This window comes from Streptomyces sp. NPDC101776 (genome assembly GCF_044766845.1).
Classification (GTDB): Bacteria; Actinomycetota; Actinomycetes; order Streptomycetales; family Streptomycetaceae; genus Streptomyces.
The window spans coordinates 1-57671 of the sequence record NZ_JBIWMV010000004.1; the positions used below are offsets into that span (position 1 = coordinate 1).

The window sequence follows — 57671 nt, forward strand, 5'->3', positions numbered from 1 at the left end:
GTGCTTTCCAGGTTTCCGCTTCCGCGTTTCCCTTTCCGGCGGTTCCGACTCTACCAGATCCTTTCGGGCCTGATTCCCAGTCAGAGTGGGCTGCCCTCCCGGCCGTTGGGCCGTTCCGACGTCTCAAACCTTAGCCGATTCCCCCGGCGGAGTTCCAATCGAGGTCCAGTGACCTGATCGAACACAGCCGAGCCCAAATCGAATTGAATTCGGGCACGCCGAAATCAATCCCGTTGGGAGATCGTGCGGTTGGTTTGGGTTGCCGCTGTCGCGGCGGAGGTGCTGCCGGAGAACCGTTACGGCTCGGCGGCAACCCGAAGAAATTTACGGATCGAGCAAGGGCCTGTCAAGCACCCTCTGTCAAGATCTTTTATTGCGAGACGGATCGGGCCCGGCCGCGGTCAGTCCAGGTCACTCAGACGCCCGCCGGCGTCCGGCTGGGCGTGCTCCACCCTGCGCAGCAGGCGGGTCAGGACCTCGCCGAGGACAGTGCGCTCCTCCGAGGAGAGGTCCTGGAGGAGGTCCTCCTCGAAGACCGTCGCCATGCGCATCGCCTCCAGCCACTTGCCGCGGCCCTCGGGTGTCAGCTCCACGATCACGCGGACGCGGTTGGACTCGTCCCGCTCTCTGGTGACCAGTCCCTCGGCGACCATGCGATCGATGCGGTGGGTCATCGCGGCCGGCGTCAGGCCGAGGCGCTTGGCGAGGTCGCTCGGGCCCATCCGGTAGGGGGCGCCGGCGAGGACGAGGGCCTTGAGGACCTCCCACTCGGAGCTGCTCATGCCGAGGTTCGCGGTCTGGCGGCCGTACGCGACGTTCATGCGGCGGGTCAGGCGGCCCAGGGCCGAGACGATCTGCTCGACCTGGGGGTCGAGGTCCTTGAACTCGCGCTGGTAGGCGGCGATCTGCTCGTCGAGTGTCGGTTCGCCCATGGGCGTCAGTATCGCACGGGGTCGCTTGGCGTTGAAGTCCTTCTAGATGTACTGTTTAGCTTCGAAGTCTTCGGCACTAAGAAGTACCGGAGAGGACCAACTATCTGATTGAGGTGACCGTGACCAGGGCGATGGGCGCAGCGATGCGCCGGATCCACGTGGGCAACGCACTCAGCGCGTTCGGGCTCGGCTTCACCGTCCCTTACCTGTACGTCTATGTGGCGCAGGTGCGGGGCCTTGGATCCATGACGGCGGGTCTCGTACTCGCCGTCTTCGCCGTGGCCGCGCTGATCGTGCTGCCGTTCGCCGGACGGGCCATCGTCCGGCGTGGCCCGCGGCCGGTTCTGATCGTCGCCCTGGTCCTGGCCGCCGTAGGGTCGATGAGTTTGGGGCTGGCGGGGAGCGCTACGGCGGTGCTGCTGTCGGCTGCCGCGCTGGGGGCCGGGCAGGCCGTGATGCAGCCGGCGCTCGCCACGATGATCGTGGACTGTTCTACGTCCGAGACTCGGTCTCGTGCCTTCGCCATGCAGTTCTTTCTGCAGAACCTCGGGCTGGGCGTCGGCGGGCTCATCGGCGGTCATCTGGTCGACACGACCAGCGCGTCCTCGTTCACGCTGCTCTTCGGGATCGAGTCGGCGATGTTCCTGGTGCTCGCCGGTGTGGTGTCGACCGTGCGGATGCCGCACTCGCCCGCGATCGGTGACGCTCCCGCGCAGTCGGCCAAGGGTGCCTGGAAGCAGTTGCTCGGCAACCGCGCCATGGTGCAGCTGAGCGTGCTCGGCTTCGTGCTGTTCTTCGCCTGCTACGGGCAGTTCGAGTCGGGGCTGAGTGCGTACGGGGTCGAGGCGGCCGGGATCTCGACGTCCGCGCTCGGGACGGCGCTGGCCGCGAACACGGCGATGATCGTGGTCGCGCAGTTCGCGGTGCTGAAGTTCGTCGAGCGGCGCCGGCGGTCGCGGGTGATCGCGGCCGTAGGGCTGATCTGGGCGCTGGCGTGGGTCACGGCCGGGTTCGCGGGGCTCGGGCACGGGAGTCAGGAGATGGCTACGGCCGCGTTCGTGTCGACGTACGCGCTGTTCGGGCTCGGTGAGGCGATGCTGTCGCCGACCGTCGCCCCGCTGGTCGCCGATCTGGCGCCGGAGGGGATGGCCGGGCAGTACAACTCGGCCTTCGCGCTGGTGAAGCAGCTCGCGCTGGCCTTGGGGCCCGCGGTGGGCGGGCCGCTCGGGGCCTCGCTGCCGGCGCCGTACGTCGTGACGTTCTTCCTGTTCTCGCTGGGGATCAGTCTGCTCGCGGTGCGGCTGGGGCGGCAGTTGACCGCCGTACAGGATCAGCCGTGGCGGGCGAAGGGGAGTCGGGTCGTCGCTCGGGGGGCTGTGGAGCCTGTCGGAGTCGAGGCGTAGGGCTCATACCTGGGCGGTCTTGGGGAGGACGAACTCGCACCAGACCGCCTTGCCTCCGCCGGGGGTGCGGCGGGAGCCCCAGTTGGAGGCGATCGTGGCGACGATCGCGATGCCTCGGCCGGACTCGTCGGCCGGTTCCGCGCGGCGGCGGCGGGGGAGGTGGTCGTCGCCGTCCGTGACCTCGACGATGAGGCGGCGGTCGGTGCGGCGCAGGCGCAGGCGCATGGGTGGGGTGCCGTGCTGGAGGCTGTTGGCGACCAGTTCGCTCGCGGCCAGGACACCGAGGTCGTGCAGTTCGGTGGGGAAGCGCCAGCTCGTGAGGACTCCGGAGGCGAACGCACGCGCGCGTGGGGCCGCCTCCACTCCGCCGAGCAGCTCCAGGGCGGCGTTGCGGAAGAGTTCGCCGGCCGGGCCGGTGCGGGCCGGGTGGCGGACGACCAGGACGGCCACGTCGTCGTCGTGGTCCGCGGTGACCCCGAGGGAGCGGACCAGGCGGTCGCAGACGACCTGGGGGGTGCCGGTGGCGCCGGCCAACGCGCGCTCCAGGGAGGCGATTCCCTCGTCGAGGTCCTCGTCCCTGCGCTCCACCAGGCCGTCCGTGTAGAGGACCGCCGTGGAACCGGGGCTGAGGGCGATCGTGCCCGAGGAGTGGATCCAGCCGCCGGTGCCGAGCGGGGGGCCGGTGGGTTCGTCGGCGCGTTGGACCGTGCCCGACTCGTCGCGGACGAGGATCGGGAGGTGGCCCGCCGAGGCGTAGACCAGGCGGCCCTCGTTCGGGTCGAAGATGGCGTACACGCACGTGGCGATCTGGTTGGCGTCGATCTCCGTGGCGAGGCCGTCCAGGAGCTGGAGGATCTCGTGCGGGGGCAGGTCGAGGCGGGCGTACGCGCGGACGGCGGTGCGGAGTTGGCCCATGACGGCCGCCGCGCGGACGCCTCGGCCCATGACGTCGCCGATGACCAGGGCGGTGCGGCCGCCGCCGAGGGTGATCACGTCGTACCAGTCGCCGCCGACCGCGGCCTCGGTGCCGCCGGGCTGGTAGGTGGCGGCGATGCGCAGGTCGTCGGGCTCTTCGAGTTCCTGCGGGAGCAGGGAGCGCTGGAGGGTCACCGCCGTCTCGCGCTGGCGGCGTTCGCTGGCGCGCAGGCGCTCGGCGGCCTCGGCGTGGTCGGTGACGTCGGTGGCGAAGACCAGGACGCCGCCCTCGGCGCTGTCGGGGCTCTTGGCGACCGGGGTGCAGGTGAACGTGTACGAGCGGCCGCCGGGGGCCTTGCGGGACTTCAGGGTGCGGGGCTTGCCGCTGCGCAGGACCTGGTCGAGGAGCGGGAGCAGGCCCAGTTCGTCGAACTCGGGGAGTGCCTCGCGGGCCGGTGCGCCCAGGGGGCGGTCCCCGAAGGCCGCTGTGTAGGCGTCGTTGACGTACGCGATGCGCTGGTCGGGGCCGTGCACGAGGGCGACGAGGGCCGGGACGCGGTCGAGGACCTCGCGGACGGGCAGGTCGTCGACGGCGGGGACCGGCGGCGGCTCGTCGGTGAGCTGCTCGGCGCGGGCCGCGGGCACGGAACCTTCTCCCCGCCGGTCCGGGGTGACCGGGTGGTCGGTCCGCGCCGCGGCGCGGCGCTGCGTTCCGGGGAGCCGGGCGCTCCAACGCGTGAAGTTCACGAATCCTTGCCTCGTGTAGATGTCGTCGGCCGGTTCCGGACCCTGCCGGGGGTCCGGGGGCCACGCGGCGGGAGCCGCACATCGGTCGCGGCCAGTCTGGCAGTGTGGCGGACCCGGTCGATATTCGTCAGACGCCGGGGCGGCCCGTGGAGTTCCTCGGTCCGCTCAGTTCGACCCCTTCGGGTCGTGCGGAGGCTTTCCACCGGCCGCGAGTTCGAACTCCGCTCGGGGGTGTTCGAGTGAACCGAGGGAGACGATCTCCCGTTTGAAGAGCCCCGCCAGGGTCCATTCGGCGAGCACGCGGGCCTTGCGGTTGAAGGTGGGCACCCTGCTCAGGTGGTAGACGCGGTGCATGAACCAGGCAGGGTAGCCCTTCAGCTTCCGTCCGTAGACCTGCGCTACGCCTTTGTGCAGTCCCAGGGAGGCGACCGAGCCGACGTACTTGTGGGCGTACGTCTGGAGGGGCTCGTCGCGCAGGGAGTGGGCGATGTTGTCGCCGAGGATCTTGGCCTGGCGTACGGCGTGTTGGGCGTTGGGGGCGGTCTCGGTGCCGGGCCGGTCGGCGGTCACGTCGGGGACGGCCGCCGCGTCTCCCGCGGCCCACGCGTGCGTGGCGCCCTCGATCGTCAGCTCCGCGGTGCATTTGAGGCGGCCGTGCGCGGTGAGCGGGAGGTCGGTCGCGGCGATGACGGGGTGGGGCTTCACGCCGGCCGTCCACACGAGCGTGCGGGTCGGGAAGCGCTGGCCGTCGCTGAGGACGGCGACGCGGTCGACGCAGGATTCGAGGCGGGTCTCCAGGAGGACCTGGATGTTGCGTCTGCGGAGCTGGGTGACGGTGTAGGTGCCCATCTCCTCGCCGACCTCGGGGAGGATGCGGTTCGAGGCCTCCACGAGGATCCACTTCATGTCGTCGGCGTCGACGTTGTGGTAGTAGCGCACGGCGTAGCGGGCCATGTCCTCCAGCTCGCCGAGCGCCTCGACGCCGGCGTAACCGCCTCCTACGAAGACGAAGGTCAGCGCCGCGTCCCGGATCGCGGGGTCGCGGGTGGAGGAGGCGATGTCCATCTGCTCGATGACGTGGTTGCGCAGGCCGATGGCTTCCTCGACGGTCTTGAAACCGACGCCGTGGTCGGCGAGTCCGGGGATCGGCAGGGTGCGCGAGATCGAGCCGGGGGCCAGGACGAGTTCGTCGTACGACAGCTCTTCGGTGCCCGTGCCCTCCTCCTCGGTGGCGAGGGTGCTGAGGGTCGCGGTGCGCTTGCCGTGGTCGATGGCGGTGGCCTCGCCGATGATGACCCGGCATTGGCCGAGCACTCGGCGGAGCGGGACGACGACATGGCGGGGGGAGATCGAACCGGCGGCGGCCTCGGGGAGAAACGGCTGATACGTCATGTAAGGGTCGGGACTGACGACGGTGATCTCGACCTGCCCGCGCTTGATTTCACGTTTCAACTTCTTCTGAAGGCGCAGGGCCGTGTACATCCCGACGTAGCCGCCACCGACAACGAGAATGCGCGCGCGTTCCTTCACCATCCCATGACGCACCCGGCGCTGGAGTTTGTCCACAGCCTCGACAAATTGTGTGACCGGCGGCGGAGGGTGCGTGGGGGTGCCGAAAGTGCCGTCGTTGAGGGCAGGTTCGCAGGTCAGTGAGGGTGATCGGGGTGGTGCCCCAGGGTGCAATAGGGGCGTATGCGACCCGTACTCCGATCGGGGGGCGCTCCGTGCGGAACCTGCCCCTTCTGAATTGACCCCCTCTCAACTATGTTCGTGTGTCGACGGGGTGAAGGGGGATGTGCTCAGCGAGTCCGCGAAGAGCGGGGCTCGCGAACCGGGCTTGTCTCACGATGCTCCGGCTGCCGATGGCGGGGAGTCTCCGGGGGGAGACGTCATTAACCGGGGGAACGTGTATGCATATTCAGGATTCTCATTGGACATCCGCGTCAGCCGTCGCATCCGGCGGCGCGGTCGGAGCGGCGGGAAACGGACGTGGGGACTCCTCGCGGACGACGCCGTTGCGGGTGGACGCACAGCGCAATCTGGAGCACGTGCTGCGGGCGGCGCGTGAGGTCTTCGGCGAACTCGGTTACGGGGCGCCGATGGAGGATGTGGCGCGACGCGCGCGGGTCGGTGTCGGCACGGTGTACCGGCGCTTCCCGAGCAAGGACGTCCTGGTGCGCCGGATAGCCGAGGAGGAGACCTCCCGGCTGACCGACCAGGCGCGTTCGGCGCTCGGCCAGGAGGACGAGCCGTGGTCGGCGCTGTCGCGCTTCCTGCGGACGTCGGTGGCCTCGGGCGCGGGGCGACTGCTGCCGCCGCAGGTGCTGCGGGTGGGCGTCGCCGACGAGGGCGCCGAAGGCGCTCTGCTGGACGAGGCGCGGGTGCCGCAGCAGCGGACGCAGCCGGGCACGGGCGAGTTGCGGTTGGTGCCGGAGGAGTCGGCGGGGTCCTTGGGCCCCGGTTACGACGCCGGGGCGACGGCGCTGCTGGAGGTCGTGGGGCAACTCGTGGACCGTGCGCGGGCGGCGGGTCAGTTGCGGGCGGACGTGTCGGTGTCGGATGTGTTGCTGGTGATCGCCACGGCGGCGCCTTCGTTGCCGGATGCTGCGCAGCAGGCTGCGGCGTCGGCGCGGTTGCTGGACATCTTGCTGGAGGGGTTGCGGTCTCGGCCGTTGTGAGAGGACGCCGTCGGGTGGGGGTGCCGTCCGGTGGGGGTGCCGGTCCTGGGGGCTGCGCCCCCAGACCCCCGCTTCGGCCCTGAAGGGGCCTCGTCCTCAAACGCCGGACGGGCTGAATTTGTGGGCCCGTGTCGAAAGGCGCCGGACGGGCTGATTGTGCGGGCCTGTGCCAAAGAGATGCCGGACGGGCTGAATTTGTGGGCCCGTCTCGAAAGGTGCCGGACGGGCTGAATTTGTGAGCCTGCGCCGAAAGGGTGCCGGACGCGCTGAGTGATGTCGACCTGCGCCGAAAAGGTGCCGGACGGCCTGGCGCCCGCGTGACTCGAATAGGTGACTGTGGAGCGCGGCCCCCGTGCCGTCCACGCGCCACATGACCCTTGGGCGCATTTCCGGCATTACGGGCATCGACGTCAACTCCCAGCGCACGTACGACAGTTGATCCTTCCCCGGAGGGGTGAACGCTAGTACTGCGTTGCGGGAAGTCCCCACGGATGAGTGGAAGGTCTGCATGACGGGGTCCTGAACAAAAGCCAATATGGCTACGCTGACACGGTGTTCGGGACTGGTTGGGCTGGTTGGGCAGGCGGCGGGGGCTTTCCGCGATGAGCGTTGACGGGCGTGACGAGTCACTGGGTGACGGTGACCCGGAGGCCGGTGGGCTGACCTCACCACAGGTGCCGAGTCAGGGTGGGCCGAGTGGTGTTCCCCAGGGCGGTGTCCCCCAGAGTGCTGCCCCCCGGGGTGGCGATCCCGGGGAGGGCAGCGTCCCGCCGCAGCGCGAGGGCAGTGTGCTGCCACCACGTGACGGCGGTGTCCTGCCGCCCCCGCTGGAGATGCCCCCCGCCGACGCCTCGTTGATCGAGCGGATGCGTGCCGGTGACGACACGGCGTACGAGGAGTTGTACCGGCGCCACGCGGACGCCGTGCGCCGTTACGCCCGCACCTGTTGCCGGGACGGGCACACCGCCGACGATCTCACCGCCGAGGTGTTCGCCCGCATGCTCCAGGCGGTGCGCGGCGGGTCCGGGCCCGAGCACGCCGTACGCGCCTATCTGCTGACCTCCGTCCGGCGCGTCGCCGCGAACTGGACGAAGTCTGCGAAGCGCGAGCAACTCGTCGACGACTTCGCGGTGTTCGCAGCGCAGTCCGCGCGCGTGTCGGAAGTGTCGGACGACACCGCATCCATCGGCTCCTTCGGAGCGGGCATCGATCTGGGCGCCGATGTGCGGGCCATGCACGTGGCCGAGCAGTCGATGGCCATGCAGGCCTTCCGGTCGCTGCCCGAGCGGTGGCAGGCCGTGCTGTGGCACACCGAGGTCGAGGACGAGTCGCCGAGCGACGTCGCCACGCTCTTCGGGCTCGACGCCAACGGCACGCGTGTGCTGGCCAGTCGGGCCCGCGAGGGGCTCAAGCAGGCCTATCTCCAGGCCCACGTCAGCGCCACCCTCACCGACGACGAGGAGTGCGCGCGCTACGCCGACCAGCTCGGCACCTACGCCCGCCGCCGGCTGCGCACGCGCGCCGAACGGGGGCTGCGCAAGCACCTGGAGGAGTGCGCCAAGTGCCGGCTGGCCGCGCTGCAGATCGAGGAGGTCGCCAGCGGTATCCCGGCGGTCGTCCCGGTCGCGGTCATCGGCTGGTTCGGCGCCGCCGGGTACGCCAAGGCGGTCGCCCTCATCGCGGGCGGCGCGGGAGCGGGCGCGGCCGGTGCCGCGGGTGCCGCTGCCGCGGCGAGCGGGAGTTCGTCCGGCGGGGCGGGTGCCGCAGGTGCGTCCGCCGCGGCCGGCGGCAGCTCGTCGGGCGGGGCCGGTGCCGGGGGCGCGGCGGCGTCCGAGGGGCTCGGCGCGCCGGTGAAGGCGGGCATCGCGGCCGGTGTGGTCGCCGCGGCCACCGCGGCGGCGATCGCCCTCGCGCTGACCGGCGGCACCGACCACCCCCCGAAGTCGCCCGAGGCGAAAACGGCGCCCTCGTCCTCCCCCGTCGCCAAGCCCGAGTCACCGACCCCGGTGCCGCCGAAGAGGCAACCCGCCCAGGAACCTGTGGTGTTGGCACCGAAGCCGACGCCCACTCCGACCCCGTCGCCCACCCCCGCACCCAGATCCAGTCCCGCCCCGAAGGCGACCCCGACCCCGGAGCCGACCCCCACACCCACCCCCACGCCGACCCCCAGTCCCACCCCTACTCCGACCCCGACGCCCCCACCCGCGCCGACGATCTTCCAGGTCAGCGAACTCTCCTACAACGTCAACGGCGACGGCACCGCCCCGGAGATCCGGCTCGGCGCGAGCAGTTGGGTGTGGCAGCGCTACGGCGTCTCGATCGGCGGCACGCGGTACGCGCACGGGGTGACCGTGCACGGCCGCTCCTCCGTCACGATCGACCTCAACCGCCCGTGCGTCTCCTACGACGCGACGGTCGGCGTCGACGACATGACGCTCGGGATCGGCAGGGTCACCTTCTCGGTGTACGCCGACGGGGTCCGGCTGTGGCGGTCCGGGGAGATCGCCGGCGGGGACCCGGCGGTGCCCGTCCACGTCGACATCTCCGGGCGCACGACCGTACGGCTGGTGGTCGAACCGCACAGCTCCTTCGACAGCCTGGCGCTGGCGGACTGGGCGGAGTCGAAGTTCACGTGCAGGTAGAGGTGCTGCCGGAGCTGCCGCTAGGGGTACTGGGAGAGTTGGGCAGTTCGGCAAGTACCTCGTCCATCGTGAGAGTCTCGCCGCGGGCGCGTTCGGCGGCGTAGCGCTCGGCGCCGAGGCCGGCGCGGGCCGTGGTCTCGGTGCGCTCGACCCGGGCGCGCTCCGGCATGGGGCGCGGATGGCCGCCGCGCCAGCGGTCGCCCACGGCCAACAGCCGTACCGCGCGCGGTAGTTCGCCGAGCTCGGCACAGAGCAGGGCCGCCTGGTCGACCAGCATCCCGATCAGCGCGTCGGCGCAGTTCTGCTCCACGGCCTCGCGCAGGGTGACGGTCATCATCGCCAGGCCGGGCCCCGGACCGGACTCGGCGGCCGTGACCAGGGCGGCGATCCCGTTCAGGCCCGCCTTGAACTGCGGTGGGGGCGTGCCCTTCTCGCTCTCCGCGCGGGCCCGGTCGCTCAACTCCCGCGCGTGGGCGATCTCCCCGTCCTCCAGGGCGATGTGCGCGCGCAGCATCAGGACGAACGCGCGGGCGTCCGGTACGCCGTGCCGCTCGGACTCCTCGGTCGCCTCGTCCAGGCCGGCCAGCGCGCTGTCGCGGTCGCCCGCGCGGAAGGCGAGTTCGGCGAGGCGGGCGACGAGGAACGGGGTCTCGGTGTAGGCGCCGACCTCGTAGGCCAGCTCCAGTGCCTCCTCGTACGCCGTCCTCGCCTCCTCGAAGCGGCCGCGGACCATGGCGGCCTCGCCGACCGCGCTGGAGACCTGGGCGCGCACCCAGCGGTCGCCGACGCGTCGGCAGAGCACCTTGAGCGCCTTCAGGTCCTCGTCGATGCCCGCCATGCCGCCCGGGGAGTCGACGAGGAGGTGCGTGCGGAACATCAGCAGGACCGCGTTCTCCCAATCGCCGCCGTGGGCACGGACGTTGACGACCGCCGCCTCCATGGCGGGCCGGATGTCCATCGTCTCGGTGAGGAAGTAGGCGGTGAGCGGCCAGATGAGCCCGGGCATCCGGGCCGCATGTGGGCCGCCGGCGGCGAAGAAGCCCTGGATCAGCTTCATGTACTCCCACATGCGCTCGTCCAGCAGGCCGTCCGCCGTACGGCCCAGCAGCTCGGACTCGGCCCTGAGGAAGAGGTTCAGCAGCCGCAGGTCCATCCGCCGGCCGTGCAGGGGGTGGCGGGCGTCCGCCTCCGGGTCGGCGACGTAGGCCTCGTACGGGTCCTGGTCGGACCCCTCCGGTGTGGTCAGGGCGAGGACGCGGATCACCCATTCCGCACCCTCTGGGCGGTAGTTGCGCAGCCACCAGAACCAGCCGACGGCGAGGACCAGGGCGCCCGCCTCCGCCTCGTCGCGCGCGGCGACGGAGCGGGCGAGGGCGGCCCGGATGTTGTCGAGTTCGGTCTCCAGGCGGGCGATCCACGGGAGTTGGTCGCCGGAGCGGAGCAGGGGCTCGGCCTCCTCGACGAGGGCGCGCATCCAGGCGCGGTGCCGGCGCTCGGCCGCGGCTCGCGGCCCGGGGGTCTCGGCGGCGCGCTCGACGGCGTACTCGTGGATGGTCTCCAGCATGCGGTAGCGCATGCCGCCGTCGGCCTCTCCCGGGGTGGCCACGATCAGGGACTTGTCGACCAGGGACCCGATGAGATGGGCCGCGGGGCCGGTGCACACGGCCTCCGCCGCCGCGAGGTCCCAGCCGCCGGCGAACACCGAGACCTCGCGCAGCACCGTCCGCTCGGGCTCGTCGAGCAGCTCCCAGGACCAGTCGACGACGGCCCGCAGGGTCTGCTGGCGGGGCAGTACCGTGCGGCTTCCGGTGGTGAGGAGGCGGAAGCGGTCGTCGAGGCGGTCGGCGATCTGGCGCGGGGTGAGCAACCGGAGCCGGGCGGCGGCCAGTTCGATGGCCAGGGGCAGGCCGTCGAGGCGCCGGCAGATCTCCGCGACCGCCTCCGTGTCCTGGAGCACGGTCGCCGCGTCGGGGCGGACTGCGGCGGCGCGCTCCCCGAAGAGGCAGTGCGCCTGGTCCGGGACGAGGGGCTCGACCGGGCGCACGGACTCGCCGGGGACGCCCAGGGGTTCACGGCTGGTGGCGAGGATCGTGAGCCCCGGGCAGCGGGTCAGGAGGGTCTCGGCGAGGTCGGCCACGGCGCCGATGACATGTTCGCAGTTGTCAAGGATCAGGAGTCGGCCGCGCGAGGCGCAGTACTCCACCAGCAGGGCGACCGGGTCGTCCTGTGTGGTGATCAACTCGGTGGTCAGCAGGGCGGTCTCGCGCAGACCGAGGGCACTGACCACCGCGCCCGGCACCGCCTCCGGCCGGTCGAGCCGGGCCAGCTCGACCAGCCACGCCTGCGGGAGCCCGGCGGCGGCTTCCTCGGCGAGACGGGTCTTTCCGGAGCCGCCCGGTCCGGTGAGCGTGACGAGACGGGCCCTGTGCAATTCGGAACGGATGGCGGCGATCTCGGGTTCCCGGCCCACGAAAGAGGTAAGCCGCGGACGCAGGTTGCCGTCGCGTTCGGGCCGCACGGGGGCAACGGGCGCCGCGTTCGCCGTCGCCGACGGTGTGAGCAACTCACCGTGCAGCGCCCGGAGTTCCGGACCCGGGTCGGTGCCCAGCCCCTCGGCGAGCGCGCGCCGGGCCGCCTCGTACGCGGCGAGCGCGTCGGCCCCGCGGCCCGAGTCGCGCAGGGCACGGATGAGGAGGGCGTGCAGCGGTTCGTCGTAGGGATGCGCCGCGGTCAGTTCCTTCAACTCCGGTACGGCGTCGGCGGCGCGGCCGAGCAGGAGGCCGGCCTCGACCCGCGCGCGGGTGGCCTCCTGGCGCAGCGCCTCGGGGCGGGCCGCGGCGGACCTGTCCGGGAGGTCGGCGAGCGCGGGCCCGCGCCACAGGGCGAGCGCCTCGCCGAGTTCGCGGGCGGCGGCGGTCGCGTCGTCCCGGTCCAGGGCGGCCGTGCCCTGGCGCACCAACCCTTCGAAGACGTACAGGTCCACGTCGTCCCGGGTCGCCGCGAGCCGGTAGCCGCCTGGGTCGGAGGCGATCGCATCCTTACCGAGGGTGCGTCGGAGGCGGCCGATCAGTGCCTGGAGGGCGGCGGGGGCGTCCTGGGGAGGCTCCTCCGCCCACACCTCGTCGATCAGGGTCCCGAAGGGGACGACCCGCCCCGGGTGCAGCGCGAGCACGGCGAGCAGCGCGCGCAGGCGTGCGCCGCCGAGGGGCACGTCGGTGCCGTGTTCGTTCTCCGCCCGGGTGCTGCCCAGGATTCTGTACCGCACCGGGTCATTGTCCCCGGGCGGGCGGCACAAGGTCACGGCGTTTCGCGGTGGGGCGGGGGCGGAGGGCGGTTTGTGGCGGTGTGCGGCCCCGTATGTCGATCGTCACCGGCATCCGACCGGGTGTCGCGCAGCTTTCCTGACCGGCAGAACACAGCACCCTTCAGGTGCCCCCGCTCACCCGCCGGAGGCCAGCGCCCCCCGCTGCGGCCTGATCCCCTCCGGCACCGCACGCGCGCGTGCGGGTGTTCCGGTCCAGCAGGTGCCCCGGCGGGCGAGCAGTCGGCCCAGCCACAGTTCCAGGGAGACCAGGTCCGCGAGGCCGTCCAGGGGCAGTGGTTCTCCCTGGGCCGCCGCGCGCAGCGCCTTGCGGACGACGCGGGCCTCCACCAGACCCGCCTGCGCGAGCAGAGGTGTGGCGAAGAGGTCCATCAGGGAGTCCGCGGACACCCGCAGGCCCTTGCGGGCCGCGGCCGCCGCCGACGCGTGGGAGGGGGCGCCCCAGCCGGGCGGGAGGTCCCCGACGCCGGCGCCCTCCAGGACCGTACGGAGGATGGCCGCGCGGGCGCCCGGCTGCACCCGTAGCGCCTCGGGAAGGGACCGGCAGGCGCGGACCACCTGGTTGTCGAGGAAGGGGGTGTGCAGGCGCTGGGAGCGGATCTCGGCGGCCTGTTCCAGGATGCGGAGGTCGGAGGCGTGACGGGCGAGGGCCGCACGCGCGCGGAAGTCACCGGGGCGCTGGCCCGGGCCGCTGCCCTGACGGCTCGGCGCACCTTGCAGGCGAACCGATACTTCAGCCAGGGCCTCACCGGTCAGCCAACGGGCGGCGGGCCCCGGTCTGGCCCAGGTGAGCGCCGCGAGGGAGGCCCCGACCGCGCCTCCGGGCTCGTCGAAGCGCTTCTGCAGAAGTCGGTCGGCGAGGACTTCGAGTCCCGCGCCGTAGGGCGTACGGGCGAGGCGGCGGGCCGCACCGTACACGCGCCCGGGGACCATCACCGAACCGTCCGCCTTCGCCAACGCGGCCACCGGGCGCACCAGATGACGTCGTTTGCGGTCCATCAGGAGGTCGGCGAGGCGGGCCGGGTGCGCGTCCAGGACCTGTCGGGCGCCGTACCCGGTGAAGTGGTCGGCGCTGCCCGCGGCGAGCCGCGCGCGGTGGCGGGCCGCGGTGATCAGGGAGGGGCCGGGTTCGTCGGTGAGCGGGCCGTCGAGTTCGGCGTACGGCAGGACGTCCTCGCCGCCGGTCACCACCACGTGGTGCAGACGCGGGTTGGCCGCGAGGGTGCCCGCGCGCTCCACCTCGGACTCGCGCCCCGGCACGGCGAGATCGTTGAACGTGACGGCGAGGAGCCGCTCGCCCGCGCCGGTGCCGTGCCCCAGGACCGTGCCCGGAGCTCCCGGAAGCCCGGCGGCGAGCAGAGCCAGCGTCCCGGAGGCGGGCCCCCCGGAGAGGTCCGCCCCGATCCCGGGAACGGGCATCCCACGCGCGGCACGCCGTTCGGCGGGCCCCATCCCGGGGACGGGCCCGGGGTCGATGTCGGGAACGTGCCGGGGCGCGGACAGGCGCGTACGCACCGCGTCGACGAGTGCGTCCCGTACGGCGTCCACCGCGCTGTCCGGGTCGACGGCCGCCGCGGCGACGGCGAGGGAGGCGACCGGCTCGTACCCGGCGATCTCGCGCGCCCCGGCGCGCAGCACCAGCGCATGCCCCGGCGGAATGCGCCGTACCCCGGCGTACGGCGTCGAGTCGTGCAGCGCGGCCGGTACGTCCGGGGCGGCGAGCAGCGCGGCGAGGTGACCGAAGTCGAGGTTGGCCTCGATGAGGTCGGCGAGCGGGAGCGCGGCCGTGGAGTACGCCGTACCGCCGGCCCAGGGGGTGTAGAACACCGGCTTGGCGCCCGCGAGATCGCCGCAGACCATGGTGCGGCGGTTGACCTTGACGACCGCCGTGTAGCTGCCGGACCAGGCCGTCAGATGCCGAAGTGCCCCTCCGCGCGCGGAGAACAGGCTCAGCCGCAGTTCCTCGTCGGAGGCGCCGCAGGTGCCGAGGACCGCGATCCGCGTCTCGGCGTCGACCTTCACGACCCGTACCTCGTCGGGCCGCCAGTCGCCGACCGCCCACAGCGGATCCGGGTCTCCCCACAGGAGTTGGGACCCCACCGGGTGCACCGTCTCACCGTCGAGCCCGGTCGCCCCCGCGGAACCGATCGCGGCGGCTCCAGCGGCGGTACTGCTCCATCCCACCAACCACCGCATCGACGCCTCCACAGGCTGTGGACAACCAGTGCACCGCACGAACTGGGCACCATGCTGCCATGAAGGACGCCTTCCGGAGGGCCGGAGAAGCCGCTTGAGATCGCGTGAAGACGCCCTGGACGAGGGACAACCGGACAAGGAAGACCCTACGTCCGCGACGCGAATGCGCCCCCGATACGCTCCCCCAAAACACCTAACGCGCCCTCAACTCCCGTGGTAGGAGCGGTATTCGGCGCCGAGAGGCAGGGGCGATTTTCGGCCAAATCGGCGCGAGGGGCACGGCTTCGCGCACGCTCCGTACATGCCGTGCGCACCGCTTCGTACCGCGCACAGTCCGGGAGGCGGAGTACGCCTCCCGGACCGGTCCGCCGCCCGCGGGGATGTAGGCGGCGGTGTCCCCCAGCCCACTGGATCCAGTACAGCGGGCCGACCCACGCACGATCCATGGAACCGCTCCCCCGATGGCCGGAGAAGAGCGCACGCACAGGCGCACGGCCACACGGCGGGGGCTCGTCGCAACCCTGCGTGCAAACCCCGCACTCGCGTACGGACCACAATCCCGCCATCCGGAACAATGCCCCTTAACGCTTGGGATGCGGCGAACTACGCTGGGTTTACGAATGCCGGGTGGTTATGCCAGCACGGCAGCCGTCTGTGTCGAGGGGTGGCGCATGTCCAGGGAGCAACGCGGGCCGAACGAAAAACTCGGCACCGTTCTCGCCCTCGCGGGAATCAGCAACGCAGGACTCGCGCGTCGCGTCAACGATCTTGGCGCTCAACGCGGGTTGACACTTCGCTACGACAAGACGTCGGTGGCGCGCTGGGTGTCGAAGGGGATGGTGCCCCAGGGCGCCGCCCCGCACCTCATCGCGGCCGCCATCGGCCAGAAGCTCGGCCGCCCTGTGCCGCTCCACGAGATCGGCCTGGCGGACGCGGATCCCGCACCGGAAGTGGGCCTCGCCTTTCCGCGGGACGTCGGCCAAGCCGTGCGTTCCGCAACGGAGTTGTACCGACTCGACCTCGCCGGCCGCCGGGCCGGCTCCGGGGGCATCTGGCAGTCGCTCGCCGGGTCGTTCGCAGTCAGCGCATACGCAACGCCCGCCTCACGGTGGCTCATAACCCCGGCCGACAGTTCGGTGGCGCGCGAGGCCAACTCCGCGGAGAGCTCCGGGACGCCGCTCAAAGTCGGCCACAGCGATGTGCAGAAACTGCGGGAGGCCGCGGAGGACGCCAGGCGCTGGGACTCCAAGTACGGCGGCGGTGACTGGCGTTCGTCGATGGTGCCGGAGTGTCTGCGGGTGGAGGCGGCACCGCTGCTGCTCGGCTCGTACTCCGACGAGGTCGGCAGGGCGCTGTTCGGCGCGAGTGCCGAACTCACACGCCTGGCCGGGTGGATGGCCTTCGACACCGGGCAACAGGAGGCGGCGCAGCGGTACTACATCCAGGCGCTGCGCCTTGCCCGCGCGGCGGCGGACGTGCCCCTGGGCGGCTATGTCCTGGCGTCGATGTCGTTGCAGGCGACCTACCGGGGCTTCGGCGACGAGGGCGTCGACCTCGCGCAGGCCGCCCTGGAGCGCAACAGAGGCCTCGCCACGGCCCGCACGATGAGTTTCTTCCGGCTCGTCGAGGCGCGGTCCCACGCGAAGGCGGGGGACGCGCAGGCGGCGGGCGCGGCGCTCAAGGCTGCGGAGGGGTGGCTGGAGCGGTCCCGCGAGGGCGACAACGATCCGTCGTGGCTCGGCTTCTACGGCTACGACCGGTTCGCCGCCGACGCCGCCGAGTGCTACCGGGATCTGAAGGCGCCCCGTCAGGTGCGGCGGTTCACCGAGCAGGCGTTGTCGAAGCCGACGGAGGAGTTCGTGCGCTCGCATGGTCTCCGGCTCGTTGTTTCGGCTGTCGCCGAGTTGGAGTCGGGGAATCTTGATGCGGCGTGTGAGCAGGGGGTGCGGGCGGTGGAGGTTGCCGGGCGGATCTCTTCTGCCCGGACCACCGAGTACGTGAAGGATCTTCTGCACCGGCTGGAGCCGTACGGGGATGAGCCGCGGGTGGTTGAGCTGCGGGAGAGGGCTCGGCCGTTGTTGATGGCGCCCGCCTAGGGATTTGCCTGGCTTGTGTCGACTTGCGAGTACCGGTTCGTCGTGACTGGTCGCGCCCACGCGGCGGAGCCGCATGTCGACACAGCCCCGCCCCCCTTAGGGGGCTGCCCTTCCCGGGGTTTGAAGGCACTGTCAGTGGTGCAGTGCACTATCGGAGGCGGGAGGTGGTGCACGTGGTGGGGTACGACTGTGACGTGCTTGTGGTCGGGGGCGGGATTGTCGGGCTGTCGACCGCCTATGCGATCAGCCGGGCCGCGCCCGGCACCAGGGTCACCGTGCTGGAGAAGGAGGCGGGCCCGGCCCGTCACCAGACAGGGCGCAACAGCGGGGTGATCCACAGCGGGATCTACTACAAACCCGGGTCGCTCAAGGCGCGGTACGCGGTGCGCGGGGCGGCCGAGATGGTCAAGTTCTGTGCGGAGTACGGGGTTCCGCATGCCGTCACGGGCAAGCTGATCGTCGCCACGGAGCGGGCCGAACTGCCGCGCCTGCACGCGCTCGTGCAGCGCGGCCGGGAGAACAACATCCCCGTGCGGGAGCTGAGCGGCGGGCAGATCGCCGAGTACGAGCCGGAGGTGCGCGGCCTCGCGGCCATACAGGTCGCGACGACCGGCATCTGCGACTACACCGAGGTCGCCCGCCACCTGGCCGAGGCCTCCGGCTCGGAGATCCGCTACGGCGCGCGCGTCGCCCACATCGACCGGCGCCCGGAGCGCGGGGTCGCCGTCCGCACGGTGACCGCGACCGGCGGTGACATCGTCCGCGCCCGCGTGCTGGTCAACTGCGCCGGCCTGCACTGCGACCAGGTGGCCCGCCTCACCGGCGACGACCCGGAGATGCGGATCGTGCCGTTCCGCGGCGAGTACTACACCCTGACGCGACCCGAACTGGTCCGGGGCCTGGTCTATCCGGTGCCCGACCCGGCCTTCCCGTTCCTCGGCGTCCACCTCACCCGCGGCATCGACGGCAGCGTCCACCTCGGCCCCAACGCCGTACCCGCCCTGGCCCGCGAGGGCTACGACTGGGGCGTCGTAAGCCCCCGAGAGCTCGCGACGACGGCAGCCTGGCCCGGGGTGTGGCACATGGCCCGGCAGCACTGGCGGTACGGAGCGGGGGAGCTGCGCCGGTCGGTGTCCAAGAGCGCCTTTACGACAGCCGTACAGCGACTGCTCCCGGCGGTGACACCGGACGACCTCACGCCGTCGGCAGCCGGTGTACGCGCCCAGGCGGTCCTCCGGGACGGCACCCTGGTCGACGACTTCCTGATCAAGGAGGGCCCACGGACGGTCCACGTCCTCAACGCCCCGAGCCCAGCGGCAACAGCCTCCCTCCCGATCGGCAGAGAGGTGGCCAGACGGGCACTGGCTGTACTTGGCGAGGAGAAACGCCTCCCACTCAAAACTCCGGGCACCGCAACCCCCTAGGGGCGCGGGGCTGTGACATTTGCGGCTCCGCCGCGCGGGCGCGACCAGCCCCAACGCACCTGCACCCGCAAGACAACACAAGCCACGCGGACGACCAGGCGCACGCCCCGTAAAATCACCGCATTGTGTCTGACTCCCCCAACACCCCCGCCGCCCCCACCGAGCCCGCACAGCGAACCCGACCCAAGGGCGAACCCCGTTTCCCCGACGGGCCCCGCCCCGACCCCGCCGGCTCCCACTTCGAACGCCGAATCCGCAGCTTCCAGCCCCGCAGGAGCCGCGTCACGGCAGGCCAGGCCGACGCCCTGGAACGCCTGTGGCCCACGTGGGGACTCGACATCGACGGTCAACGCACCCTCGACCTCACCGAGCTGTTCGGGAACGACAACCCCGTCGTGCTGGAGATCGGCTTCGGCATGGGCGAGGCCACCGCGCAGATGGCGGCGGCCGCCCCCGCGACGAACATCCTCGCCGCCGACGTGCACACCCCGGGCCAGGGCAACCTCCTCGGCCTCGCCGAACACCACGGCCTGTCCAACATCCGCGTCGCCAACGGGGACGCCATCATCCTGCTCCGCGAGATGCTCACCCCGGACGCGCTCGACGGGCTGCGCGTCTACTTCCCGGACCCCTGGCCCAAGAAGCGGCACCACAAGCGGCGGCTGATCCAGGAGGAGTTCCTCTCCCTCACCGCGACCCGGCTCAAGCCGGGGGCCACCGTGCACTGCGCGACCGACTGGGAGCCGTACGCGGAGCAGATGCTCGAAGTCCTCGGCGCGCACCCGGACTTCGAGAACAGCCAACCCGACGGCGGTTTTGCGCCCCGTCCGGACTTCCGGCCGCTGACCCGTTTCGAGGGCCAGGGACTGGACAAGGGACATGTCGTGAACGATCTGCTGTTCCGTCGCGTACCCCACGACGACCAGCGCTGACGCCAGGCTCCATCGCGGGCCGTGCCCTTACCTCGTTAGGGTCGATGCCGTGGCCACGTTTTCGCCGTACCCCCCGCACCCCGGCCACCTCGCCGGTGGTGTGCCCGGGCACGGGCGGCGCGAGCGCTGGTGGCGGCGGAACTGGGTCCGGCACGGCGCGCTGATCACCCTGCTCACGCTCTCCGGTCTGGTCATCCTCGCGCTCGTGCGCCAACAGACCGGCACGGAAGGCTTCTTGGTGGGCCTCGGGCTCGCCGTACTGCCCGTGCCGCTGCTCGTCGCCGCGTTCCGCTGGCTGGACCGCGTCGACCCCGGCCCCTGGCGCAACCTGCTCTTCTCCTTCGCGTGGGGCGCCTGCGCCGCCGCGCTGATCGCGATCGTCGCCAACAGTTTCGCGACCCGATGGATAGCGACCACGACCGCCGACCCGACCAGCGCGGACACTCTCGGCGCGACCGTCATAGCCCCGATCGTCGAGGAATCGGCGAAGGCGGCAGCCGTGCTGCTCGTCTTTCTCTTCCGCAGACGGGACTTCACCGGGATCGTCGACGGAGTGGTGATAGCCGGGGTCACCGCCACCGGCTTCGCGTTCACCGAGAACATCCTCTACCTCGGCACCGCCTTCGGCACCGACCAGCTCACCGGCGACCGCGGCTTCGCCTCCGTCACCGCGGCGACCTTCTTCGTGCGCATCGTCATGTCCCCCTTCGCGCACCCCCTGTTCACCGTCCTCACCGGCATCGGCTTCGGCATCGCCGCGCTCTCCCCGGACCGCCACCACGTCCGGCGCGTCCTGGTCCCCCTGACCGGCCTGCTCCTCGCGATGGGCATGCACGCGATGTGGAACGGCTCCTCGACCTTCGGCCAGTACGGCTTCTTCGAGGTCTACGGCGTCTTCATGGTCCCCTCGTTCGGTCTGCTGACCTGGCTGGCGGTCTGGACCCGGCAGCGCGAACTGCGCACCGTACGCGAGGAGTTGCCCGTCTATGTCTACGCGGGCTGGCTGACCCCGGCCGAACCGTTCGTGCTCGGCTCGATGAAGGCACGGCGGCTGGCCCGCGAGTACGCCCGCCACCGCCTCGGCCGCCCGGCGGGCCGCTCGGTGGCCCAGTACGAGGCGTACGCGACCACCCTGGCGGTCCTGCGGCACCGGGCCGCGCGAGGCCGCACCGGCGCCGAATTCGTCGTACGGGAAAGGGAGTTGCTGCACGAGCTGTGGCTGCGCCGGGAGGTGGCGCGGCCGGCGCTGGACTACGCGGCGCGGCGGACGGCGCCTCCGGTGCCGGTGGTGGTGCCGCCGTGGCCGCCGGTGTACGGGTCGTACGGGACTTCCCTGTACAACCCGTACCGGTCCTGACGGCCCTCAGGTCTCAGGCAGAGGCGTCCGTCAGCTTCGCGATCTCCGCGTCCGTCAGCTCCAGTTCGGCCACGCCCAGCAGCGCGGGGAGCTGGTCGACCGTGCGGGCGGAGGCGATCGGGGCCGCGACCGTGGGCTGGGCGGCGAGCCAGGCGAGGGCGACCGTCGCCACGGGCGCCTCGTGGGCCTGGGCGACCTCGTCCAGGGCGCTCAACACCCGCCGGCCGCGCTCCGATTCGAGGTACTGCGCCGCGCGACCCGCCCGCGGGCTGTCCACGGTCGTACCGGGGCGGTACTTGCCGGTGAGGAAGCCGGCCGCCAGCGAGAAGTACGGCAGGGCGGAGAGGCCGCCGCGTTCGGCGACGTCCCGCAGCTCGCCCTCGTAGGTGTCGCGGGAGACCAGGTTGTAGTGGGGCTGGATCGCGACATAGCGCGCCAAGCCCTCGCGGTCGGAGAAGTCGAGGGACGCCTGAAGGCGCTCCGGGGAGATGTTGGAGGCGGCGATGTGCCGCACCTTGCCCGCCTTCACCAGCTCGTCGAGCGCGCCGACGATCTCCTCGACCGGCACCTCGACCTGGTCGAAGTGCGGGTAGTAGAGGTCGATGTAGTCGGTGCCCAGGCGGCTCAGCGAGGCGTCGGCCGCGGCCTTGATGTTGACGGCGGACAGGCCCGGGTACTCGGGGTGCTGGCTGACCTTGGTGGCGATGACGACGTCGGAGCGGTTGCCGCGGGCCTTGACCCACTTGCCGATGACGGTCTCGGACTCACCGCCCTTGTTGCCCTCGACCCACGCCGTGTACGAGTCGGCGGTGTCGACGAAGTTGCCGCCCGCGGCGGTGTAGGCGTCCAGCACGGCGAAGGAGGTCGCCTCGTCGGCGGTCCAGCCGAAGACGTTGCCGCCGAGGTTCAGCGGGAAGATCTCCAGATCGGAACGGCCCAGCTTGCGAAGAGAAGTCATGCTCTACGACAACAGCCGGGCCGGAACCGGATATTCCAACAGCCGGGTCAGGGGTTGAGGCCCTTGCTGCGCAGCCAGGGCGCCGGGTCGCTCGCGGTGGCCGCGCCGTTGATGTGGACCTCCAGGTGGAGGTGCGGCCCGGTCACGTTGCCGGTGGCGCCCACGCGGCCGATGACGTCGCCGGTGGCGACCTTCTGCCCGACGCTGACGTTGATCGAGGACTGGTGGCAGAACCACAGCTCGGTGCCGTCGTCGAGGGTGAGGATCGTGCGGTAGCCGTAGGAACCGGCCCAGCCCGCCTCGGTGACCGTGCCGCTGTGGATGGCCTTGATCAGCGTGCCGGTGGGCGCGGCGAAGTCGAGTCCGGTGTGGTAGCCGGAGGACCACATCGAGCCGGCCTGGCCGAAGGTGCCGGTGATCGTGTACGAGACGACCGGAAGCGTGTACTGCTTCGCCAGCGCGGCGAGCTTCACGGCCTCGGCCTTCTTCTTGGCGGCGGCCTCCGCGGCCTTCTTCGCGTCGGCGGCCTTCTTCGCGGCGTCCTTCTCGGCCTTGGCGGCAGCCGCGTCGACCTGCTTGGCGACGGCGGCCTCGGCGGCGGCCTTCGACTTGCCGTCGACCTGGAGCTGCTGGAGCTCGGCCTGCTCCATGATCCGGTTGCGCAGCAGCTCACCCGCGTCCGGGGCGCCCTTGGCGGCCTCGGTGGTGGTCACGCCGACGCTGCTGAGCGCGGTCGCGGAGCCCTTGGGGGTGCTGGAGGAGTCGTCCAGCAGATGGCCCACGGAGGGCAGGTCCGGAATGGAGATGGAGACCGGCGGCTTGCCGGTGTTGGCGCTGGCCATACCGCCGGCGCTGACGGCGGCTATGACACCGACGCCCAGGACGGTGGAGCTGCGGGCGAATCCTCCGCCACCACGCTGCTTGGCGACACGGTGCTTGCCGCGGTTGGGAAGGACGGACTCCGCGCTGGGATTCCACTCCTCCCAGGGGCCCTCGTCGGGGCGGTAACCGCCGTAGACGACAGGGGCTTCAGGGGCAGCCTGGTTGGACGCCACGTGGGCGTGCTCCTTTCCTTCCTTCTCGCCTACCGGGTTAGCTGACGGGTTCGGAGCAGGAAGGTCTCCTACGCGCGTCAACCTGCCGTGTTGCCACGGCTGTCGACGAGCGATTCACCCCAAGGGATGGTTCCCCGGTTCCCTTGCGGGATTCGGCGCGTGCGCGCGGAGCTGTCTCTTGTGACGGCTGGGACGACCGCGCTGCGTTATCGAACGTTAATAGACACAGGCATCCCTTTCCAAGCCGTTCCGCTTGATCATTAACCTTTCCTTGCTGGACGAACGGCCCACCACCGGCGAAAAACGGGCGAGTTGGCCAAGTCTCAGAATTCCCACAGGTATTGACGGGATGTCAGTTGTTATGCGGAGGGCGGTCGGCCGATCACCACCCGTGACAACGGTCATGGATGGCGTACGGCGATCATCGCCATGTCGTCCGTCATCCAGCCCCCGGAGTAGCGGCGCACCTCCTTGGCGAGGATGTCGAGCAGCGCCTCGGGGCTGCGGAAGGTCCGGCCGGCCAGCCGCTCGCCGGGGTCGTAGAAGACACCGCGGGCGTCGCGCGCCTCGGACAGCCCGTCGGTGTACACCAGCAGCGTGGCCCCGCCCGGGAACGCGAACTCCTCGGCGCGGTCCGGCCAGACCCCCAACTCGCCCATTCCCAGGGGCAGTGCGGGCTCCTTGACGAGCAACGTGCCCACGGTGCCGTCCTCGTGCAGGAGCAGCGGCGGCGGGTGCCCGCGGTCGACGATCCGTACGACGCCGTCGCCGTGCGGGAGTTCGGCGAGGACGGCCGTGGTGAACCCCTCGAACGCGTCGAGCCCGTCCCGCCGGGTGCCCTCGCGCGTCAGCGCCCGCTCCAGCCGCTCGGCGACCGCCTCCAGGGTGGCCTCCTGCTCGGCGGCCTCCCGGAACGCACCGATCACCACGGCCACGGCGGCGACCGCGCCCATGCCCTTGCCGCGCACGTCGCCGACGACCAGCCGCACGCCGTGCGGGGTGTCCTGCACCGCGTACAGGTCGCCGCCGATGAACGCGCCCTCCTGCGCCGCCTCGTATCGTGCCGCGATCGCGAACCCGCCGATCCGCTCGGCCGGTTCGGGCAGTACGGCCCGCTGGGCGGCCTCGGCGATCTCGCGCGCGGAGGCGAGCTGTTCGCTGCTGCGGCGGACCAGGAGGTTGATCAGGACCGCGAGGACGGCGACCGTCGCCACAGTGGCCGCCTCGGTGACCGCGTCCATGTGGAAGACGATGCCGAGCCTGAGGTGGACCACGAGACCGACGAGGAAGGCGGCCAGGCCGGTGAGCACGGTGCCGCGCCGCGAGTAGAGCGGGGCGGCGACGAGCGGGGCGGCGGTGAAGAACGGGGCCGCCGTGAAGTTCTGCGGGGTGAAGTAGTCGTAGCAGGCGCCGACGACCAGCAGCAGCGGGGGCAGGCGGCGGACGAAGGCGAGGGTGCGGGGGTTCGGGATCCGGCGTCCCTCGTCGAGGACGGGACCGAGGCCCGGGTCGGGCACGGGATCGCCGAGGAGGCGCCCACCGGCTCGCACGTACGGACCCTCCTCCACGCGTCCAGTTTTTCCCGGTGGCGGGAGGGCGGCGAGCGGGGCGGGCCAATCGGGGCGGGAGAAACACCAGGGAGGACAGCGGGCAGAAACACCAAGGGCCGGAATCCATTTCTGGATTCCGGCCCTTGGCCTTAGTAGCGGGGACAGGATTTGAACCTGCGACCTCTGGGTTATGAGCCCAGCGAGCTACCGAGCTGCTCCACCCCGCGCCGTTGTGATTGCAACTATACGCCATCCGCGGGGTCCGAAGTCACACGGGTTTCAGTCGGCGGTGTTCCCGGCGTGCGTGAGGGTCTCCCAGGAGACGAAGAGGTCGTCGCTGCCGGCCGGCCTGCTCTGCTCGGCGAGCTTGTGCGCGGCGGGCACCTTCTCGCCGAGCCGGCCCTCCAGGTGGTTGAGGGCGACCTCCAGGTCGGGCCCCATGTTCCGGTCGACCTTGCCGCCGCACAGCCAGGCGGGCGCGGGCTCGCCGAGCTGGTAGCGGGCGTGCAGGTCGAGGGCCGCCTTGAGCCGGTCCTTGACCCCGTCGTAGAGGTCGACGCCCTGGTGCCAGGCGGTCTCGGCGATGTGGGCGGAGGCCGCGAGCGAGTAGCCGACGTGCTTGAAGTTGCGGCAGGTCTCCTGGGCGACGCCGTCCTTGAAGGTGGTCTGCTTGAACCAGTACGTCGTCAGCTTCTGCGGGGTGGTGAGCTTCGACCCGACCGGGGCGAGCGGCACCTTGCCGTCCTTGGCCAGGTAGAAGTAAGCGGGCACGCGGTCGCGGAAGCGCTTGACGGCGGCGTCGAAGGCCTTGTGGTCGTCGAGGAAGACGGCGATGCCGATCGCCGCGTCGGTCATCGCGAGGTCCCAGTTGCCGTTGTAGTCGGGAAGGTTCTTGGTGACTTCCGGCTCGTAGGCGGTACGCAGCATCGTCCCGAACCGCTCGACCCGGTCAGCCGGCCACCCGGCACCCGGCGCGTACCGCACGATCTCCGCCGCCCGCGCCCAGGTCGAACCGGCCCACGCGGTCTGCAGCCCGGCGTCGTCGGAGGTGTGCTCCTTCATCTTCGCCGACCAGTCGTCCATGATCTCCCGCGCCTTGAGCGCGTGGTGCTGCTTCCCGGTGATGCTGAACAGCAGGGCCTGCGTGTACGCCGCGATCGCGTCCTCGCGCTCCTCGACGCACCCGTGCGCGGCCTTGCCGTTCCAGGGGCAGTCGACGTCCGCGACCGGCTTCGCCGTGTACTTGTACGACCCGTACTTGCTGTCCCGCATCCCGAAGTACGCCTTCAGCCAGGGCTGCTTCCCGGCGGCCACGTTCTGCCGTACGGCGTCCAACTGCCCCTTGCTGACCAGGACTCCGGGGTGCGTGAACGCCGCGTCGGCGGGCAGGGCCCGCGCCATGGTCCGGGTACCGGTGTCCGCCGCCCCGCACGAGGCGAGAAGCCCTACGACCACGGTCGCGCCCAGCACCGCGACTGCCCTCATGTCCTACCTCCGCCTTGTCCGCACCGGTTCAGTGCGAGCGTGACCCGGTGAGCGGTGGTGCGCAGGATCTGATGGGCCGGTCGTGCGTCCACAGGGTGTGGATCAACCGAGCAGATGCCCGTTCGGCGCCTTCGCCCGCTCCTCGTACTCCGGGAGTACGACCACGGAGACCCCCTGCGCGGCCAGCGCACCGCTCCCGTCCGCGTGAGCCACGAACGTGTCCGGCTCGCGCCAGGCGGTCACCACCCGGCGTACGCCCGCGTCGAGGATCAGGCGGGCGCAGGGCTTGGGGCGGGAGGCGCGGTGGGTGCAGGGTTCGAGGCTGGTGTAGACCGTGGCGGTGGGGAGGCGGGGGTCGGCCGGGTCGAGCTTGGCCAGGGCCGCCTCCTCCGCGTGGACCACCGGGTCGCCGGCCTCGCGGGAGTGGCCCCGGGCGAGTTCCGTGCCGTCCTCGGCCACCACCACCGCGCCGACGCTGAACGCCGTCTCCGAGGGCGGGCAGTCGGCGGCCAGGTCGCAGGCGAGGGCGAGCCAGTGGTGGTCGGCGGCGGCGGGGAGGTCGCCGGTGCCGGGGGCGGTGGGTGCGTAGCGGATGAGGACGACGTCCTCGATGGGGCGGGTTTCGAGGAGGCGGAGACGGCCTGCCTGGTACGTGCCCGGGCCGAAGAGGCGCGGGGCGTCCGGGGTGCCCACGAAGAGGGGGGACACGACGAGTTGGAGTTCGTCGGCCAGGCCCTGCTGGAGCAGTTGGGTGTGGATCGTGCCGCCGCCCTCGACCATCAGACGGTCAACTCCCCTTACAGCGTGCAGGTGTTCAAGAAGCCGCCGCCAGTCGAGTTCGGGGCCCAGGGCGAACACGTCTGCGGCGAGGCCGAGTTGACGGGCCCGCTCCGCGCCCTTGTCCGTCGTGAAGACGAGTTTGTCGCCTCCCGTGTGCCAGAAGTTGGCGCTCGGGTCAAGGTCGCCGGAGCCGCTGACCGTGACCTTGAGGGGGTATTCCGGCTTGCCCGCGGCGGTGCGGGCGGCTCGGCGGGCCGGGGAGTTGACGAGCAGGCGGGGGTTGTCCGCGCGGATGGTGCCGGCGCCGATGAGGATCGCGTCCACGGACGCCCGGACCTCGTCGACCCGGTCGAAGTCGGCCGGGCCGGAGAGGAGCAGCCGGTCGGGGCCGGTGTCGTCGAGGTAGCCGTCGAGGGAGACGGCGGCGGACAGCAGGACGTACGGGAAGGACATCGACGCGCTCTCTCTGGAGGCGGGCGGGGCTCGGTGGATCGGCGGAGCTTGGTGGAACAGTGGGGCTTGGTTCAAGTTTGAAACAAACCTACACTGGGGGCATGACGACCCGCTGGCTCACCGCCGAGGAGCAGCGCGCCTGGCGCGCGTACATCGCCGCGACGCACCTCCTGGAGGACGCGATCGACCGGCAGCTCCAGCAGGAGGCCGGCATGCCCCACCTGTACTACTCCATCCTCGCCAACCTCTCCGACGTACCGGACCGGCGGCTGCGGATGACCGACCTCGCCGAGAAGTCGAAGATCACCCGGAGCCGGCTGACGTACGCCGTGACCCGGCTGGAGAAGGACGGTCTCGTACGGCGTGAGGGGTGCCCGTCGGACAAGCGGGGCAGCACCGCGATCCTGACCGACGCGGGGATGGACGTCCTGGAGCGTACGGCGCCGGGCCATGTCGAGACCGTCCGCGCGGCGATCTTCGACCATCTCACCCCGGAGCAGGTGGGCCAGCTGGAGGAGATCAGCACCCGGATCGGGCGGGCGCTGGAGACACCGGAGGACGTTCCGTGGCGCCGCCGCTCCACACCTTCGTGTTCGTAGGCCGGCTTCGCGTCCCCTCTTCGTGACCCGTCCCACAAAGCTGTTGCTTCAAATTTCAAGCATGAGGTAGTGTCCGTGATCGTGGATGTGCTTCAAAACTGAAGCACATCCCGATATCTGCCGCCTGACCACGGAGACCCGCATGCCCGACTTCCCCGCCGCCACCCCGCGTGCCCGCGTCCGGGTACCGCTGCGCTTCCAGGACGGCTACGGCGTCGACGCCGAACTCGTCACCTTCCACGGCCTGACCGACGGCCAGGAACATCTCGCGGTCGTCCTCGGCGACCCCGCCCCCGGCACCACCCCGCTGGTCCGGCTGCACTCCGAGTGCCTGACCGGCGATGTCTTCGGGTCGGCCCGCTGCGACTGCGGACCCCAGTTGCGCGAGGCCGTCGAGCGCATAGCCGAGCGCGGCGGTGTCCTGCTCTATCTGCGCCAGGAGGGCCGGGGCATCGGCCTCTACAACAAGCTCGACGCGTACGCCCTCCAGGACCAGGGCCTCGACACCTACGCCGCGAACACCGCGCTGGGCCTGCCCGAGGACGCCCGTGACTACACGGCCGCCGCGCAGATGCTCACCGCCCTCGGGATCACGTCCCTGGACCTGCTCTCCAACAACCCTGACAAAGCGGACCAGTTGCGCGGTCTCGGCATCGACGTGCACGACCGGGTGCCGACCGGTGTGTTCACCACCCCGCACAACGTCCGCTATCTACGCGCGAAGGTCCTCCAGACCCACCACACGCTCCCGCTGGGCCAGTTGACAGAGCTGAACGTGGGCTGAACGTGGGCTGAACAGGGGCCGGGCCGGGCGGCCATGGTGTAGCGGGCTACACCATCCATTCGGGAGAGCACTCCCTCGTGCCGGAGAGCGGCCGGCGGAAGGCTTGAGACCACGATCACGCACTTGATCCGGATCTCGACCGACCGCCGACGTGGAGGCCTTCCCCAGCCATGGCTACTCTCCTTTATCACTTGGGCCGCGTGGCCTTCCGGTGGCGCTGGTTCGTCACCTTCCTGTGGGTGGCGGTCCTCGGCGCCGTCGGATTCGCCGCCACCAAGGCCCCCGCCGCCCCGGACGACGGCTTCACGATGCCCGGCATCGAGTCGCAGAAGGCCTTCGACCTGCTGGAGCAGCGCTTCCCCGGCACGGCGGCGGACGGCGCGAGCGCCCGGATCGTCTTCGTCGCCCCGAACGGCGAGAAGGTCACCGCGACCGAGAACAGGGCGGCGATCGAGAAGCTGGTGACGGAGGCGGCCGACGGTTCCCAAGTCGCCTCCACCGTCGACCCGTTCACCGCGAAGGCGGTGAGCACGAACGCGACGACGGCGTACTCCACCGTCACCTTCAAGGTGAAGGCCGACGACCTCACCGACACCGCCAAGACCCATCTGGAACGGGCCATCGACACGGCCAGGGACGCGGGTCTGACCGTCGAGGTCGGGGGTGACGCGCTCGCCACCCAGCCCGCCGCCGGCGGCAGCGCCGAGGCGATCGGCATCGCGATAGCGGCCCTGGTCCTCCTGATCACCTTCGGTTCGCTGGCCGCCGCCGGTCTGCCGCTGCTCACCGCGATCCTCGGTGTCGGCATCAGCATGTCCGCGATCCTCGCCCTGGGCAGCGCCTTCGGCCTCTCCGAGACCACCGGCACCCTCGCCACGATGCTCGGCCTCGCCTGCGGTATCGACTACGCGCTCTTCGTCGTATCGCGCTACCGCGAGGAACGGGCGAAGGGCCACGCACCGAGGGAGGCGGCCGGACTCGCGGCCGGTACGGCTGGTTCGGCGGTGGTGTTCGCCGGGCTGACCGTGGTCATCGCCCTGGCCGGTCTGTCCGTGGTCGGCATCCCGATGCTGACCAAGATGGGCCTGGCGGCGGCCGGCGCGGTCCTCCTGTCGGTCCTGATCTCTCTCACCCTCGTCCCGGCGCTCCTCGGCTTCTGGCCGAACAAGGTCCTGTCGCGAGGGGTCCGCAAGGGCACCCGGCGCGGGAAGCGGAGCACGGAGAACAACGGCGGCAGCCGCTGGGCCCGGCTCGTCGTCCGCCGCCCGATCCCCGTCCTGTTGCTCGGCGTCGTCGGCCTCGGCGCGATGGCCCTCCCCGCCCTGAACCTCCAGCTCGGCATGCCGGGCGACGAGGCCAAGTCCACCTCCACCACCGAACGCCGCGCCTACGACGACCTCGCGAAGGGCTTCGGCCCCGGCTTCAACGGCCCCCTGACCATCGTCGTGGACGCCAAGGGAGCCACCGACGCGAAGAGCGCCGTAGCGACGGTCTCGAAAGAGATCGCGGCCACCGACGGAGTGGTCTCCGTCTCACCGGCCCGCTTCAACTCGGCAGGCGACACCGCGGTGTTCTCCGCGACCCCGTCCACCAGCCCCACCGACGAGAAGACCAAGCAGCTCGTCCAGACGATCCGCGACGAACGCTCGGGCATCGAGTCGAAGTCCTCCGGCGCGAGCTTCGAGGTCACTGGCACCACCGCGCTGAACATCGACGTGGCACAGAAGGTCCAGGACGCGCTGATCCCGTATCTGGCCCTGGTGGTGGGCCTGGCGATCGTCCTGCTGCTCCTCGTCTTCCGCTCGCTCCTGGTCCCGCTGAAGGCGGCCCTCGGCTTTCTGCTCTCGGTCCTCGCGGCGCTCGGCGCGGTGGTCGCGGTCTTCCAACAAGGCCACGGGGCCTCGCTGTTGGGCGTGGACCAGACCGGCCCGATCATGAGCCTGATGCCGATCTTCCTGGTGGGCATCGTCTTCGGACTGGCCATGGACTACGAGGTGTTCCTGGTCTCCCGGATGCGCGAGGCGTACGTCCACGGGGACGGGCCCGGTCAGGCGATCGTCTCCGGGTTCCGGCACAGCGCCCGGGTGGTCGTGGCCGCCGCGCTGATCATGATGGCGGTGTTCTCGGGCTTTATCGGCGCGGGCGCATCGATGATCAAGATGATCGGCTTCGGGCTGGCCATCGCGGTCCTGTTCGACGCGTTCGTGGTCCGGATGGCGATCGTGCCGGCCGTCCTCTCCCTGCTCGGCAACAAGGCCTGGTACCTGCCCCGTTGGCTCGACCGTGTCCTCCCCCGCATGGACGTCGAGGGCGAGGCCCTGAGCCGCAAGGTCCCGGCACCGGTGACCGACCCGCCGACCGTCCACCTCACCCCGGTCCCCTAGGGACCCAACAGACCGGGGCCGCCGAGAGCGGAGGCGGCCTCGCGGTGCCGGATCTCGTGGGGACGGGGACCGGCACAAGTCCCGGGCCCGGCGACGGGGCACTCCCCCCGCCCGTCGCCGGGCCCGCGGACGTCCACACCCCACCAAGCCACCGACTCGCCCACCAGAGAGGGCACTTCGATGAAAACCTCCATGCAGGCCGGGGTGGCCGGGCTCCTCGCCTGCGGCACGCTGCTCACCGTGGTCCTGGTCACCCGGGACGGCGACGCCGACCACACCGGTGTCACCTACTCCTCCTCCGCCCCGTCGAAGGGCCCGTACGTGGCACTCGGCGACTCCTACACCGCCGGCCCCGGCATCACCGATCCGACCGGCACCCCGGCCGGCTGCGACCGCTCCGCCGGCAACTACCCGTCGCTGGTGGCCGCCGAACTCGGCCTGAAGGCAAGCGACTTCCGCGACATGAGCTGCAGCGGCGCGACGACCACGGACCTCACGACAACCCAGCACACCGACAGCGGCACCAACCCACCCCAACTCAGGGCGATTTCGTCCACGACTCGCCTGATCACCCTCGGCATCGGCGGCAACGACATCGGCTTCAGCTCGATGATCAAACGGTGCGTCGCGATGGGCGCGCTGTACGAAATGACAGGCAGCGGCAAGTACTTCACCGAGGACGCGCCCTGCGAGCGCAACTACGTCAAGGGCGACTCCGACGCGGTGGCCAAGAAGATCACCACGGCGGGCGCCCGCCTCACCCGGGTCCTGAACGAGGTCAGGCGCCGCGCCCCCGAAGCCCGGATCTACGTCGTCTCGTACCCGGCGATCCTGCCGGCCGACAGCGCCGACTGCGGCCGGGACATGTCCCTCGCACCCGGCGACGTGACCTTCCTCCGCGAGAAGGAGCAGCAGCTCAACACCATGCTCCGGCAACGGAGTTCGGAGGCTGGGGCAGCCTACGTCGACACGTACGCCCCGTCCGCCGCCCACAACGCCTGCACGGCGAAGACCACCCGCTGGATAGAGCCGCTGGCCCCGGACAGCCCGGCGGCGCCGGTGCATCCGAACGCTCGGGGGGAGCGGGGGATGGCGGACGCGGTGCTGCACGCCATCAGGTCGGCGCTGTAGAGGGTGCCACCCGGTGTCAACCCACGGCCCTGCAACCTAAGTTGCACCCGTGGACACTGTGAGTAACGAAAACGCTCTGGTCCCTCCCCGCGCCCCGGCCCAGCATGAGGCGACGACTCGTCCTCAAGCGATCGATCGGGAGCCCCAGTGAACCCCTCCCCCTCTCCCCATGGTGTCGGCCGCCGCGCCTTCCTCGGCCGCACCGCAGGCGTCACGGCCGGCACGACGCTCCTCGGCACCCTGCCCCAGACCCCCGCATCAGCCACCCCCACCACCTCGCACACACCGATCAGAACCCGGTCCGGCCTGGTCACGGGCGCCCCCGCGGCCCTCCCCGGCGTCACCGTCTACAAGGGCATCCCCTACGCCGCCTCCACAGCGGGCGAGAACCGCTGGCGAGCCCCCCGACCAGCACCGTCCTGGCAGGGCATCCGCAGGGCCGACACCTGGGGCGCCGCCTGCCCCCAGCCGGTCACGGGCATCGCCGCCGACAAGATCCCCCCACTGAGCGAGGACTGCCTGAACCTCAACATCTGGACAGGCGCGGGAAGTTCACCGTCCTCCCGGGACCTCCGCCCGGTCTTCGTCTGGATCTACGGCGGCCGCAACAGCGCCATGTGGGCCTCGCAGCCGGTGTACGACGGGGCGAACCTGGCGGCCAAGGGCGCGGTCGTGGTGACGTACAACCACCGGGTGGGCGCTTTCGGCAACCTCGCGCATCCGGCGCTGAGTTCGGAGGGCGGGCACGGCGGTTCCGGCAACTGGGGTGTGCTGGACACGGTGGCCGCGCTGCGGTGGATCCGCCACAACATCGCCGCGTTCGGGGGTGATCCGGAGCGGGTGACACTGGCGGGCTGGTCGCACGGCTCGTCGTTCGTGAACATCCTGATGATCTCGAAGCTCGCGCGCGGCCTGTTCCACCGCGCGCTACTCTCGGCAGGCGTGCAGTACACGAAGGACCCGGCACTGGGGCATGTGGCGGGCGGCTACGCGCAGTTGGCGGAGGCGAACGGCACGGCATTCGCGACGTACATGGGCGCGACCTCACTGCCGGAGCTGCGCGCCCTGCCGGCCGACGAGATCGTGACGAAGGTGTACGCGCAGGGCGCCCCGGCGGCGGGCACGAGCTTCGGCAACGTACTGGACGGCCATGTCCTGCCGCGGACCTACACGGCCGCGATGAAGTCCCGCACCGAGTACGACATCCCGGTCCTCACCGGCAACAACAAGGACGAGAACGGCGCCTCCCCGACGCTGACGATGACGGTCGCGGCGTACGAGACATACGCGGCGACGACGTTCGGGGACCAGGCGGCCGACTTCCTCGCCCTCTACCCCGCGACGACGGACGCGGAGGCGGCCGCCCAGTACAACAACTACGCCCGCGACGAGGAACGCGTCTCCACCTTCCTCTGGGGCACCCAGTTCAGAACCACGGCCGCCAACCGCAGCCCCGTCCACGCCTACTGGTGGACCCACGTCCCCCCGGGCCAGGACACCACCAACCCGATCGAACCGGCGAACGGCGCCGGCGCGTACCACGGCGCCGAGAAGTACTACTTCTTCGGCAACCTCTACGGCACGGACCGCCCGTGGACAGCAGCGGACCACACGATCGCCGACCGCACGTCGTCGTACGTCACGAACTTCGCCGCCACGGGAAACCCGAACGGGCCGGGCCTCCCGACGTGGCCGGCCCTGCGCACATCGAAGCCGGAGTCGATGGAACTGGGCGACCACTTCGCTCCGCTGGCGGCGGCGGACAGTGCGGGCAAGTATGCGTTTTTGAAGGGGTATTTGGAGGGGCGGGGGACGGAGTACTGAGGCCGCGCGTCTCCGGCTCCGTCAGGAGGTGAGGGGTCCGTCGAGCACGATCTGCCCGACCTGCTGGTCGCGGTTCGTGCCGATGGATCGTTCTCGGCCGGACCTGCATGCTGACGCCATGGACTCACTGAACGACGCGCTGACCGCCAACCCCTACCCCGGCCGCGGGGTGCTGTGGTGCAGAACCGGCGACGGCTCCACGCTCGGCGCCTACTTCCTCACCGGCCGAAGCCCCGCGTCCCAGGCCCGCACCCTGCACCGCACCCCTGCCGGCGAACTGATCGTCGCCCCCTCCGACACCCGGGACCACGACCGCCTCCGGCACTACGTCGCCGCTCGCCAGAGCCAGGACCGGCTGGTCTTCGGCAACGGCGAACAGGTCTCCACCGTGGCCGGCCGACTCGCCTCGGGGCAGCCCCCGGCTCTCGCCCTGGACGGCCTGGACTACGAACCCGACCCACCGATCTTCACTCCCCGCCTGACCGTGATCACGGACAACCACGAGACGGGCCGGGCCTGGTTCGGCGCCGCGCGGCGCAGCAGCGGGAAGCGCACGGCCGCCGACCGACTCACCCTGCACATCGGCGACCCGGCACCCGGCGACGGCGTCCTCATGACGACTTACCGCTCCGACGGGCAACAGATCGCCACCGGCGCCCCGTTCACGGAGATCCACATCGGCGCCCACACCCCCGGCGACCTCATGGAAGAGCTGTGGTCGGCGCTACCGGCCCAACTCCGCATCGCCGCCGCCGTCTTCGCACCCGGAGGGCTCACGGCCGCGGACATCCGAAGCTGAGGGACAAGCGGCAACCCTCGCCTCACAAGAGGACGACGCACCCCCGCCGCTCCAGCGCGGTCAACAGCGCCGCCGAAGGCTCGCAGGCGTTCCATCGCAGGTCCAGTTTCTCCAGGGAGGGCATCGTCGGCACCCATTCCGGCAGGAGTGTGAGGCGATTGCTTCGTAGGTCGAGTTGACGCAGCAGGGGCAAGTCGGCGAGCACCGGGGGGAGTTCGGTGAGGGCGTTCTCGCGCAGGTCCAGGTGACGTAGTTCGTGGAGGTCGGTCATGGACGTCGGCAGGCCGTCGATCTCGTTGCCCCGGAGCCAGAGTTCGCGCAGGTCGCGGAGGCCGCCGATGCTGTCGGGCAGGGTGGTCAGCCGGTTGTGCTGGGCCCGGAGTTCGATCAGGCCGGTCATGCGGCCGACGGCCTCGGGCAGGGCGGTGAGCGTGTTCTCGCCGACGTTGAGATAGCGCAGCCGGGTCAACTTGCCCAGGGTGTCCGGGAGTTCGGCCAACGTGTTGTCGTGCAGGTAGAGGAAGCCGTCGAGGTCGGTCAGGTCGCCGAGTTCGGCGGGCAGTGCGGTGAGGCGGTTGTGACCGAGGTCCAGGGTGGTGAGGCGGTGCAGGTGTCCGATCTCGGGCGGCAGGTTCGTGAGTCCGTTGTCCGCGAGGATCAGGACCTGGAGTTCGGTGCGCCGCCAGACCGACTCGGGTACTTTTCCGAGCTGTCGGCGCCACAGGTTCAGCGTGTGCGGCACGGTTCACTCCCTCATGGGGTGGGTCGGTGGTCACGCCCGGTTGCCACCAACAGCCGTATCACCTCTACGAGTTGACGGCGTACGCCCGCGTCCGCGACGAGCCCGTCCGCGCCGAGCAGCCCCCGGTCCACCGGGATCTTCACACAGGCCGACTCCACGATGTCGGCGCCGGTGTAGCCGAGAACGGTCCGCAACGTGGCCTCCGCGCCCGAACCCCGCCCCGGTGCGGCCGAGTTGACCCAGGCCACCGGCTTGTCACAGATCTCGGTACCGCCGACCGTCCAGTCCAACAGGTTCTTGAACGAGCCCGGCAGGGTCCCCGCGTACTCGGGGCTGCAGATCAGAATCCCGGCGGCCCGGTCGATCGCCGCCCGCAGCCCGGCCACGGACGCCGGCAACGGGTCCGTGTCGTCATCGGGGTTGAAATGCGGAAGCTCCGCGAGCCCGTCGTACAGGACGGCGTGTGTCCGGGCGTCCGCCGCGACGTCGTACGCGGTGCGCAGCACGGCCTCGTTGGAGGAGCCGGCCCGGAGGCTGCCGGACAGCAGCAGGATCACTGGTGGCGTGGACATCCGGTCAACCTACGCCCAACCGTGCAAGGCCACCCGTGTCTCACTCCCGTCGAGATAGCGGTCAAGGGCCTGGGCGTTGCCCCGGACGAAGTTCTCAGGAACGGCGCCGACATCGACCCACCGCACCTGCGCGTGTTTGAGGGGCTCGCGGTTCTCGGGTTCGCCGGTCCACTCGTCGGTGACGAAGACGACCGTGAGGTAGCCGCTCGGCGCCTCGACCCCCGAGGCGGCGTGGACGACATGAACGACCTTCAGCGACTCCGCCGCCACGACGAGCCCGGTCTCCTCGTACAACTCCCGTACGGCGGTGGCGGTTACAGGCTCGCCGGGTTCGTTCTTGCCGACGGGAAGATCCCACATCCCGCGCCCGAACCTGGCGTGCTCGCCCCGCTGGATGAGGACCACACGACCCGCGGCCCTGTCATGGACGATGACGGCGGCGACCAGGAGGGTCATGCGGTGCCGGGCCTGACGGTGGCGTGGGTCCGGCCGCTCCACGCTCGGGCCACGTAGTGGTCGGTGTACACCGTCATGCCTCCCGTGGGCTGGCTGGAGGCTTTGGAGAGTAGCGGTAGTTGCCCGCGAACAACGCGGTGAGGGCGGTGAGGGCGGTGAGCGCGGTGAGCGCGGTCTTGCAACCGATCTTGTCTTACTCGACCAGGTTGCCGGACGGATCGATGCGGCCGGGCGCTGTCCGTCCCTCGAAGGCGGTCAGTAACCCTTTGCTGAGCCCGTCACTGAACCCGTCGCTCCGGGACCGAGAGGACGATCATGATCACCTACGACAAGGTGTTCATCGGTGGCACATGGACCGAGCCGAGCAACCCGGAGCTGCTCGACATCCTGTCCCCGCACGACGAGTCGCTCGTCGGGCGCGCCGCCCAGGCCCGGCCGGCCGACGTGGACCGTGCGGTGGCCGTCGCCCGCGCGGCCTTCGACGAGGGGACCTGGCCGAACACCCCGCCGGCCGAGCGGATCGCAGTAGTGCGCCGCCTCAACTCCCTGCGCGAGGCACGCGCCGAGGAGATCGCGGCCGTGATCACCGCGGAGAACGGCTCCGCCGGCTGGTTCACCCGCGCCGGGCAGCCGAGCCTGACCCGGCAGGCGGGCGCCTACCTGAAGGCGGCCGAGGACCTGGCGTGGGAGGAGACCCTGACTCCCACCGACCCCGCGGCCACCGTGCGCAGCGTGGTGCGCCGCGAGGCGATCGGCGTCGTGGCCGCCGTCATCCCGTGGAACTCGCCGTTCTCCGCCTCCCTCGCGAAGATCGTTCCGGCGCTGCCGGCCGGCGACACGGTCGTCCTGAAGGTCTCCCCGGAGAACTCCCTGAGCATGGGCCTGCTCGCCGAGCTGCTGGCCGAGTGCGGGTTGCCCGCGGGCACGATCAGCGTGCTGCCGGCCGACCGCGAGACCAGCGAGCACCTGGTGTCCCACCTCGACGTGGACAAGGTCGCGTTCACGGGTTCGACCGGCGCCGGGCGCCGGATCGCCTCCATCGCCGGCCAACAGCTCAAGCGCGTCAGCCTGGAGCTCGGCGGCAAGTCCGCCGCCGTCGTCCTGCCCGACGCCGACCTCGCGAGGTTCACCGCCGGCCTGGCCTTCTCCTGCCTGCTCAACAACGGCGAGGCGTGCATCGCCCAGACCCGCATCCTCGCCCCGCGCAGCCGCTACGAGGAGGTCGTAGCCGCCGTACAGCAGGGCGTCGAATCACTGAAGGTCGGCGACCCGCGCGACCCGGACACCTTCATCGGCCCGATGGTCCGCCGCGACCAGCAACAACGGGTGCGCGACTACATCGAGACCGGCATCAAGGAGGGCGCACGCCTGGTCACCGGAGGCCCGCAGGTGCCGGCCGGCCTGGAGCGGGGCCACTACGTCACCCCGACCGTCTTCGCCGACGTCGACAACTCGATGCGGATCGCCCAGGAGGAGATCTTCGGCCCGGTGCTGGTCGTCATCGCCTACGACGACGAGGACGACGCCGTGCGCATCGCCAACGACTCCGAGTACGGCCTGTCCGGCGGCGTCTGGTCCGCCGACGAGCAGCACGCCCTGGCCGTCGCCCGCCGCATCCGCATCCGCACCGGCACCGGCACCGTCACGGTCAACGGCGCCCCGATCGGCTTCGACGGCCCGTTCGGCGGCTTCAAGGCCGGCGGACTGGGCCGCGAGTACGGCTTCGCCGGTCTGGACACCTACCTCGAATACAAGACCGTCACCATCTGATAAATGACCGTCACCCTCTGTCACCCGTCGAGCAGGGGGCCGACGATGCTGGCGACACCGTAGACGGAGCCGAACATGCCCTGGTAGCGGCCGCGTTGGGCGGGGGCGACGACGTCGCCGACGAGGGCGAAGGTCAGCACGATCATGCCGCCGCCGCCCACGCCCTGTACCGCGCGGGCCGCGATGAGCAACCTGCCCGTCGGCGCCGTCGGACCCACAGCCGCACATCAACCGGTGGATCCGTACTGAGCCGGTGCCGGTGGCTGTGCCTCGCGGGTGCGGATGGGGTGTCTGTCAGGGCCGCCGGTTCACGGTGTGCCGGACGCCAGTCCGACCCGGTAGGCGAGGACGACCGCCTGGACCCGGTCGCGCAGGGCGAGCTTGGCCAGGATCCGCGAGACGTAGGTCTTGACCGTCTCGGGGGTGATGTACAGCTCCGCCGCTATCTCCGCGTTCGACAACCCCTCGGCCAGCTGCCGGAGCACCTCCAGTTCGCGGGGCGTCAGCGCGCGTACGACGTCCTCTCTGGCCGGCCGGGAGGACTCGGCCGGGCGCAGGTGCTCGGCGTAGTGGCCGATGAGGTGGCGGGTGACGGCGGGCGCCAGCAGGGCCTCGCCCCGGGCGACGGTCCGGATGCCGTTCACCAGCTCCGCGGGCGGCGCGTCCTTGAGGAGGAACCCGCTGGCTCCGGCGCGCAGCGCGTCGTAGACATGGGCGTCGACGTTGAACGTGGTGACTACCAGCACCTTCGGCGGTTCTCCGGCGCCGGGGCCGGCCAGTTGCCGGGTCGCCTGGATGCCGTCGAGGAGGGGCATCCGGATGTCCATCACGACCACGTCGGGGCGCAGCCGCCGCGCGGCTTCCACCGCCGCGTGCCCGTTCTCCGCCTCGCCGACCACCTCCATGTCGGGCTGGGCCGAGAAGATGGTGACGTAGCCGGTCCGCACCAGTTCCTGGTCGTCGCAGACGAGCACACGGATCGGTGGCGGCGCGTCACTCACGGGGTCACTCCTGAACGGGCTCGGGATCGGGATCGGGATCGGGCTGGGACTGGGACTGGGACTGAGGTTGGGGCTGAGGCTGGGACTGAGGTTGAGGCTGGGGCTGAGGCTGGGACTGAGGTTGGGGCTGAGGTTGAGGCTGGGGCTGGGACGGAATCGTGGCACGGACCTCGAACCCGCCCCCGGGCCGGGGTCCGGCCTCCAGTTCACCATCGAGCATCCGCACTCGGACCCGCAGCCCGGCCAGGCCTCGTCCGCCCTCGGGGCCCGGCTCGCGGGTGACCGGCACGGCCGTCGGGGTGGTGACGGGGACGGGTCCTTCGGTGGTCACCCCGATCTCGACGCGCTCCTCGCCGTGCCGGACCAGGACCCGTGTCGGCTGCCCGGTCGCGTACTTCATCGCGTTGGTGAGCGACTCCTGTACGACCCGGTACGCGGCCAGTTCCACATCCACGCTCCGGGGCCGCCGCTCGCCCCGCTCGCTGAACTCCACCGGCTGACCCGATCTGCGGGCCTGCTCGACGAGGTCTCCCACCCGGCCGAGAGCGGGTCCCCGGCCCCCGGGCGAGGAGCCCTCACGGGCGGCGCCGTCGGTCGCGGACCTGGAGGCCGTAGACCTGGAGGCCGTGGACCTGGAGGCCGTGGACTCGCCGGTCGCCTCCAACACCCCCAGCAGATAACGGAGTTCCGTCAGGGCCCGGCGGCCGGTGTCGCTGACGGAGGCCATTCCCGTAGTGGCCCGTTCCGGCGCGGACGTGATCAGGAACTGTGCCGCGTCCGCCTGCACCACCATGGCCGTCACATGGTGGGTGACCACGTCGTGCAGCTCCCGGGCGATCCGCGCCCGCTCGGCGGCCGTGGCCAACTCGGCGGCCAGCCGCCGCCGTTCCGCCTCCTCGCCGCGCCGCTTGCGCACACCGCTCCCCACCAGCCGGACCCCGGCCAGCACCAGATAGAAGGCGAGATAGTCCGTCGGGTCCTGCGGGGAGCCGAGCCGGTGCAGGACGACGGCCAGCACCGCATACCCCGCACTCGCCACACCCGCCAGACCCGAACGGAAGCGGACCTGGTGGGCTCCGGCCGAGTACAGCGCCAGATACAGCCCCATGCTGCCGAACGTCGTCGCGAAACCCAGCGCCTGGTGCACGGCGAACGCGGCGGCGACGACAACCAGACAGCCCGCGGGCCGGCGGCGGCGGGCCGCCAGGGGCAGGGTCTGAGCCAGGATCAGTCCGAGGCCCAGCGCGTTCGCCGGCCGCTCGGGCAGATCGCCGATCTGCGCCCCGATGGCCGACAGGGTCGGCACGAAGGCCAGCAGGGTGAGCACCAGGGCGAGGACACCATCCTTGAGGAAGGCGTCCTGCTCCTTCCACCGGTCGAGCGGTACCCGCAACCGCGGTGTCCGCAAAAGGTCCTGACGCAACATCGCTTGCCTCTTCCTCCGATCAGCCGGGTGTCCCGTGAGGCGGTCCGCGTCAGCGCTGGACGGGACGCCGGGGCCGCAGACCGCCGCTCCGGGCGGCGAGGACGAACATCCGGACGGTGAGCAGCACACCGATGAGGACGGGCACGATCGATGCCTCCAGACCGAAGGTGCCGCCGCTGAGCAGGGCGGAGCCGTGGGTGTCGACCGTGAACAGGCCCTTGGGAGTCTGTCCGGAGACCGGGATGCCGAGCAGTTGCTCGGCGGTGTTCCAGACGAAGTGCAGGCCCGCGACGAACCAGATGCTACGCCGCCACAGGAACGCGACGCCGAGCATCACACCGGCCTCCAGGGCGATGGCGAGCGCGCTCCACGCACTGGCTCCCGGAGCACCCAGGTGGGCGACGCCGAAGAACAGACCGGTGATCACGATGGCGGCCCGGCTGCCCCACCGCTGTTCCAGAGCCTGGAGGGCGACACCGCGGAACATCAACTCCTCGGTGACCGCGGCGCCGGCCTGCACCATCGCGGCGGACCAGACGACGGAGAAGAAGCCGTTGCCCGCCCAGGAGAACGAGTAGCCCCCGAACATCGTGATCAGGAGCGCGGAAACGAGGACGAAGCCCAGGCCGACCGCACCGCCGCGCAGCGCCTCCCGGCCGGCCCCCTGCCGGGCGATCTCCGGGGTGGAGCGTCCCGCGACCCGGCGCATCACCACCCAGTACACGGCGACCGCCGCGACCGCGCCCAGCACCGGCACCGGACCGGGGCCGGTCGCGGTCAGCCCCGAGACCAGGCCGACACCCACCAGGCCCGTCAGCATCCAGCCGAGCGGAGCACGGACGATCCGGCCGAGACGGCCGCCCCGGTCGCCCCGGTCGCCCCGGTCGCCCCGGTCGCCCCGGTCGCCATCGTCCTCGTCCGGGCGGGACCCTGCGTCGTCGTGTGCGGCGGACGGCGTGCTCATCGTGACCTCCCTGCGGCGACGGCCACTCCGACGGCGACCGACCTGACGACCACGCTAGAAATCCGCCGGAATCCGCGAATCACCCGCGCAGGGACGGTCGGGGTAGCTCTCGCGGGGGATGCGCAGCGCCTGCGGGCCGATTCGGTCGGCTTCGCCCTTCACGGAACACGGAACACGGAGTCGTGAGGCGCCACACGGAACTGACGGTGTGACGGTCCCTGTCCGTTGTCCCCTGCCCGTTGTCCCCTGTCCGTAGTCCCCTGTCCGTAGTCCCCTGTCCGTTGTCGCTCAAGTCGCCTATGAGCGCGGCCAGTTGGTGACCGGCAAAGCCGTAAGTACGGTGCCGGCCTCGTCGCTTTCCCGGAGATGGACGGTCAAGTCCGGCCGGTCAACTCGGCACAGCCTCGGCATTCCTGGCGGCGGCTGCCGCGACGGTTGCCAGGTCGTCGCCCGAGAAGCCGGCGCGGCTCAGCACCGCCAGGGATTTGTTCGTCGCCACCGTGCACAACGCCAGCTCCGCGGCCTCCTGTTCACCGGCTCCCGCCGCCAGCAACGCCTGCTCCAGCCTCGCCCGCAGACCGTCGATCATGGCGCGGACCATCTCCCGACCCTCCGCGTCGAGCGCCGGGAACTGCGTTGCCGACACCGTGAGCAGGCAGCCGTCCGGGACCGTCGGGTCGGCGATGCGGTTCAGGGCGACCTGAAGGTACGCGGCCACAACGGCGCTCGGGCTCGAGTGGGGGCCGGACAGCGCCTGCTCGTACAGCGGGTGGTAGGTCTGCGCGTACCGTTGGAGGCTTTTGCGGAAGAGGGCGCTCTTGTCGCCGAAGGTGCCGTAGAGCGAGCCCCGGCCCAGGCCCGTGCCCTCGGTCAGGCGATCGATCGAGGCCTCCGAATAACCCCAGCGCCAGAAGACGTGCATCGCACGTCGTAGCGCCTCGTCCACGTCGAACTGCTTTCGGCCTGCCATGGTCCGTCAGCCTACACATCTTGTACCGATCGTTCAAAGATGGGTAGGGTCGCCGGCATGACAAGCCTGAGTTCGCTGCGACTGCCCGACGGATTCCTCGACGTCTTCACCAGCCGGCTCGTGGAGGTGAACGGACTGCGGCTGCACGCGGTCACCGGTGGGGACGGCCCGGCACTGCTGCTGATCGGCGGGTGGCCCCAGACCTGGTACGCCTGGCGGGAGGTGATGCCCGCGCTCGCCCGCCGGCACACCGTCGTCGCCGTCGACTCGCGCGGGGCCGGGCTCTCCGACAAGCCCGACGACGGGTACGACGCCGGCACGCTGGCCGCCGATCTGGTCGCGTTGATGGCCGCGCTCGGGCACGACCGGTTCGACGTGGTCGGCCACGACATCGGCACGTGGACCGGATACGCCCTCGCCGCCGATCACCCCGAGCGGGTGGGCCGACTCGCCATCGTCGAAGCGGTGATCCCCGGCCTCACGCCGTCCCCGCCGTTCTTCGGCCCGGCCGCGGCCAACCTGAGGCTCTGGCAGTTCGGCTTCAACCGGCTCACCGACCTCAACGAGGAACTGGTCCGGGGACGCGAACGGCTCTTCTTCGGCTGGCAGTTCGCCACCAAGGCCGCCACGCAGACCGCGATCCCCGCGTACGCCGTCGACGTCTACGTCGACGCGATCACCGCGGATCCGCGCGCACTGCGAGCGAGCTTCGCGTACTACCGGGCGCTGGACGAGACGATCGCGCAGAACGAGCAGCGCGGCAGGACCCGGCTGACGCTGCCGGTGCTCGCCGTCGGCGGCGCGCTGTGGAGCGGCGAGAACGCCGCCCAGACGATGCGACTGGCGGCCGACGACGTCACGGGGGTCGTCCTCGACGACTGCGGCCACTACCCGGCCGAGGAGCAGCCGGCACGGTTCGTCGAGATCCTGGAGGACTTCCTCGCGGCCGGCCGGTAGCACTCCGCCGGTACAACCGCTCACGCACGGGCCCGGACACAGCGGTGCCCCGACCGTCCGAAGACGCTCGGGGCACCGTAAAAATGCAGGTCAAGGCCCTCCGGAGAGGAGCGACCTCGTAGACCCTGTGGGACTCGAACCCACAACCAATGGATTAAAAGTCCACTGCTCTGCCAATTGAGCTAAGGGTCCCCGCGATGTTGCCTCCCCGAGCATAGCGGGAGGTGGCCGTGTCTCCGATCGGGTATCGGGGACACGGCCGTGCCGGACGGGGGGAACCAGGTCGGACGGGTCCGGAGTGTTACGGATCTACCGGTTCGGGCGCCCCGGATCGCGCCGCCTCCCGCGCCTTCGTGCGGGCGTGTTCCGGGTTCAGGAACCAGTGGCGGGCCGATGCCGTCCACCAGGCCGCGGCGAAGCCGAGCACGACCAGCACCGCCACCGGCGCGTAGTTGAAGGACTCCCAGGTGATCGGGGAGACCTGCGGGAGCATGAAGAGAACCGTGATCACGATCACCCAGACCACCGACACCGTGCCGATCAGCCGCGACCACCGGCCCAGGTGCCACGGCCCGCGCTGGAAGTCGTCCCCCTTGCCCAGCCGCAGCAGCGTCGGGATGACGTACGCGATGTAGAGGCCGATCACGGCGATGGACGTGACCGCCGCGTACGCCGTCACATTGATCAGGTAGGGGAGGCCCAGCACCAGCGCGCCCGCCGCCGCCAGCCACACCGCCGCGACCGGCGTCCGGGTGCGCGGGCTCACCGTGTGCCAGACGCGCGAGAACGGGAGCGCGCCGTCGCGTGAGAAGGCGTAGATCATGCGGCTGTTGGCCGTCACCGACGCCATGCCGCAGAAGAGCTGGGCGCCGATCACCACCAGGAGCAGCAGCTTGCCCGCGGTGGCTCCCAGCGCGTCCAGGAGGATCTGGGCCGGCGGTGCGCCCGTGGCCGAACCCAGCTCCTTGTCGTAGGACTGGATCGCGTACGTGAAGCCGAGGAGGAGGACGAAGCCGGCGATCCACGACGTCCAGATGGAGCGGACGATGCCCTTAGGGCCCGCCGTCGACGCGTCGTGCGTCTCCTCCGTCATATGGGCGGAGGCGTCGTAGCCGGTGAAGGTGTACTGCGCCATCAGGAGGCCGAGGAGGACGACGTACACACCGCTGCCCCAGCCCGTGTTGTTCACGAACTTCGTGAACACGAAGGTCGTGGACTGGTGGTGGTCGGGGACGAAGGTCAGCGCGCCCACGATCACGCCGACGCCGAGCACGTGCCACCACACGCTCACGTTGTTGAGGATGGCGACGATCTTCACGCCGAACGTGTTCAGCAGGCCGTGCAGGATCAGGATCGCCGCGAAGAGGAGGACCGTGCGGCCCGGGGTGACCTCGAAGTCGAACTGGAGGTTCAGGTACGCGCCCAGGAACGACGCCGCCCCGAAGTCGATGCCCGCGGTCACCGCGACCTGGCCGAGCACGTTGAACCAGCCCGTGAACCACGCCCAGGCCGCCGCGCTGCGCGGGGGCGCCAGGCGATGGGCCCAGAAGTACAGGCCCGCCGACGTCGGGTAGGCCGAACAGATCTCGGCCATCGACAGGCCGACGAACAGCGTCATCAGGCCTACGGCAACCCAGCCCCAGGTGATCACGGCGGGGCCGCCCGTGTTCATGCCGAAGAGGTAGAGCGTCAGGCAGCCCGACAGGACCGAGATGATCGTGAAGGACACCGCGTAGTTGGAGAACGCCGACATGCGGCGGGCGAGAACCTGCGTATAGCCGAGCTGGGCAAGCCGTTCCTCGTCGGAGAGACCGGTGTGACCCGGGTGACCGGGGGGATCTCCCTTTGACAGCCCACTCGCTATGGCGTCATCTGTCATGCCCCCAGCGATTCCCACGCCGGGGACGTGACATGCGCCACGTAAGGACTCGATAAGGACTCGAAGTGGCCAGAAAACAACCCCGGGGACGAAGGGCATGGACAGAAAAGCGGCCCCCACCCGATCTCCCGGGCAGGGGCCGCTTCACTACGTCAGTTCACGCCAGGTCACTTGACCTCAGCCGTTGCGCTTCCAGCGGGGCTTGTCGTCACGGCGGCCGAAGGAACCGGTGCCGGTACCCGTGCCGGTCGTGCCGCGGTGGCCGGACGGACGGTCGTGGCCGCCGGCGCGGAAGCCCGGGCGGTCGCCCTGGCGGTCACGGTTGAACGGGCGGTCGCTGCCCCGGTGACCGGTCGTCGCGGGACGGTCGTCGCGACGGAAGCCGCCCGACGCCGGACGGTCGCTGCCACCGCGGTCGTCACGGCGGAAACCACCGGACGGACGGTCGTCACGACGCTCGAAAGAACGACCACCACGGTCGCCGCCACGGTCACTGCCACCACGGTCGTCGCGACGGAAACCGCCACGGTCACCGCCGCGGTCGCTGCCACCACGGTCGTCACGGCGGAAACCACCGGACGGACGGTCGTCACGACGCTCGAAAGAACGGCCACCACGGTCACTGCCACCACGGAAACCACCGGAGGGGCGGTCGTCACGGCGGAAGCCGCCACGGTCGCCGCCGCGGTCGTTGCCACCGCGGTCACGGCGCTCGTAGTTCCCGCGGTCGTCACGCTGCTGACGCGGACGGTCGTAAGAAGAGGACTCCTCGCGCACCGGCGCCTCGGCGGCGGCCGACTGCTCGGACACCACGGCCTCGGCCGCGGCCTCCACCACGGCGGCGGCCTCGGCGACCGCGGCCTCCGGGTCGTCGCCCCGCTCGCGCGCGGCACGGGCGATCAGCCGGTCGGACTCCTCGCGCAGCTCGGACGCGCGGCGCGTGGCCCGCTCCAGCTCCTTGGTGAGCTGGACGACCTCGCGCTCGGCCTGCTGCGCGGCGTCGCCCGCCGACTGGGCCTGGACCTCGGTCATCGAACGGGCGCCGGTGATCTCGGCGACCTCGGGCTCGAAGGCCGTACCGGTGTTGATGATGTGACGCCCGGCGTCGACGCCCGCGTCCTCCATCAGCCGGAAGATCTGACGGCGCTGGTGCGGCAGGGAGAGGGAGACGACGGTGCCCGTACGACCGGCACGCGCGGTGCGGCCCGCGCGGTGCAGGTAGTCCTTGTGGTCGCCGGCCGGGTCCACGTTCAGGACCAGGTCGATGCCGTCGACGTGGATACCGCGGGCGGCCACGTCGGTCGCGACCAGCGCGTTGACGTAACCCTCCTTGAAGTCCGCCAGCGTCCGCGTACGGGCGCCCTGCGTCATACCGCCGTGCAGCGCGTCGGCCTTCACACCGGCGTCGCGCAGCTGCTCGGCGATGCGGTCGGCGCCCAGCTGGGTGCGGACGAAGATGATCGTGCGGCCCTTGCGGGAGGCGATCGCGGCGGTGACCGGCGCCTTGTCCTTGGGCTTCACGATGAGGATGTGGTGGGACATCGTCGTGACGTTGCCCTGCGCGCTGTCGACCTCGTGCACGACCTCGTCGGTCAGGTAGCGCTTGACCAGCGTGGAGATCTCGTTCTCCATCGTCGCCGAGAACAGCATGCGCTGACCGCCGGCCGGGATCTGGTCGAGCAGCTCGGTGACCTCGGGCAGGAAGCCCAGGTCGGACATCTGGTCGGCCTCGTCGAGTACGGCGATCCGCACGTCCTCGAGGGAGCAGGCGCCGCGGTTGATGATGTCGCGCAGGCGGCCCGGGGTGGCGACGAGGACGTCGACGCCGCGCTCAAGGGCGTAGATCTGGTTGCCCATCGACGTACCGCCGCAGACGACCTTCATCTTCAGGCCGAGGACGTCGCCGTAGGGCTGGAGCGCGTCGGCGACCTGCATCGCCAGCTCGCGGGTCGGGGTGAGGATGATGCCTCGGGGACGCTTCTTCTCGGTGCGGCCGCCGGACAGCGTCGCCAGCAGCGGCAGACCGAACGAGAGGGTCTTGCCGGAGCCGGTGCGGCCACGGCCGAGGATGTCCTTGCCGGCCAGGGCGTCCGGGATGGTCGCCGCCTGGATCGGGAAGGGGGTGGTCACGCCGTTCTGCGCGAGCTTGCGCACGACGCCCTCGGGGAGACCGAGCGACGCGAACGTCACCTCGGGAGCCTCCACGGCGGTGTCTACGGCCGTCTCGGTGCCCTCGTTCTCGTTCTCGGGCATGACGACGTGATCAGTACTGGAAATGGACATGCGAATGCGAAACCTTCCGGAGTATCCGTCGGCACGCGCCCGTCAACTCCGTGTTTCGCTATCGACCGCCTCAATGCGGTCCGCCACGGCTGGGGAGAGTACGCGCCACACGGCGCGCTCTACAGTGGCGCCGGGCAATGGGATCAAACGATCTACCACCTTACGCACCCACCACCCCCCAACGCAAACCGTCCCTCATTGACCTGCGTCACACCCGTCGCTACGCCGGGGAGCCGGCCGCCGGCGCCGGCTCCCGGTCCACCAGCTGCGGTACGGGGTCCTCGTGGGCCGAGGACGAGGGCTCCGCGACCGTCGGGGCGGCGGACGACGGCTGCGCGGACGGCGTCGGTTCCGGGGGCGGCGGCGTCCGCGTCGGGGTCGGCTGCGGCGCGGGCGGGGTCGGCGCCCCCGGCTTCACGCTCGTACCCGGTCTCGGCGGGACCGAGGCGGACGGGCTCACCGCGCCCCCCGAAGCCGTCGGCGAGGCCAAACCCGAGGCGGACTCCCCGGGCTTGGGCTTGCCGTGCCCGTGCTTCCCGTCCCCCGCCGACCCGCCGTACCCGAGCCCGCCCCCCGGCGCCCCCGAACCGCCGTCCGGCACGTCACCGGCATGCCGCCCGGCGGAGTGCGAGGGCTTGGCACCGCCGCCCGCGTCGTCGCCCACACTCATACAACCGGCGGCAGCGGCGACGACGGCGACCGCGGCGACCAGACGGACGGGTACGTACATGGGGCGCACGGGGCCACCTCCGAGGGCGAAAAAGGGAGTCCCCCTCTCAACTCCCGCCGCCCACCGGAAGACACGCGCCGCACCGCCCCACCCCGGCTTCCGGCCCGGAGACGACCGGTTCCCGACCCGTTCCCACCCCTCACCGACCGAGAATCGCCGTTACGGCATCCGCCACAGCCCCCGACGCCCGTCAACTCCCCCTCAACTCCCCTCCCCCAGAACCGACTTCACGCACATACCGGACAAGCGCGGTCCGCCGCCCCGCGCCCACCGCCCCGAACCGGCGTTCGTCCCGGACAATGGGCCTGTGCTGGAAATGACACGCGAGGCGTTCGAAGAGCTGGTGAGCGAGGCCCTGGACCGGATCCCGCCGGAGCTGACGCGGGTCATGGACAACGTGGCCGTGTTCGTCGAGGACGAACCCGACCCCGCCGACCCCGAACTCCTCGGCCTCTACGAAGGCACACCGCTCACCGAACGCGGCGAGTGGTACGCCGGCGTCCTCCCCGACCGGATCTCGATCTACATGGGCCCGACCCTGCGCTACTGCGCCACCACGCAGGACGTCGTCCACGAGGTCGCCGTCACCGTCGTCCACGAAGTCGCCCACCACTTCGGCATCGACGACGACCGCCTCCACGAACTCGGCTGGGGCTGACCGACCCCGGCCTCGACGAGCGACGGAGGAGCTCACCAACGAGTAGGGCACCCCCTTCCCTCCGGCCCACCCCCATGCCCGCAGCCGCGCGGGGCTGTGCCGACATGCGGTTCCGCCGCGCGAGCGCGCCCATCCCAATGCCCTCAGGGGCGCGGAGCTGTCTCGATATGCGGCTCCGCCGCGCGAGCGCCCACCCCAATGCCCTCAGGCGCGGAGCTGTGTCCATATGCGGCTCCACCGCGCGAGCGCGCCCACCCCAATGCCCTCAGGGGCCCGGGGCCGTGTCGATACGCGGCTCCACCGCACGAGCGCGCCCACCCCAATGCCCTCAGGGGCCCGGGGCCGTGTCGATATGCGGCTCCACCGTGCGAGCGCGCCCCCCCCAATGCCCTCAGGGGCCCGGGCTGTCTCGATACGCGGCTCCACCGCGCGAGCGCGCCCACCCCAATGCCCTCAGGGGCGCGGGGAACTGCGCGACCAGCCCCCACCCACCCGCACCCCGCACCCAACCCAAGCCCCCCACCCCCGCCCCGGGCTCCGACCCCCACCTCACCCCGCCCCGCATACCAACCCCCACCCCTGGGCATACGGGACCAATGGCCCGCGTCCCCGTCGCAGCCCTGAACCACCTCCGCCGAATCCAGCACACCCTGACCCGCCACCACCGCCCCCACCCCACCGTCGAACTCGTCCCCCAGCCCCACCCCTGGACCCGCGCCCTCGGCCTCGTCACGGTCGTCGTCGTCGGCGCCTGGCTCGGCCTGCTGATCGTCGGCAACGTACGGGCCCAGGTCGGCCCCATGAACACGACCATGACCCTGCGCCCGTCCCTCACCGGCGGCACCAAGATCAACGTGTCCCCGCTCGGCGCCCTCTCCCTCGACAGCCACCACGCCCCGGTCCGCCTCGACGTCAACGTCGACCAGCTGGACCCGGAACGCTCCCAGGCCCTCGTCGACCACCCCGAACGCATCTCCGGCCTCCAGGACGAGGTCGCCCGAGACGTCGAACACGGCACACTCGACCTCGCCGTACGGTCGTCGACGGCCGTGGTCCTCGGCGCCACCACCCTCGGCCTCGCGGTCTACCGCCGCCCCCGCCGCGCCCTCGCCGCCGGCGGCCTCGCCCTGACCCTGCTGGCGGCGTCCGGAGCGACGGCGTACGCGACCTGGAACCCGAAGTCGATCCTCGAACCGAAGTTCTCGGGACTGCTCTCCTCCGCCCCGTCCCTGGTCGGCAACGCGCGCAACATCGTCACCGAATTCGACGTCTACCAGAAGGAGTTGGCCCGCCTGGTGACGAACGTGACCAAGCTCTACGACGTCACGTCCACGCTCCCCGCGTACCAGCCGGACCCCACGACCATCCGCGTGCTCCACGTCTCGGACATCCATCTGAACCCCGCGAGCTGGAAGATCATCGCGTCACTGGTGGAGCAGTACGAGGTGAACGTGATCGTCGACACCGGCGACACCATGGACCACGGCACGACCGCCGAGAACGGCTTCCTCGACCCGATCGCCGACCTGGGCGTCCCGTACATCTGGGTCAGGGGCAACCACGACTCCCTCGCCACCCAGCGCTACCTCGAACACATCAAGAACGTGCACGTCCTGGACGAGGGCCGGGCGGAAACGGTCGCGGGCGTGCGCTTCGCCGGCATCGGCGACCCCCAGTTCACCCCCGACCGTTCGTCCGCCACGGGCGGCAACGCGGCGGAGGAACTGGCCGGCGACCAGCTCGCCTCCGCGCTCCGCGACCAGCGGGCCGCCGGCACCCCGGTCGACATCGCCCTGGTCCACGAACCGTCGGCCGCACGCCGGACCGACGGCGAGGTCCCGCTCGTCCTGGCCGGCCACCTCCACCACGAGGGCACCGAGGTCATGCCGCACGGCACCCGCCTCCGTATCGAAGGCTCCACGGGCGGCAGCGGACTGCGCGCGGTGGAGGGCAAATACCCCGACCCGATCGAGGCGTCGATCCTCTACGTCGACCGCGACACCCACCTCCTCCAGGCCTGGGACGAGATCAAACTGGGCGGCCTGGGCCTGACAACGGCAGAGGTCAGCCGCCACCTCCCGAAGGAGAACCTGCCTTGAGCGCCCGCCGTTTTTTCGGTTTGGCTCAGCCCCAAACGCCGTAGTACAGTCTCGTCGTGCCCAAGGGCACCGGTCAGGGCTCGACCGTCCGAAACTCCGCAGGGAGTCAAGGAGAAGCGGCACCCTTCGGGGGAAAGCGGAGTCACATGCTTCTCACGTCCCCTGGGACACCTAGACGAAGCAGAGCAGTACCGAAGAAGGCCCTCATCGTCTAGTGGCCCAGGACGCCGCCCTTTCAAGGCGGTAGCACGGGTTCGAATCCCGTTGGGGGCACGTAACACCGTGTGCGAGACTGGTTCCGCCAGTTCGCGCGCAACAGCTTGGTCCTGTGGAGCAGCTTGGAGTGCTCGCCACCCTGTCAAGGTGGAGGTCGCGGGTTCAAATCCCGTCAGGACCGCTGAGATTCCGTGAGGAATCTCGTGGCTGGGTAGCTCAGTTGGTACGAGCGATCGCCTGAAAAGCGATAGGTCGCCGGTTCGATCCCGGCCCCAGCCACAGTCAAGGCCCCGATCTTCGGATCGGGGCCTTTTTGTATGCCTCGCGTGCACCAGGGATACCATCCGGCTCAGTCGGCGCCGGGTGGCGGAACTGCGGGGGGATCGATCATGAGCCAGGACGAGGCCAGAGGCATCCGGGACACGGACCTGGAGAAGATACGGGCGCGGTACGGGCTGCTCGCGGTGGTCGGCAGCAACCTCGCGATCACCGCGGTGGCGATCTTCGGCGTGTGGCAGCTGGACGGCGACCGGGCGGTGATCGTCGGCGTGCTGACCTCGGCGTTCACCGCGATGGCGGGCCTGACGACGGCGTACCTGGGCATCAAGGCCGTGTCCAACACGGCACAGTCGATGTCACAGGACGCGGATCGTAGGCGCGATGACAAGGCGGCGACACCACCGGCGCAGCGCACCTCATAGAACGCGGCCGACACCACCCGGCCCGTCCGGCGTTTGAGGACGAGGCCCTTTCGGGGCTGACCGGGGGTCCGGGGGCGGAGCCCCCGGCAACGGCGCCCGGCCCCACCCGCACACTCCTCACCAACCCACCCCCACCAATTCATTAGCCAGGAATTTCGCCAAGGTGAGATCCTGGACGGCGTATGTCTACGCACCCCGCCTCCACAGCTGGCGCCCCGGCCCCCGCCCTCGGCGACCTCGCCCCCCGCCTGACCGAGCTGACCCTGCGCGACGCGCACCGGCTCGGGCGCAGGCTCGAAGGCGCGCGCAAGATCCGTAAGCCGGAGGCGCGCGCCGCCGTGCTCGCCGAGATCGAGGCCGAGGTGGCCCGCGGCGAGGAGCGGATGGCCGAGCGGCGCCGCCGTATCCCCGCGATCTCGTATCCGGAGCAGTTGCCGGTCAGCCAGAAGAAGGCCGACATCGCGGCCGCGATCCGTGATCACCAGGTGGTGATCGTGGCCGGTGAGACCGGTTCCGGCAAGACGACCCAGATCCCGAAGATCTGTCTCGAACTGGGCCGTGGCGTGCGCGGCATGATCGGGCACACCCAGCCCCGCCGTATCGCGGCCCGTACGGTCGCGGAGCGCGTCGCCGAGGAGATGGACACCCCGCTCGGCGAGGCCGTCGGCTGGAAGGTCCGTTTCACCGACCAGGTCAACCAGGAGTCCACCTTCATCAAGCTGATGACGGACGGCATCCTGCTCGCCGAGATCCAGACCGACCGTGAACTGCGCGCCTACGACACGATCATCATCGACGAGGCCCACGAGCGGTCGCTCAACATCGACTTCCTCCTCGGCTATCTGGCCCAACTGCTGCCCAAGCGCCCGGACTTGAAGGTCGTCATCACCTCGGCGACCATCGACCCGGAGCGTTTCTCACGCCACTTCGGCGAGGCCCCGATCATCGAGGTCAGCGGCCGGACGTATCCGGTGGAGGTGCGTTACCGCCCCCTTCTGGAGGACGAGTCCGAGGACTCCGACCGCGACCAGATCACCGCGATCTGTGACGCGGTCGAGGAGCTTCAGGGCGAGGGCAAGGGCGACATCCTCGTCTTCCTGTCCGGCGAGCGGGAGATCCGCGACACGGCGGACGCGCTGGTGAAGAAGAGCTACCGCTTCACCGAGGTTCTCCCCCTCTACGCCCGGCTCTCGCACGCCGAGCAACACCGCGTGTTCCAGCAGCACACGGGCCGCAGGATCGTTCTGGCGACCAACGTCGCCGAGACCTCGCTCACCGTCCCGGGCATCAAGTACGTCATCGACCCCGGCTTCGCCCGGATCAGCCGCTACAGCCACCGTACGAAGGTGCAGCGGCTGCCGATCGAGGCGGTCAGCCAGGCAAGTGCCAATCAGCGCAAGGGTCGTTGTGGCCGTACGTCGGACGGCATCTGCATCCGCCTCTACTCGGAGGAGGACTTCGAGGCCCGCCCGGAGTTCACGGATGCCGAGATCCTGCGGACGAACCTCGCCTCCGTCATCCTGCAGATGACCGCGGCCGGTCTCGGTGACATCGAGAAGTTCCCGTTCATCGACCCGCCGGACCACCGCAACATCCGCGACGGCGTCCAACTCCTCCAGGAACTGGGCGCGTTGGACCCTGGCGAGAAGGACCCGAGCCGCCGGCTGACGCAGATGGGCCGCAAGCTCGCCCAGCTCCCCGTGGACCCCCGGCTGGCCCGCATGGTCCTGGAGGCCGACAAGAACGGCTGTGTCCGCGAGGTCATGGTGATCGCCGCCGCGCTCTCCATCCAGGACCCGCGCGAGCGTCCCGCCGAGAAGCAGACGCAGGCCGATCAGCAACACGCCCGTTTCCGGGACGAGTCGAGCGACTTCCTCGCGTTCCTGAACATGTGGCGGTACATCCGCGAGCAGCAGAAGGAACGCGGTTCGTCGGCCTTCCGCCGTATGTGCAAGCAGGAGTACCTGAACTTCCTCCGCATCCGCGAGTGGCAGGACATCTACAGCCAACTCCGCACGGTGGCCAAGCAGATGGGCATCCAGTTCAACGAGGAGGACGCGGCCGAGCAGAGCGTCCACGTCTCGCTCCTCGCGGGCCTGCTGTCCCACATCGGCATGAAGGACGTGAAGGACGGCGCGAAGAACGAGTATCTGGGCGCCCGCAGCGCCAAGTTCGCGATCTTCCCCGGCTCGGCGCTCTTCAAGAAGACCCCGCGTTTCGTCATGTCGGCGGAACTGGTGGAGACGTCACGCCTCTGGGCGCGCGTCAACGCGAAGATCGAGCCCGAGTGGGTCGAGCCGCTCGCCGGCCACCTCCTCAAACGGACGTACAGCGAACCGCATTGGGAGAAGGACCAGGCAGCGGTGATGGCCTTCGAGAAGGTCACGCTCTACGGCGTCCCGATCGTCGCCCAGCGCAAGGTGAACTACGGCCGCATCGACCCGGAGGCGAGCCGCGAACTCTTCATCCGCAACGCACTCGTCGAGGGCGACTGGCGCACGCACCACAAGTTCTTCGCCGACAACCGCAAACTCCTCACCGAGGTGGAGGAGTTGGAGCATCGAGCGCGCCGCCGGGACATCCTGGTCGACGACGAGACGCTCTACGACTTCTACGACCAGCGGGTGCCCGAACACGTGGTGTCCGGCGCACATTTCGACTCGTGGTGGAAGCACAAGCGGACCGAAGAAGGCAGAGAACCCGAACTCCTGGACTTCGAGCGCTCGATGCTCATCAACGAGCGTGCGGGCGACATCAGCAAGGACGACTATCCGGACTCCTGGCATCAGGGGCGGCTCAAGTTCCGGGTGACGTACCAGTTCGAGCCGGGCGCGGACGCGGACGGTGTCACGGTCCACATCCCGCTCCATGTCCTCAACCAGGTCACGGACGAGGGCTTCGACTGGCAGATCCCGGGCCTGCGCGAGGAGGTCGTGACGGAGCTGATCCGTTCCCTCCCGAAGCCGATCCGCCGCAACTACGTGCCGGCACCGAACTTCGCGCAGCGTTTCCTGGCGGTTGCGGCCCCCCTCCAGGAACCTCTCCCCACCACCATGGCCCGCGAGTTGAAGCGCATGGTCGGAGTCCCGTTCACGGCCGACGACTTCGACTGGTCGAAGGTCCCGGACCACCTCCTGATCACCTTCCGGATCGTCGACGAGCGGCGCCGCAAGATCGCCGAGGACAAGGATCTGGAGGCGCTGAAGCTCCGGCTGAAGCCGAAGGCGCGGCAGGCGATCTCACAGGCGGCCGCGGCGACGGCCGAGCGCGAGGGCGGGGAGTCCCTGGAGCGCAAGGGCCTGACCGACTGGACGATCGGCTCGCTCACCCGCGTCTTCGAGACCCGTCGGGCGGGCCAGCCGGTGAAGGCGTATCCGGCGCTGGTCGACGACGGCGACACCGTCTCCGTACGGCTCTTCGACACGGAGGAGGAGCAGGCGGAGGCGATGTGGAAGGGCACGCGGCGGCTGATCGTGCGCAACATCCCGGTCAATCCGGCGAAGTTCGCGTCCGAGAAGCTCACGAACGTGCAGAAGCTCGCGCTGTCCGCGAATCCGCACGGTTCGATCCAGGCGCTGTTCGACGACTGCGCGATGGCGGCGGCCGACAAACTCATCGGTGACTTCGGCGGCCCCGCGTGGGACGAGGAGTCGTACCGGAAGCTGTACGAGAAGGTGCGCGCCGAGATCGTCGACACGACGGTGCGGGCCGTGAACCAGGTCCAACAGGTGCTGGCCGCCTGGCACGCCTGTGAGCGCCGTCTGAAGGGCGCGAGCAGCCCGGCCCTCCTCCCGAACCTCGCGGACGTACGCGCCCAGTTGGACGCCCTCGTGAAGCCGGGCTTCGTCACGGCGGCCGGGATACGCCGCCTTGCCGACCTGATGCGCTACCTCGTGGCCGCCGACCGCCGGCTCCAGCAGATGCCGACCGGCGTCCAGCGGGACACGACGCGGATGGAGAAGGTCCACGAGATGCAGGACGAGTACGCGTGGCTGCTGGAGCAACTCCCGCAGGGCCGCCCGGTTCCCTCCTCCGTCCGTGACATCCGCTGGATGATCGAGGAGCTCCGGGTCAGCTATTTCGCGCACGCGCTCGGCACGGCGTACCCGGTCTCGGACAAGCGGATCGTGAAGGCGATCGACGCGGCCGCGCCGTAACGGCGCCTGCACACCGGGTGAGTTCGACCAGGCGGGCCACCCTCCTGTACAGTTTCATCTCGCAGCACAACGCACCATCAAGTGCCGCGAAACCAGGTCCTGTGGAGCAGCTTGGAGTGCTCGCCACCCTGTCAAGGTGGAGGCCGCGGGTTCAAATCCCGTCAGGACCGCAGTGAACGACCAAGGCCCGCAACTCTTCGGAGACGCGGGCCTTATTCGTGCCCCCGTCGGCGACGACCGCGCCCGCCACCCTGCCAAGGCGGAGGCCGCGCCCGCGGCGCAGCCGCAATCAGATACAGCAAATCCCGTCAGGACCGCAGTGAATGACCCACTTCCTTCGGGGGGTGGGTTTTTTCGTGTTCACGCGACGGACTGTCAACACCGGCCGGCACCACCCAGCCCGTCCGGCTTTTGAGGACGAGGCCCCTTCAGGGCCGATGGGGGTCTGGGGGCGCAGCCCCCAGGGACGGTGCCACGCACAGGCGGTGCCACGCGCAGACGGCCCCCTTGACGCCGCCACCGGCGCCCGGTACCCAGAAACCAGGCCCCGTTCCCGCAGGGCCACTGGAGGTGGCGCATGGCGGCTTCGGTCAGGCACGAGACGCGGGCCCTGCTCCGTGCGCACCTGTCGGCCGCCGGCTCCTACCGCCACGTGACCCGGCACTGTCCGATCTGCCACCGCCTGCAGCGCCTGGCCCTGGACTCCCCGCCCCCGCCACCGGAGCCGGAGGACGATCCACCGGACCAACTCCCCTAGCGCCTCTCTTAGCGCACATAAGCCAGAGGCAACAAGCCATCCGGCATGTGACGGGTGTCACCGCATAAGTTTTTGAAACCTCGGAACTTACACCTGACCTACAACTGGTCAATTTAATATGTGCAATTGCACCCCTACGAGGGATGGTCCACAGGAGATCCGACACCCCTCCCCAGACTCCGACAAGGTCCCTCACAGGACCCCACCGACCAGACCGACCAGGCACAAAAAAGATCGCGCTGGACCCGGCGGAGTCCAGCGCGACCGACGACGCACCCTGTATTCACATGTCTGAAGAGCGTTGGGCGTGGGCTCTGTTGGGGCAGAACCCGCGTCGCTTGGAGCTGTGCTGTCGGGCGCCTGACCGGTTGGGGGACCAGCCGTTTCGCCCGTATTCAGTTGGTCAGGCTTCGCTGCGCTGCTGCGGAATGCCCGCGAGCAGTGCACGGACCTCCGCCTCGCGGTAACGGCGGTGTCCGCCGAGCGTGCGAATCGAAGTGAGCTTTCCGGCCTTCGCCCACCGCGTGACCGTCTTGGGGTCCACACGGAACATCGTGGCGACCTCAGCCGGGGTCAGCAGCGGCTCGGCATCAGGGGTGCGAGCGGTCATGAGCGGCCTCCTCGGGAGAACCGAACCTTCTCGGTTCTTTCCTCTAAATTCTGCACCTTGACCCGCGTTGCCCGAAATGGCGTGTGCGGGTCGAGTCGGTTATAGGACGAACGGCTTGTCCTCGGCACTACAACTACACCATCTGTCCAACCGCGTAGGCCAAACCGATGGAATTGCCCTCCCAGGTGTCCATCAGCGACGGAAGCCGATGGACCATGCCATAGCGGACAGTCACACCTCTGTGACGATCAGTCACAGGGGCGATCAGGAGTCATCC

41 protein-coding genes, 6 tRNA genes, 1 pseudogene and 1 riboswitch are annotated in these 57671 nt (G+C 70.6%); of the genes and pseudogenes, 24 read left to right on the forward strand and 24 right to left on the reverse strand.

Going from position 1 to position 57671, the window contains the following annotated elements:
- Positions 1 to 401: 401 nt before the first annotated feature.
- On the reverse strand, positions 402 to 932 hold the full coding sequence (locus ACIRRY_RS15140; RefSeq protein WP_403972302.1) for a MarR family winged helix-turn-helix transcriptional regulator: 531 nt from the start codon (positions 930 to 932) through the stop codon (positions 402 to 404).
- A gap of 119 nt (positions 933 to 1051) precedes the next feature.
- Here ACIRRY_RS15140 and ACIRRY_RS15145 point away from each other — a divergent pair, with 119 nt between their 5' ends.
- Entirely contained in the window at positions 1052 to 2335 is a 1284-nt protein-coding gene (locus ACIRRY_RS15145; protein ID WP_403972304.1) for an MFS transporter, read from the forward strand.
- Between the two features lie 3 nt (positions 2336 to 2338).
- On the opposite strand, the gene ACIRRY_RS15150 is transcribed toward ACIRRY_RS15145, so the two are convergent.
- Both ACIRRY_RS15150 and ACIRRY_RS15155 read right to left on the reverse strand, forming a co-directional pair.
- A complete protein-coding gene (locus ACIRRY_RS15150) occupies positions 2339 to 3997 on the reverse strand; it encodes a SpoIIE family protein phosphatase (protein WP_403972306.1) in 1659 nt (552 codons plus the stop codon).
- Between the two features lie 165 nt (positions 3998 to 4162).
- On the reverse strand, positions 4163 to 5530 hold the full coding sequence (locus ACIRRY_RS15155; RefSeq protein ID WP_403972308.1) for an NAD(P)/FAD-dependent oxidoreductase: 1368 nt from the start codon (positions 5528 to 5530) through the stop codon (positions 4163 to 4165).
- Positions 5531 to 5907: 377 nt separating this feature from the next.
- Here ACIRRY_RS15155 and ACIRRY_RS15160 point away from each other — a divergent pair, with 377 nt between their 5' ends.
- Together ACIRRY_RS15160 and ACIRRY_RS15165 are read left to right on the forward strand one after the other, a co-directional pair.
- Complete coding sequence (locus ACIRRY_RS15160; RefSeq protein WP_403972310.1) at positions 5908 to 6675, forward strand: TetR/AcrR family transcriptional regulator; 768 nt, start codon at positions 5908 to 5910, stop codon at positions 6673 to 6675.
- 602 nt (positions 6676 to 7277) lie between these two features.
- Entirely contained in the window at positions 7278 to 9317 is a 2040-nt protein-coding gene (locus ACIRRY_RS15165; RefSeq protein WP_403972312.1) for a sigma-70 family RNA polymerase sigma factor, read from the forward strand.
- Here ACIRRY_RS15165 and ACIRRY_RS15170 read toward each other — a convergent pair.
- Both ACIRRY_RS15170 and ACIRRY_RS15175 read right to left on the reverse strand, forming a co-directional pair.
- A complete protein-coding gene (locus tag ACIRRY_RS15170; protein ID WP_403972314.1) occupies positions 9304 to 12582 on the reverse strand; it encodes a BTAD domain-containing putative transcriptional regulator in 3279 nt (1092 codons plus the stop codon). The two genes, ACIRRY_RS15165 and ACIRRY_RS15170, sit on opposite strands and share 14 nt — an antisense overlap.
- A 174-nt stretch (positions 12583 to 12756) precedes the next feature.
- Positions 12757 to 14835: an asparagine synthase-related protein gene (locus ACIRRY_RS15175; protein ID WP_403972316.1), complete on the reverse strand. Its 2079-nt coding sequence runs from the start codon at positions 14833 to 14835 to the stop codon at positions 12757 to 12759.
- Positions 14836 to 15506: 671 nt separating this feature from the next.
- Between ACIRRY_RS15175 and ACIRRY_RS15180 the strand changes: the two genes are divergently transcribed.
- From ACIRRY_RS15180 to ACIRRY_RS15195, 4 genes are all read left to right on the forward strand, one after another.
- On the forward strand, positions 15507 to 16931 hold the full coding sequence (locus ACIRRY_RS15180; protein WP_026151123.1) for a hypothetical protein: 1425 nt from the start codon (positions 15507 to 15509) through the stop codon (positions 16929 to 16931).
- A gap of 143 nt (positions 16932 to 17074) precedes the next feature.
- Positions 17075 to 18355 (forward strand): L-2-hydroxyglutarate oxidase, encoded by a 1281-nt coding sequence (gene lhgO / locus ACIRRY_RS15185; RefSeq protein ID WP_403972319.1) that lies wholly within the window; start codon positions 17075 to 17077, stop codon positions 18353 to 18355.
- Positions 18356 to 18480: 125 nt separating this feature from the next.
- Complete coding sequence (gene trmB / locus ACIRRY_RS15190; protein ID WP_403972321.1) at positions 18481 to 19287, forward strand: tRNA (guanosine(46)-N7)-methyltransferase TrmB; 807 nt, start codon at positions 18481 to 18483, stop codon at positions 19285 to 19287.
- Between the two features lie 49 nt (positions 19288 to 19336).
- Positions 19337 to 20644 carry a PrsW family intramembrane metalloprotease gene (locus tag ACIRRY_RS15195; RefSeq protein WP_403972323.1) on the forward strand — a complete coding sequence of 436 codons (1308 nt, stop codon included), beginning with the start codon at positions 19337 to 19339 and terminating at the stop codon, positions 20642 to 20644.
- 13 nt (positions 20645 to 20657) lie between these two features.
- Here the strand turns inward: ACIRRY_RS15195 and ACIRRY_RS15200 are convergent, their stop codons facing one another.
- From ACIRRY_RS15200 to ACIRRY_RS15225, 6 genes are all read right to left on the reverse strand, one after another.
- A complete protein-coding gene (locus ACIRRY_RS15200) occupies positions 20658 to 21602 on the reverse strand; it encodes an aldo/keto reductase (protein ID WP_403972325.1) in 945 nt (314 codons plus the stop codon).
- A 47-nt stretch (positions 21603 to 21649) separates the two neighbouring features.
- On the reverse strand, positions 21650 to 22657 hold the full coding sequence (locus tag ACIRRY_RS15205) for a M23 family metallopeptidase (RefSeq protein ID WP_403972327.1): 1008 nt from the start codon (positions 22655 to 22657) through the stop codon (positions 21650 to 21652).
- 11 nt (positions 22658 to 22668) lie between these two features.
- Positions 22669 to 22825, reverse strand: a riboswitch (cyclic di-AMP (ydaO/yuaA leader).
- Between the two features lie 233 nt (positions 22826 to 23058).
- Positions 23059 to 24207, reverse strand: coding sequence for a PP2C family protein-serine/threonine phosphatase (locus ACIRRY_RS15210; protein WP_403972329.1), 1149 nt, complete (start codon positions 24205 to 24207; stop codon positions 23059 to 23061).
- Positions 24208 to 24360: 153 nt separating this feature from the next.
- Positions 24361 to 24434: transfer RNA gene (locus tag ACIRRY_RS15215), tRNA-Met, on the reverse strand.
- Positions 24435 to 24486: 52 nt separating this feature from the next.
- Complete coding sequence (locus tag ACIRRY_RS15220; RefSeq protein ID WP_403972331.1) at positions 24487 to 25692, reverse strand: alginate lyase family protein; 1206 nt, start codon at positions 25690 to 25692, stop codon at positions 24487 to 24489.
- A 102-nt stretch (positions 25693 to 25794) separates the two neighbouring features.
- Positions 25795 to 26925 carry a dihydrofolate reductase family protein gene (locus ACIRRY_RS15225; protein WP_403972333.1) on the reverse strand — a complete coding sequence of 377 codons (1131 nt, stop codon included), beginning with the start codon at positions 26923 to 26925 and terminating at the stop codon, positions 25795 to 25797.
- Between the two features lie 101 nt (positions 26926 to 27026).
- Here ACIRRY_RS15225 and ACIRRY_RS15230 point away from each other — a divergent pair, with 101 nt between their 5' ends.
- The 6 genes from ACIRRY_RS15230 (at position 27027) to ACIRRY_RS15255 (ending at position 34446) form a co-directional block, all read left to right on the forward strand.
- Positions 27027 to 27524 carry a MarR family winged helix-turn-helix transcriptional regulator gene (locus ACIRRY_RS15230; RefSeq protein ID WP_403972335.1) on the forward strand — a complete coding sequence of 166 codons (498 nt, stop codon included), beginning with the start codon at positions 27027 to 27029 and terminating at the stop codon, positions 27522 to 27524.
- A gap of 142 nt (positions 27525 to 27666) precedes the next feature.
- Complete coding sequence (gene ribA, locus ACIRRY_RS15235; protein WP_403972337.1) at positions 27667 to 28308, forward strand: GTP cyclohydrolase II; 642 nt, start codon at positions 27667 to 27669, stop codon at positions 28306 to 28308.
- A gap of 170 nt (positions 28309 to 28478) precedes the next feature.
- On the forward strand, positions 28479 to 30692 hold the full coding sequence (locus ACIRRY_RS15240; RefSeq protein WP_403972339.1) for an MMPL family transporter: 2214 nt from the start codon (positions 28479 to 28481) through the stop codon (positions 30690 to 30692).
- Positions 30693 to 30872: 180 nt separating this feature from the next.
- A complete protein-coding gene (locus ACIRRY_RS15245; protein WP_403972341.1) occupies positions 30873 to 31823 on the forward strand; it encodes an SGNH/GDSL hydrolase family protein in 951 nt (316 codons plus the stop codon).
- A gap of 147 nt (positions 31824 to 31970) precedes the next feature.
- Positions 31971 to 33647: a carboxylesterase/lipase family protein gene (locus tag ACIRRY_RS15250; protein WP_403972343.1), complete on the forward strand. Its 1677-nt coding sequence runs from the start codon at positions 31971 to 31973 to the stop codon at positions 33645 to 33647.
- A 118-nt stretch (positions 33648 to 33765) separates the two neighbouring features.
- Positions 33766 to 34446: an IMP cyclohydrolase gene (locus ACIRRY_RS15255; protein WP_403972345.1), complete on the forward strand. Its 681-nt coding sequence runs from the start codon at positions 33766 to 33768 to the stop codon at positions 34444 to 34446.
- A 22-nt stretch (positions 34447 to 34468) separates the two neighbouring features.
- Here ACIRRY_RS15255 and ACIRRY_RS15260 read toward each other — a convergent pair whose 3' ends face one another.
- From ACIRRY_RS15260 to ACIRRY_RS15270, 3 genes are read right to left on the reverse strand one after another with little or no spacing between them, the layout of a single operon-like run.
- Positions 34469 to 35188: a leucine-rich repeat domain-containing protein gene (locus tag ACIRRY_RS15260; protein WP_403972347.1), complete on the reverse strand. Its 720-nt coding sequence runs from the start codon at positions 35186 to 35188 to the stop codon at positions 34469 to 34471.
- A gap of 11 nt (positions 35189 to 35199) precedes the next feature.
- On the reverse strand, positions 35200 to 35760 hold the full coding sequence (locus tag ACIRRY_RS15265) for an NADPH-dependent FMN reductase (RefSeq protein WP_403972349.1): 561 nt from the start codon (positions 35758 to 35760) through the stop codon (positions 35200 to 35202).
- A gap of 9 nt (positions 35761 to 35769) precedes the next feature.
- Complete coding sequence (locus ACIRRY_RS15270; protein ID WP_403972351.1) at positions 35770 to 36216, reverse strand: NUDIX domain-containing protein; 447 nt, start codon at positions 36214 to 36216, stop codon at positions 35770 to 35772.
- Positions 36217 to 36531: 315 nt separating this feature from the next.
- Here ACIRRY_RS15270 and ACIRRY_RS15275 point away from each other — a divergent pair, with 315 nt between their 5' ends.
- A complete protein-coding gene (locus ACIRRY_RS15275) occupies positions 36532 to 37986 on the forward strand; it encodes an aldehyde dehydrogenase (RefSeq protein ID WP_403972353.1) in 1455 nt (484 codons plus the stop codon).
- Between the two features lie 23 nt (positions 37987 to 38009).
- Here ACIRRY_RS15275 and ACIRRY_RS15280 read toward each other — a convergent pair.
- From ACIRRY_RS15280 to ACIRRY_RS15300, 5 genes and pseudogenes are all read right to left on the reverse strand, one after another.
- A pseudogene (locus tag ACIRRY_RS15280) lies at positions 38010 to 38204 on the reverse strand (MFS transporter); the annotation flags it as partial.
- Positions 38205 to 38294: 90 nt separating this feature from the next.
- Positions 38295 to 38987 (reverse strand): response regulator transcription factor, encoded by a 693-nt coding sequence (locus tag ACIRRY_RS15285; protein WP_019073849.1) that lies wholly within the window; start codon positions 38985 to 38987, stop codon positions 38295 to 38297.
- A 4-nt stretch (positions 38988 to 38991) separates the two neighbouring features.
- Positions 38992 to 40413 (reverse strand): sensor histidine kinase, encoded by a 1422-nt coding sequence (locus ACIRRY_RS15290; RefSeq protein ID WP_403972356.1) that lies wholly within the window; start codon positions 40411 to 40413, stop codon positions 38992 to 38994.
- A gap of 49 nt (positions 40414 to 40462) precedes the next feature.
- Complete coding sequence (locus ACIRRY_RS15295; protein WP_403972358.1) at positions 40463 to 41377, reverse strand: lysostaphin resistance A-like protein; 915 nt, start codon at positions 41375 to 41377, stop codon at positions 40463 to 40465.
- A gap of 388 nt (positions 41378 to 41765) precedes the next feature.
- Entirely contained in the window at positions 41766 to 42347 is a 582-nt protein-coding gene (locus ACIRRY_RS15300) for a TetR/AcrR family transcriptional regulator (protein WP_403972360.1), read from the reverse strand.
- A 57-nt stretch (positions 42348 to 42404) separates the two neighbouring features.
- Between ACIRRY_RS15300 and ACIRRY_RS15305 the strand changes: the two genes are divergently transcribed.
- The gene (locus ACIRRY_RS15305; protein ID WP_403972362.1) at positions 42405 to 43304 is read left to right on the forward strand and encodes an alpha/beta fold hydrolase; all 900 of its coding nucleotides are present in this window, start codon (positions 42405 to 42407) and stop codon (positions 43302 to 43304) included.
- Positions 43305 to 43423: 119 nt separating this feature from the next.
- Here the strand turns inward: ACIRRY_RS15305 and ACIRRY_RS15310 are convergent.
- From ACIRRY_RS15310 to ACIRRY_RS15325, 4 genes are all read right to left on the reverse strand, one after another.
- Positions 43424 to 43496 (reverse strand) — tRNA-Lys (locus ACIRRY_RS15310).
- A 109-nt stretch (positions 43497 to 43605) separates the two neighbouring features.
- Positions 43606 to 45183, reverse strand: a complete 1578-nt coding sequence (locus tag ACIRRY_RS15315; RefSeq protein WP_403972364.1) for an amino acid permease — start codon at positions 45181 to 45183, stop codon at positions 43606 to 43608.
- 177 nt (positions 45184 to 45360) lie between these two features.
- A complete protein-coding gene (locus tag ACIRRY_RS15320) occupies positions 45361 to 47466 on the reverse strand; it encodes a DEAD/DEAH box helicase (protein WP_403972366.1) in 2106 nt (701 codons plus the stop codon).
- Between the two features lie 220 nt (positions 47467 to 47686).
- The gene (locus ACIRRY_RS15325) at positions 47687 to 48196 is read right to left on the reverse strand and encodes a hypothetical protein (protein ID WP_403973586.1); all 510 of its coding nucleotides are present in this window, start codon (positions 48194 to 48196) and stop codon (positions 47687 to 47689) included.
- Positions 48197 to 48503: 307 nt separating this feature from the next.
- Between ACIRRY_RS15325 and ACIRRY_RS15330 the strand changes: the two genes are divergently transcribed.
- The 9 genes from ACIRRY_RS15330 to ACIRRY_RS15370 all read left to right on the forward strand — a co-directional run bounded on the left by ACIRRY_RS15330 (position 48504) and on the right by ACIRRY_RS15370 (position 56784).
- Positions 48504 to 48854, forward strand: coding sequence for a metallopeptidase family protein (locus tag ACIRRY_RS15330; protein ID WP_403972368.1), 351 nt, complete (start codon positions 48504 to 48506; stop codon positions 48852 to 48854).
- A gap of 596 nt (positions 48855 to 49450) precedes the next feature.
- Positions 49451 to 50953, forward strand: coding sequence for a metallophosphoesterase (locus ACIRRY_RS15335; protein ID WP_403972370.1), 1503 nt, complete (start codon positions 49451 to 49453; stop codon positions 50951 to 50953).
- Between the two features lie 200 nt (positions 50954 to 51153).
- Positions 51154 to 51226: transfer RNA gene (locus tag ACIRRY_RS15340), tRNA-Glu, on the forward strand.
- A gap of 49 nt (positions 51227 to 51275) precedes the next feature.
- Positions 51276 to 51350: transfer RNA gene (locus ACIRRY_RS15345), tRNA-Asp, on the forward strand.
- 24 nt (positions 51351 to 51374) lie between these two features.
- Positions 51375 to 51448, forward strand: a tRNA-Phe gene (locus tag ACIRRY_RS15350).
- Positions 51449 to 51558: 110 nt separating this feature from the next.
- Entirely contained in the window at positions 51559 to 51870 is a 312-nt protein-coding gene (locus ACIRRY_RS15355; RefSeq protein ID WP_403972371.1) for a hypothetical protein, read from the forward strand.
- A 182-nt stretch (positions 51871 to 52052) separates the two neighbouring features.
- Positions 52053 to 56027, forward strand: coding sequence for an ATP-dependent RNA helicase HrpA (gene hrpA, locus ACIRRY_RS15360; RefSeq protein ID WP_403972373.1), 3975 nt, complete (start codon positions 52053 to 52055; stop codon positions 56025 to 56027).
- Positions 56028 to 56122: 95 nt separating this feature from the next.
- Positions 56123 to 56197: transfer RNA gene (locus ACIRRY_RS15365), tRNA-Asp, on the forward strand.
- A 407-nt stretch (positions 56198 to 56604) separates the two neighbouring features.
- The gene (locus ACIRRY_RS15370) at positions 56605 to 56784 is read left to right on the forward strand and encodes a DUF6274 family protein (RefSeq protein ID WP_403972375.1); all 180 of its coding nucleotides are present in this window, start codon (positions 56605 to 56607) and stop codon (positions 56782 to 56784) included.
- A 403-nt stretch (positions 56785 to 57187) separates the two neighbouring features.
- Here the strand turns inward: ACIRRY_RS15370 and bldC are convergent, their stop codons facing one another.
- Entirely contained in the window at positions 57188 to 57394 is a 207-nt protein-coding gene (gene bldC / locus ACIRRY_RS15375) for a developmental transcriptional regulator BldC (RefSeq protein ID WP_003949541.1), read from the reverse strand.
- Positions 57395 to 57671 lie beyond the last annotated feature (277 nt).

What these genes read in the sequence shown, in the direction of transcription:
- bldC (WP_003949541.1), bottom strand. Translation starts at nt 57,394, where the DNA reads ATGACCGCTCGCACCCCTGATGCCGAGCCGCTGCTGACCCCGGCTGAG.
- ACIRRY_RS15160 (WP_403972310.1), top strand. Translation starts at nt 5,908, where the DNA reads ATGCATATTCAGGATTCTCATTGGACATCCGCGTCAGCCGTCGCATCC.
- ACIRRY_RS15315 (WP_403972364.1), bottom strand. Translation starts at nt 45,183, where the DNA reads ATGACAGATGACGCCATAGCGAGTGGGCTGTCAAAGGGAGATCCCCCC.
- ACIRRY_RS15220 (WP_403972331.1), bottom strand. Translation starts at nt 25,692, where the DNA reads ATGAGGGCAGTCGCGGTGCTGGGCGCGACCGTGGTCGTAGGGCTTCTC.
- ACIRRY_RS15255 (WP_403972345.1), top strand. Translation starts at nt 33,766, where the DNA reads ATGGACTCACTGAACGACGCGCTGACCGCCAACCCCTACCCCGGCCGC.
- ACIRRY_RS15275 (WP_403972353.1), top strand. Translation starts at nt 36,532, where the DNA reads ATGATCACCTACGACAAGGTGTTCATCGGTGGCACATGGACCGAGCCG.
- ACIRRY_RS15295 (WP_403972358.1), bottom strand. Translation starts at nt 41,377, where the DNA reads ATGAGCACGCCGTCCGCCGCACACGACGACGCAGGGTCCCGCCCGGAC.
- ribA (WP_403972337.1), top strand. Translation starts at nt 27,667, where the DNA reads ATGCCCGACTTCCCCGCCGCCACCCCGCGTGCCCGCGTCCGGGTACCG.
- ACIRRY_RS15320 (WP_403972366.1), bottom strand. Translation starts at nt 47,466, where the DNA reads ATGTCCATTTCCAGTACTGATCACGTCGTCATGCCCGAGAACGAGAAC.
- ACIRRY_RS15240 (WP_403972339.1), top strand. Translation starts at nt 28,479, where the DNA reads ATGGCTACTCTCCTTTATCACTTGGGCCGCGTGGCCTTCCGGTGGCGC.
- ACIRRY_RS15270 (WP_403972351.1), bottom strand. Translation starts at nt 36,216, where the DNA reads ATGACCCTCCTGGTCGCCGCCGTCATCGTCCATGACAGGGCCGCGGGT.
- ACIRRY_RS15165 (WP_403972312.1), top strand. Translation starts at nt 7,278, where the DNA reads ATGAGCGTTGACGGGCGTGACGAGTCACTGGGTGACGGTGACCCGGAG.
- ACIRRY_RS15370 (WP_403972375.1), top strand. Translation starts at nt 56,605, where the DNA reads ATGGCGGCTTCGGTCAGGCACGAGACGCGGGCCCTGCTCCGTGCGCAC.
- ACIRRY_RS15245 (WP_403972341.1), top strand. Translation starts at nt 30,873, where the DNA reads ATGAAAACCTCCATGCAGGCCGGGGTGGCCGGGCTCCTCGCCTGCGGC.
- ACIRRY_RS15225 (WP_403972333.1), bottom strand. Translation starts at nt 26,925, where the DNA reads ATGTCCTTCCCGTACGTCCTGCTGTCCGCCGCCGTCTCCCTCGACGGC.
- ACIRRY_RS15290 (WP_403972356.1), bottom strand. Translation starts at nt 40,413, where the DNA reads ATGTTGCGTCAGGACCTTTTGCGGACACCGCGGTTGCGGGTACCGCTC.
- ACIRRY_RS15140 (WP_403972302.1), bottom strand. Translation starts at nt 932, where the DNA reads ATGGGCGAACCGACACTCGACGAGCAGATCGCCGCCTACCAGCGCGAG.
- ACIRRY_RS15180 (WP_026151123.1), top strand. Translation starts at nt 15,507, where the DNA reads ATGTCCAGGGAGCAACGCGGGCCGAACGAAAAACTCGGCACCGTTCTC.
- ACIRRY_RS15230 (WP_403972335.1), top strand. Translation starts at nt 27,027, where the DNA reads ATGACGACCCGCTGGCTCACCGCCGAGGAGCAGCGCGCCTGGCGCGCG.
- ACIRRY_RS15200 (WP_403972325.1), bottom strand. Translation starts at nt 21,602, where the DNA reads ATGACTTCTCTTCGCAAGCTGGGCCGTTCCGATCTGGAGATCTTCCCG.
- ACIRRY_RS15355 (WP_403972371.1), top strand. Translation starts at nt 51,559, where the DNA reads ATGAGCCAGGACGAGGCCAGAGGCATCCGGGACACGGACCTGGAGAAG.
- ACIRRY_RS15265 (WP_403972349.1), bottom strand. Translation starts at nt 35,760, where the DNA reads ATGTCCACGCCACCAGTGATCCTGCTGCTGTCCGGCAGCCTCCGGGCC.
- hrpA (WP_403972373.1), top strand. Translation starts at nt 52,053, where the DNA reads ATGTCTACGCACCCCGCCTCCACAGCTGGCGCCCCGGCCCCCGCCCTC.
- ACIRRY_RS15175 (WP_403972316.1), bottom strand. Translation starts at nt 14,835, where the DNA reads ATGCGGTGGTTGGTGGGATGGAGCAGTACCGCCGCTGGAGCCGCCGCG.
- ACIRRY_RS15305 (WP_403972362.1), top strand. Translation starts at nt 42,405, where the DNA reads ATGACAAGCCTGAGTTCGCTGCGACTGCCCGACGGATTCCTCGACGTC.
- ACIRRY_RS15300 (WP_403972360.1), bottom strand. Translation starts at nt 42,347, where the DNA reads ATGGCAGGCCGAAAGCAGTTCGACGTGGACGAGGCGCTACGACGTGCG.
- ACIRRY_RS15155 (WP_403972308.1), bottom strand. Translation starts at nt 5,530, where the DNA reads ATGGTGAAGGAACGCGCGCGCATTCTCGTTGTCGGTGGCGGCTACGTC.
- ACIRRY_RS15335 (WP_403972370.1), top strand. Translation starts at nt 49,451, where the DNA reads ATGGCCCGCGTCCCCGTCGCAGCCCTGAACCACCTCCGCCGAATCCAG.
- ACIRRY_RS15325 (WP_403973586.1), bottom strand. Translation starts at nt 48,196, where the DNA reads ATGTACGTACCCGTCCGTCTGGTCGCCGCGGTCGCCGTCGTCGCCGCT.